This is a genomic window from Kribbella soli (genome assembly GCF_004331345.1).
GTDB lineage: Bacteria > Actinomycetota > Actinomycetes > Propionibacteriales > Kribbellaceae > Kribbella > Kribbella soli.
On the sequence record NZ_SJJZ01000002.1, the window covers coordinates 681,832 to 738,642 of the forward strand.

The window sequence follows — 56,811 nt, forward strand, 5'->3', positions numbered from 1 at the left end:
CGCCGCCAACTCCCTGCCCAAAGGGTCATCCACCAGGAACGCCATGACCGCCGCCTCGTCCTCCCACCGCGCGAACATCGCCATCCGACGCAGCTGCATCCGGGCCGGCGAGACGGTCGGTGCACCGAGGCGCATCAGCGCCAAGCACTCGGCGTACCGCAACCCAGGCGTAGACGACACAGCCGGCGCCTTCCACAGCGCCCCCGCTGTCGTCGTCGGACGGAGCTCCGCAAGGTGGAACGTGAAGATCGTCATCGTTGGCAACTGTCCCACGCCTCAAGGCCGACAACTCGCAGACGTCATCGCTCGCGTCACTCAAGCACTGAGCTGTAGCCATGTGGTCAAGGTGCGTGTTGCGCGAGGTCAGCGGGGGGGTTCGGTGACGGGGACGACGCGGCGCCAGCCGTCGAAGACGACGGTGGGGTTCATGCCGACGGACAGGTACAGGCCCAGTGCCGGTGTCGGGTTGTTCGTGTCGACATGCAGGATCGTGCCGGCCCGGCCGGTCGCTGCGTCGAGGGCGAAGGCGTCGCGCAGCAGGAACTTCGCCAGACCACGCCCCCGGAACTCCTCGACCACGCCGAGCATGCCGATGTGACCACAGTTCTCGGTCTCGACGTACTTGTCGTTGCACTCGCGGACCGCGACCACCTGGCCTTCAACCTCGAGCAGCGTCAGCTGGGCCCACTCGAAGATCGGTACGTCGTCGTGCCTCTCGAGCCAGTCCTCGTGTGGGGTTTCGACCCAGCCGAACTGGCCGCGGAAGCACTCGTTGATGGCCTCGTGTGCGGCCCAGCGGGTGGCCTCGTCGAAGGCGCCGCGGCGGACCTCGACGCCGGCCGGCCCGTCCGGACTGGCAGCCGGTCCAGTGTGGTCGATCCGCATCCGGTGGAACGTCGTACCGGTGGTGAAGTCGTGGCCGGACAACTGCGCGCGCAGCGACTCGTCGGCCCGGCACACGAACGCGTCGACAGTGACCTCGGCATGGCCACGCTCGCGTCCCATCTCCTGGGCGCGCTCCATCGTCCGATCGACCAGCCAGGCGGTGACCGCTGGGTCCTTCGCTGCCACTTCGATGTCGATCAGCTGACGGTCACCTGTGCCGAGCGTGGTCGCATACCCGGCCGGCAGGCCGTCCGCGGCGAGCACGAGCCAGCCGTCGATCATGCGGTCGAAGCCGGGCCTGTCAATGCAGTAGGCGACTTCCTGCAACGTGGTGTCGGCGTACCCGAACACCGTTTGGTTGTAGGCCGCGAGCATGTCGAACAGTGCCTCGGCATCGGCCCGCTCAGCCGGACGGACGGTGTAACCGCCGGGCAGTGGAGCGATGGTCTTCATGACTCATCGTGCGCCTGCACGCACTGCAGCGGAAGGGCCAGGCCGCCCGTGCTCGGCAGGTTGTCGCCGTAGGGTGATGGGTGATCCGCGGTCGCCGATACCGAAGAGGGACCAGCTGTGACGATGCAGGAAATCGCTGACGTTCAGCAGTTGCAGCTTGAGGACGACCCGTTCGTGGGACCGGCCGACTGGCCGGCGCACTGGATCAGGGCGACGGAGGGCGGCGATGTGGTCGGCTTCCGGCTGCGCGTCGAGTGCGCACAGCCGGCTGAGGTCGTTGTCCACGTGTCCGCCGACGAGCGGTACGAACTGTGGCTCGACGGCGACCTCGTCGGCCGCGGGCCCTCGCGGGGCGACGTCGGCCACTGGTCGTTCGAGAGCTACCGTCTGCGGCTGCCGGCCGGCGGGCACTGGCTTGCTGCCCGCGTGTGGAGCCTCGGGGACGATGCACCGATGGCTCAGCTGAGCCTCGGCGACGGTCCCACATTCCTCCTCGCAGCCGAAGCTGTCCGCGGCACGCTGCCTGAACTGAGCACCGGTAGGGCGGTCTGGCAAACGGCTGCACTGCCTGGCCATGGCCGGCGACCGAAGGGTGACGGGTATGGCTGCGGAGCCAGGCACGTCAGTGACGGCCGTACGTTTCCGTGGGGTTGGCAGACCGGCGCGGACAACCTCGACTGGTCGGCGGCCGCGAGGGGCGACCTCGGACGTACGAGCGACGGAGCGCGGTTGCTGGTGCCGGCCCGATTGCCTGCACCGGCACAGCGGTGGACCGAGGGCGCCCGCGTCCGCCATCTCGCGGGTCATCCGGCAGGAGAGCCGACGCGCGATCGCGTCGTGGATCCGGCGGACCACCTGGACGGTGAAGCCGGCGACTGGCAACGGTTGCTCGACGGTACGGCGCTGGTGCTGCCGCCCGAGACCTGTCGGCGGGTGCTGATCGACCTCGACCAGTACGTGTGCGCGTACCCCGTCCTCGATCTCGAGGGCGGGCGCGATGCCGCAGTGCGGGTGCATTGGCAGGAGTCGCTGTACGAGACGGAACCCGAAGCAGGTAAGGGACATCGCGATGTTGTCGCGGGCAAGCTGTTCGGCCGGCAAGGGCTCGACGAGGACGGCATCGGTGACCTCTTTGTCGCCGGCGGCGGCCGCGAGTGCCACAGCACCCTGTGGTGGCAGTCCGGTCGCTATGTCGAGGTTCTCGTCACCACCGCGGCCGAACCGCTGACGATCACCGGCCTGCGGTTCCGTGAGACCCACTATCCGTACGAAGACCGCAGCGGATTCACCGCCAGCGACCCGCGGCTTGCGCAGGTCGGCGTACTCGCGTTCCGGACGCTGCAGGCTTGCAGCCACGAGACGACCATGGACTGCCCCTACTACGAGCAGCTTCAGTACGCCGGCGACACCCGACTGCAGTGCCTGGTCGCCTACGCCACCAGCGGCGATGACGCACTCGCCCGGCAGGCACTGCGTGCTTTCGGCCGCAGCCAGGACGACAACGGATTGGTCCTGTCCCGGACGCCGTCCCGGCAGGCGTCCCCTATCCCGCCGTTCACGCTGTGGTGGGTGGCGATGGTGCACGACTTCGCGTTGTGGCGCGGCGATCTGGCTCTCGTCACCGAGCTGATGCCGGGAGTCCGTGCAGCCATTGACGCGCACCGCCGTACCGTCGACGACCGCGGGATCTTCCACGCCCTGCACGGCTGGAACTTCACCGACTGGGTGCCCGGTTGGGACGCCGGCACCCCGCCCGGGATCGTCCAGGACGGAGAAGAACACCCTGACTGGCCCGGCCCAGGGCGCGGCGTGACGGCGGTACTGCAACTACAGCTCGCTCTGGTCGCGCGGCAGACCGCCGACCTGGAGTTGTGGGTGGGCGGGCCTCACGCCGCCGCTGGATACGCACAGCTGGCCGACCGCCTCGTTGAAGCCGCCGACGGGGCCTTCTACGACGCCGACCGCCGGCTGTACGCCGACGACCTCGGGCACACTGCCTTCAGTGAACACGCGCAATCGCTCGCGCTACTCGCGGGAGCGAAGTACGGCGAGACGGCAGTCCAGACGATGCTCCAGGAGCCGCCCGAGGCACTGGCGCGGACCACCGTGTACTTCGATCACTACCTGTTCGAGGCACTGCACCGGATCGGGCGGACCGACGTGCTGCTCGACCGGCTCGGGCTCTGGTTCAGTCTGCTCGACCGCGGACTGCGTACCGTGATCGAGCACCCGGAACCGACCCGCAGCGACTGTCACGCGTGGGGTGCGCATCCGCTGTACCACTACGTCTCGACGCTGCTCGGTGTCCGGCCAACAGCGCCCGGAATGACGGCAGTCACGGTCGCTCCTCAGCTCGGCGGTCTCGAGTGGGCCCAGGCATCGGTGCCGACACCGCATGGCCCGCTGGAGGTCCGGGCAGAGGCCGGCAGACCAGCAGAGGTCGCTGCGCCACCAGAGATCGCGGTGACGATCGCACCGACACACGACGGCGCAACTTTTACGGGCTGAGCCGCATCAAGCTGGGTAACGATCTAGTGCTGGCATGGAGCCCGCAACCTGGGGGGTCAGGTCGCGAGAGGTTGCGAAATGCACGGTAAGCAAAGGCTTGTCCGTCGAGGTTCGGTAGTACTGAGTGCGGCTGCACTGTTGGCCGTCGGGTTGTTCCCCGGAGCCGCGGACGCTGTGACGACAACCACCGGCACTGCGAGCGCCGGCAAGTGCACGATGGATCTGGGGTCGGTCACGGCTGGAGGTGATCACAGGTCGCAGCGCATCACTGCCAACGCGCCGCCGACGCGAACGAACGATCGCGTTGTGGCACCCGGCCTGTTCGACGATCAGGTACGGATCAGCGGTTCGACCTTCACCGTCCCGAGTCCAGGCGGAGATCTGGTCGAGAGTCAGGTGATCATCGGCGGGACCCTGGCCCGCAGTGTCTACACGTTCGTCAACGGCGAACTCGATACGGCCTCGATCCGCCTCCTGCCGGTCGACGGCGGCGAATACGGTGACATGGTCGCGTTCGAGGAGGCTCGCTATCGGGAGGGAACCTCCGTCCCGCGAACCACGAACTACGGACTGCGCGGCGACGGGGCGCTGCACAGATGGACCTCCACCAGCGCGGGGAGGCAAATCACCGGTATGGCCTCAGGCTTCGCGTCGGTGAAGGCGATGGCGTTGATCAGCAAGACCCGGACCTACGAAACGTTCCTCGCGAACACCCGGGGCGGCGCCCTCTACACGATTCACATCCCGACCACGTCGCCGATGAAACCAGTGGTCAAACCGGTACGCACCCGTACCTGGCAGGGCTTCGAATTCCTGATCGCGCAGAAGTGCGGCAACCAGGGCACCCTGCTGCTCGGCATCGACAAGGACACCCAATCGGCCTATCTGTACGCCGTCGGACACGCCAACGGCACCGCGACGGTCATCCAGGGCCTCGGTAAGGTTCCCGGCACGTTCAACGACCCGGCCTACTTCCGCTGGGCACCACCCATCGACCCGCTCGTCGGCGAGTAGGCGCACGCTGCCTGCACATGACAAACGGCAGACTTCATCGTGACAAACGTCCGAGGTGCGGCTGCGTCGACACACTAGATTCCTGGTGTGACCACTCGCACCGCACCTCGTACCCCTCCCGCGGCACTCGCCTTCGGGCCACCACGGCCATTGCTGACTGGTGCCGTGTTCCTGGTGACGCTGGCGTGCGGAATCGCGCAACTGGTGCACCGGCCGCTCTACGAGCACGTCGTACGGGACGCCTCTCGCATCGACCACGGCCAGTGGTACCGACTGCTGACGGGCATGTTCTTCCAGGACGGCTGGGCGTCCGGCCTCATCTCGAACCTGCTCCTACTGGCGATTTTCGGCACGATCGCCGAGCGCGTGTTCGGCCGTTGGCGGTGGCTGGTTCTGTACTTCGTCTGCGGATGGTTCGGCCAGTTCATGAGCTACATCTGGCTCAACCCGGTGGGCGCAGGCAACTCGATGTGCGTCGCCGGCCTGATCGGCGGGCTGGCCACGGTGATCCTCCTGGCGCCGCGCCGGTACGGCGTCATGCCGCCAGTACCGCTCCGGATCACGGCGCTCGCCGTACCGGTGCTGGCCGTAGTCGACACGATCCTGCACGACAACCACGGCCTCCCCTGCCTCCTCGGCATGATCCTGGGCTTCCTGCTCTTGCCACACCCAGAACGCTGACGGCGTCGCCTGGTCCGGTGGTGATGTAGGCGGTCGCGCGCGCTGCTTCGTGAACGCGCGCGGCCTGGCCAGCCCCCGATCTCGAGCCCGACGACTGGACCTGACCCCGCAGTTCCCGCCCAGCCGAACTTCACACCTCGCACCGCTTCGGCTTCGGCGGGTCTCATCCGTGGGTGGCGGCGATCAGGCGGCGGGCGATCTCCCGGAGTTTGATGTTGCCGTCCTGGGACAGGCGGGTGAGGAAGGCGAAAGCGCGGTCGTCGGTCAGGTGGTAGCGCTCCATCACGATGCCGACCGCCGTACCGATCATGGTGCGGGTCTGGACCGCTTCGCGCAGATTGTGGATCTCGCGGGCGTAGTCGATCGCCATCGCGGCCTGGTGCCGGAACAGTTCGCCGAGCGCACCCAGATCGCTGAAGGCGCCGACGTGCTCGGCGTACAGGTTGAGAGCCCCGCGGGACTTGGGAGCGTCGAAGAGCCGGATCCCGGCCTGGGCGCGAAGACCTGCGGCCACCGCGGCCACGGCGTACCGCGGAAAGCGTTCGTCCCGGGCAAGATCGGGCGACGCGACGTGCACCGCATCCGCGGCCGCTTCGTAGCACGGACCTTCGCGCAGCTCGTACTGCGCCGCATCGACGCCCCACAACACGTCGTTCGTCGGCGCGGCCGTCTCCAACCGGCCGTCGGCGTGCAGGATCGTGATACTCGCGTAATCGGTCTCCGGCAGCGCCTCGACCGCCGCAGCCGTGATGCGACTGAGCGTGTGGTCGAGGTCGCCCGGAGTCAGCGTCGTCATCAGACGCTGCGCCATGGCCAGGAGCCTGTCGTCGTTCACGACTCCACCGGTACCCGAATCCCCGCCTCCCGCACGCCGAAATCGCAGCTACTTCGGACTATTCCGGGACGGAGTCCGCCTTGACGGCGTTTCGCCGGCCGAGAGGGCGCGGCTCGCCCGTGGTGGTGTCGCGTGCGGTCTGCTGCTCGGCTTCCGCGTTGATCTCGGCACCGAGCAGTACGGCGTACGCGGTCAGCCAAAGCCACAGCATCAGGACCACGACCGCGGCCAGACTGCCGTAGGTCTTGGCGTAGTTGCCGAACGTCTCGACATAGACCGAGAATCCGATCGACGCGACCAGCCAGATGATGGTCGCGACGGTGGCGCCGACCGACACCCACCGGATGCGTGGCGCGTCGCGATCCGGCCCCAGCCGATAGGTCACAGCAAGTGCCACCGAGATCAGTACGACGGCGAGCACCAGCCGCGCCACCGCCAGCAGGATCCGGACCGGTGTCACGACACCTGTCCCGATCGCCGCGCCCGCCGCGAACAGCGCGATCGCGAGCAGGACGAAGACGATCGCGCCCAGCGTCATCCCCAGCGCCAGGAGCTTGCGGCGGACGAACCCGCGCGAATCCTCCTCGTCGTAGGCGAGATTGACCGCGGTCAGCAGATATCCCACACCGCCCGACGCGCTCCACAGGGCGGCGATCACGGCGATCGCGACGCCGATACCCAATCCTTGCCGCGGCGCCGAGGCCAGAGCGTCGAGCTGCTGGAGCAGGAGATCACGCCCTGACGCCGGCATGGCGGCCGTCAGATCCTCGACCTGGTTGCGGATCTGTGCGGGATCCGCAACCAGCCCGTAGGCCAGCACACCGGCGACGACGGCCGGGAACAGGGACAGGAAACCGAAGAACGCGACGCCGGCCGCAAGCAGCGGAACCTGGTCGGCCTTGGCCTCGGCCCAGGCCCGCCGGATCACCTGCCACCAGCCGCTGGCTGGGATCTGCGTCGGCTTCTCGGCATCCACTCCCGGAACGGCCGGTCGTCGTTCGTCGGTCATGAGCTCGAGGAACCTGCCTGGCGGACGTTGTCGGCCGAGTTCTTCGCGTCGTCCGCGACGTGCTGAGCCGCGGAACGGCCCTCGTCCGCCACATCGGCGACTGCCTCGGACGCGGACTGCTTGACGTTGTGGACAGCCTGTTGCGCAGGCTCCTGGAGGTTGTCCTTCACCTCATGGGCCATCTGTGCGGCCTGCTCCTTCACCGGACCGGCGGCCTCCATCGCCTTGTCCTTGGTGTCTTGGGCCAGCTCGCGCTCCCGCGTCGACGCAGGCAGCGCCGCGGCAACGACCCACCCGGCTGCGAAGGCGATCAGGCCGGCGGCCAGCGGCGTACCGCGAGTTCGCGCCCGCGCCATGTCCGGTGCCGACTCCACCGCCTCACCGACCTTGCTACCCGCGTCCTGCACCGTCGACATCGCCGAACCGGCGGTCTCGCTCACCGACCCCGCCGAACCCATCACTTGATCCTTCAGCCGACGGACCCCACCACGAGCCCGGTCGATGCGCCGGCCGACGACGCGGCTGGGGCTGACCTTCTCCGTCAGGGCATCGACGTCGCGACCTACGCTGCGCCGGGTCTGCTCGATCTCCCGCTTCAGCTCTTCCGGGTCTTCAGCCATTTCGCGTCCTCCTTGAGTGATTCGACCGTCTGGTCGGGTTTCGGGTGCACCTCTTGGAGCTCCTTGCGTCCCACCACCGCCAGTACGGCGGCGACGACCGCCCAGATGGCCGCGACGATGAGCGCTGCCCAGATGAGATCCATTGCCTTGTCCAGCGCCCACATCACCGTGAGCGAACCGAAGAGGGCGACCATCCAGCCGGCGAAGGCCGCGCCACCGAGCATGCCCGCGCCCTTGCCTGCCTTCTTCGCCTCCGCCTGCAGCTCAGCCTTCGCCAGCGCGAGTTCCTGGCGCGTCAACTGACCCAGGTCGGTGGTCAGCTGGGAAACCAGCTCGCCGACCGACTCGTCCATCGACATCCGTTGCGGACTGCTGCCGGGTGGTGATCCGTCGACAGTCATCTCACTGCTCCGGTCCTGGCCGCGGCGTGACCGGCGTACTCATGGGCGTCACAGTGTTGTTCCGCTCATCGGCGCCGCCCGAGGCCAGGGCACGGGTCAGGCGTCCGGCGACGACGCCGGCCGCCGCGGCGACCAGCAGGAATGTGCCGGGCCTGCGCCGCGCATACGAGCGAACCTCGTCCAGCACGTCGGCGGGTTCGTGCTGCTGCAGGAAATCTGCGGCTTGATCGGTGAAGTCGGCGCCCTGCCGTGCGAGTTGGGCACCCAGGCCCGACTGGCCGTGCTCGGCCATACCGCGCAGTTCGTCGCTCACCGAACGAAGGCCAGTGGCGGCACGGTCCTGCTGCTGACGCGCTTGCCCGGCAAGTTCCTGTCGCGTCTGGCTCGCCAGCCGCCGGGTCTCCGCGCGGACATCCGACGTCACGTCCGACACCTTCTCCTTGGCCGTACCCGCGACCTCGCGAGCAGCGTCGGCCGACGTCTCCTTCAGCTGCCCGGCCTGGTCCCGGGCGGTCTCGGCCACACCTTCCGCCGGTGGGCTCTCCGCGTTCAACCGATGATCTGTCGTTGGCGACATGTGACGGCTCCTTTCCGGGGCATTACTGACGTCACGAGGCGCCGCGCCGCATCCGCCGTACGACAACGACGGCAACAAAGCTGTAGGGGGCGGCCTGCTCGGGCCGGCGGGCGCAGCATTTCTGCCTCGCAACAAGGACTTACCGAAATGGCACACTGCCGTACCACATGCGAAGTACCCGCGGCCCAAACCCACGGACTTCGAGAAGCTGCTGCTCGACAGCCGAATCGGCGCGTGGCCGCACGCGCGGGAGGTTTCAGGACTGCGATCGTTGGGAACCCCAATGCAGCGAACGTAAATGCGCACTACGGGTGGGAGGTCGGTTATGTCTGTCGGCGGGGTGGACACCTACTACGACTACGACGAGCGCCGGTGGAAGTTCCGTCGCCTGGGCGGGGGTCCGGTCCATCCGGCTCGCATATCCCCCGACCCACCTGAGACAGCGGTCACCGACGACCAGACGACGCGGGCATCGCATCGCGGTACGTCGGGGTCCCGAGCAGGACGCCGCCGCGCCACCACAGGCGACGGCTGATCCACCAACAGTCTGCGAGTCGGTAGAACCGCCGCAGTACAGAACGCTTCGCGCCGGGCAGCACACGGCCAGGCCGAGTGCAGCCAAGCTCGAAAGCCGGGTCTCGTCCTGGCCCCCGGGGTTGGGTCCGGCGCGAAGCCCCTGAACGTACGGTGCCACGCTCGGCTTGCGTTACTGCGCTCAGGTCCTGTGTTCGTCGCGTAGCTGGTCGGTGGTCACGTTGATGTCGGCGACCTGCCCGGCCAAGGCGGGGTTGCTGTTCTCGAGCTGCGCTCCGGCCTCGGCCAACGGCGCCAGCAACGTCGCGCTGTCGTTGTCGCCGAGCGCGTGCAGAAGGCGATCGACGCTTTCCTGGGTGGCGGCGTCGAGGTCGTCGAGCGCGGTGATCTGCGCGGCGAGCCGACGCAGCTGGGCCGCGTTGTCCCGGGCCCAGTGCGTGACAGCGCGTTCACCGGCGCGGCGGTCGCGAGCCGCCTGCACTCGTTGTTCCCCAGTCATGTCCGCTTGATCGGTGCTGTGGGGGTTGAGTCGCAGGTAGCGACGCTCAGCGGCCTGCCGGCTGGCAACGCCGAGCGCTGGGGCGAGGTCGGCCCAGCTGCTGCCCTGTTCGCGCGCCGCACCGATGAGCAACGGCTCCCAGGTCGCGAGCCGGTCCTGCACAGCCCGCAGTTCGGTCAGCGCCGCGAGAATGTCCACCGAGCTGTCGCCGGACCCCGGGGCTTCGTCGAGCTGCCGAACAACCTGTTCCACGGCGGCGAGCGCGACTGCCACCGGAGTCCGCGCATCGTCTGTCTGGTAGTCGGCAGCCACTCCGTCACCTCATCATCTTGATGTCAGCGATTGGACGACATCCCTACTTGTCATCGTTTCGATGACATGTTATACCGGAGGTGCGTATTGACACCACAGTTGACTTGATGCCACAGGAGGTGCAGACGATGTTGATGCGCACAGACCCGTTCCGGGAGTTCGACCGGCTGGCCCAGCAGGTCCTCGGGAGCCAGGCGCCGGGCACGTGGTCACGGCCGACCGCGATGCCGATGGACGCCTACCGGCAAGGCGATCAGTACGTCGTTTCCTTCGATCTTCCCGGTGTCTCACCGGACGCGATCGAGCTGGACGTGGAACGCAACGTCCTCACCGTGAAGGCCGAGCGCAGGCCGCTCGAGCTCGGTGAGGACGTGGAGATGCAGGTTGCCGAGCGCCCACTCGGGGTGTTCTCCCGGCAACTGTTCCTGGGTGACACGCTGGACGCCGACCGGATCGTGGCTCGCTACGAGGGCGGCGTACTGACCCTGAGGATCCCGATCGCCGAACAGGCCAAGCCCCGCAAGATCTCGATCGCGAGCACCGACGGCGATCGCAAGGAGATCAACGCCTGACCGGCGCCGGTGACAGGGCTTGTTGTTGTCGATGGGGTGAGATCGATGACGGTGGACACACAGCAACTCGACGAGGCCTTCCTCGACCTGACGCTCGCCGATGACGAGCTGGTGCGGGCCGAGTTCGACGCCCTGATCGCTGCCTGCTGGGAGTCGCCGTCCGAGCCACCGCTCGACAAGCCCTGTCCACCCGGCGGTGGGCAGACGGCACGGCCACCGTCGCGACGGGCGCGCCGGGGCGCCGGTGCGCCCGGGCGGGTGCTGCCGCGGCGGCCTGATGGCCGTGCTCGCGGCCCTCCGCTGACCGATGATGCGGCCGCCCGCCGGGTCACACCCCTTGCCAGGCGGGCCGCCGGATCATCTCGGCCCAGCCCCGACCCAACGATCAAGGTTCAGCCGCGGAGGCGTTCATCATGGCCGTTGACGACATCGAGACCTACTGCGAGAACGGAATCTGGAAGACCCGCTGGCGCAACAGCGACGAACCCTTCGCAGCCGGCGGCGGAAGGCAGCGCCAATCCAGCCAAGGTGCGATCGTGGCCTGCTGGTACGGCGTCGACCACATCATCACCAACCCCGACGGAACGATCGCGGAACACAACTCCTACCGCTACCGACGGGAGTACGAACCGTCCGCGCCCTAGCCCGCGGCGGCGTGGGGCGCGCGAAGGTAGCGAGTGGGGGCCCTCCATCGGGTCAGGAGGTGTTCGGCGAAGAGATTGTCGATGACGAGTGAGCAGCGGGCGCCGAAGAGGACGTCGCTGATGGCGTCGGGGTGCTGTCGTACGTAGCCGCCACAGAGGTCGTGGGCAGCGATCTGCTCATGGACGGCGTCCGCTTCGACGTGCTCGGTGAAGTATCGCGCCTGTTCCTTCGTAGCGCCGAGTCTGGCGGCGCCGGCGGCGTACTGGCGATTGGGCACCGTGGAGGTCATCTCGAGCGCCGCCAGGTGGCCGATGAGGGCGCCGGTCCAGCGGCGATGGACCGCGAACAGCGACATCACGTTCGAGACGGCCAGCGTGACGGCCGGGGCTTCCGAGACGTACCGGCCGTAGCTGTCGTCGAGTCCGAGCCAGCGCATCGTCGTACGGAACAGTTCGGAATGCATCCGTTCCGGGCGGCCGCCACCGTACTCGTCGGCTTCGATCTCGACCAGCGCCGCCTTGGCAGCGCCGTCCAGACGTGGAATGCCGAAGCTGTGCGGGTCGGCCTCCTTGAGCTGGTAGACGGACCGGTTCAGAACGAACTCACGAAACTGCTCTCTGGTGGCATGCCGACGCAGGTACGGCGCCAGCCGCGGACCGTCATCGGCGTCGATCATCGCCCGCAACTGCTCCGCGACCGGTGCGTCGGTCGGACGGACCCGGCAGGTGGCTTCCAGCCAGTTGATCCAGGGACGCTCCCACTGGCTGCGGTCAGCGATGATGCCCGGATCCCACTGGGCATCGGGGTCCACGTCGTCGAATCCGCGGTACTGCAGCTCGTACGCGATCCATAGCGCAAGTTGCAGATCCTCGTCGGCGAACGGCTGACCGGACCCCACGAACTCGATGGTCCGCTGTGCACCGCGGGCGCCCGTGAGCAGGTCGCTCAACCAGGCACTGAGCGGCCCACGCGGCGGTGGTAGCTAGCGCGACGGCGGCGGACTTTGCGTTGGTCACGCGGTCCTCCTGTCCGGAGTGGGGACCCACCTGTTACCTCCCGCCTGCAAGCCAACCCTCGAGCGGCACTCCAGGCGCATGGACGAATGTGGGCTGGGTACCCGGATCGAGCCAGGACGGTGTCGGGGGGAGGCGAGCAATCATGACGAACCGCTCGGTCTGGCAGGCGACTGCGACGATGCCGCAGTACGACGCAATCGATCGCGATCTGCACAGCGACGTCCTCGTCGTCGGTGGCGGCATCATCGGGATGACGACCGCGCTGTACCTGCAGCAGGAGGGGACGGATGTCGTCCTGCTCGAGGCGAGGCGGATCGGCGCACGTACCAGCGGCAACACCACCGGAAAAGTCACTTCGCAGCACGGTGCCATCTACGCAAGCCTGGTCGATCGGCACGGACGTCAGAAAGCCGAGCGGTACGCCTCGGCCAACCAAGGCGCCGTCGACCAGATCGCACTGCTGGTTGACCGGCTCAGTATCGAGTGCGAACTGATCAGAGGGCCGTCGTTCGTCTACTCAGCAGGCAACCTGCAGCGCGAAGCAGATGTCGCATGGGATCTCGGTCTGCCGGCTCAGCTCGCTGGACCTGACGAGACCGGACTACCGGGTCAGGGCACGTCGGCTGTGCGCTTCGACCACCAGGTGATGCTTCATCCGGTTCGCTATCTGGCGGGCCTCGCCCGCGCCTTCATCGAGGCGGGAGGCCAGATCTTCGAGCACAGCCGAGTCACTGATCTGAATCCCACCGACGACCGCGTCGAGGCGCTGACCGCCGTCGGGCCACGAGTCAGCGCAGCGCATGCGGTGGTCGCCACTCTGCTGCCGATCGGCACCCTCGGCGGGTACTTCGCCCGCACCAGACCGAACCAGTCGCACGGGATCGCCGTCCGGCTGCCAGTCGAAGCACCGGCCGGCATGACCATCTCGGCCGACACACCAGTGCGGTCTACTCGACCATGGCCCGGAGGCGGCCCCAACGGGCTCATCGTGGTCGGCGGCGGACATGAGACCGGCGCCGAGCAGGACACGGATGCGGCGTACCAGAGCCTCATCGACTGGGTCGGCTCGCTCTGGAACACCGATGTGCAGCCCGACTATCGCTGGTCCGCCGAGGATTACAGCACGCCGGACCTGCTCCCGTTCGTCGGCAAGGCTCCCGGGTCACCGATCCTGATCGCGACAGGCATGAACAAATGGGGCCTCACCAACGGAACCGTCGCTGCCGGCATCCTGCGCGACACGATCCTCGACCGGGAGAACCCCTGGAGCGAGCTGTACGACGCCAGTCGCATCGGCGACGCGCACGCTGTCGCGGAACTCGTGAAGGACAACCTCAAGGTCGGCAAGGAGTTCGCCGCCGGACACCTCCGCCGCATCCTGGGCCACGGGCTCGACCACCTCGAGGTCGGCGAGGGCGGCCTGTACGACCTCGACGGCAAGACTGTCGGCGCGTACTGCGACCACGACGGCCGCCCGCACACCGTCGTACCGGTCTGCACCCACCTCGGTTGTCCCCTGCGCTGGAACCAAGGCGACACCACCTGGGACTGCAACTGCCACGGCTCCCGCTTCGCACCCGACGGCTCCGTTCTCGACGGCCCGGCGACGGCCCCGCTGGCCAAGCCCGACGAGTGAGCATCGACCCGCCTACCTCGCCAGGCGGGCGTGGTCCAGGTCGCCCCAGACCTGGACGATCCGGCCGTCCTTCACGTGGTACATCGCGAGTTCCTGCAGGCTCACGGACCGTCCGGCGGGTGCGGTGTAGGTGTCGATCAGGTGCGCACTCAGCCAGCCACCGTCGATCAGCAGGTGCCGCAGATCCCAGTGGAAGTCCGGATATTCCTGTACGACGTTCCGCAGGCCCGCGGCGTAACGTCGTACGTCGTGAGGCGCACCGTTCACCTCGACCCTGTCGTCGATGAACTCGCCGAGCCCTTCGAACCGGTACTCATTGCAACGCTGCAGATACCGCCGGTAAAACTCTTCCAGGTCTCCGCGCTCCATGCACAAACCTGTACCCAACCGGTCAGGTGATCGACGGTCTGCGCTGTTCTAGGCCGACACGAGGCGGACGAGGGCTGTGGTGGCTACGCCTGCGGCGGCTGCTGCCACCATCGGCATCCTGACGAGGTTGAGGACGCCGGCAACGCCTACTCCGACCAGCTGGGTCCAGTCGACCGTTCGGCCGCCGAGGTCAGTCACGATCAGTCCGGCGAGCAACGCCGGTGCGGTCAGCTGGGTGACACGGACCAGGGCGGGCGGGAGATCGCGCTTCCCGAGGACCAGTGGGCCCGCGGCCTTCATCAACCAGTTACTGGCGCTGACGATCAGTACACACAGGTACAGCTTCATGAGGCCTCCTTCGTCGCAGTCCGATCAGGGTGGCCGCAGCAGCGCCCAGCAACGCGTAGCTGGGACTGGTGACAAACAACAGCCCGGCGGCAATCGTCCCGCCGAGCAGGCAGGCAACGAGTGCGCGGCGGGATCGGCGTACTTCGTCGATCAGCAAGATGATGAAGAACGCGGGGAACGCCACGTCGAGCCCGAGCTTGTGCATGAGATCCGGCGATGGCGCGGCCAGTACGCCGACGGCGGTGCCCGCGGTCCAGAAGATCCATTGCGGAACGCTGACTCCGATCATCCGCCAGACGTCGTACCGATCGTCCTCGTCGTGCGCGGCCAGGAACGAAGCGTCGACGATGGCTTGCGCCTGGAGCATGCGTGCCAGCCGGCTGCCGCGCAGGCTCGGCGCGATCGCCACACTCATCACCAGATATCGCACGTTGATCACCATGGACGCGACGATCGCCGCCAGCACCGTTGCACCGGACAACGAACTGAGCAACGTGAACTGCGCCGAGCCGCTGAACGCGAACGCGGAGAACACCACCGGCACCACAGTCCCCCATCCTCGCGCCCGCGCTTCGGCACCGAAGTTCAGTGCCAGTACGCCGGTCGCAAGCGCCGGCCCGATGCCGAGACGAAGCCCACGGGTGAACGAATGCCGGTCAGGCGACATCATGCTGTCGTTCCCCGCGCCCGCTCGTAATGCCGTCGAGCGCGAGCCCGGTTGCCGCAGTCTGCCGAACTGCACCACCGGCGCGAGCCGTTCTTGCTCCGGTCGAGGAACAGCCAGCCACAACCGTCATCTCCGCACTGGCGCAACCGGCCCAGGTCTTCGTCCTCGAAGAGCCGCCAGACCGCTAGCCGAACGGCGTCTCCCGGATCATCGGCTCGCCATCCGAACGGACTCAGCTCGACGGATGCCGACCGCACGACCCCGGAGATGAGGCCGTGCAGCGCATCGACCGTCGCACGCGCAGGCCGATCTCCGACGGCGAGGCGTGCCAGTACGTCGTACGCGATGTCTCGCGCAGCTACCAGGTCGTCGCGCAGCCGTCGCGTCACCACTGCTTGATCCCTGCTGACGCCGGCGGCCAGCAGCCAGCGCTCCACATTCGGCAGGTCGGCGAACCGATCGACCGTTCGCGTGGGATCGCGACGCCACGCCACAGTGTTCACGAGGTCGAGCGCGAGATGTCCGCCGATCAACTCCGGCCGATACGTCACCCGGAACCACCTCCGCGCCTCATCCTAACAGTCAATACTGCTTTTGGCTGTTAGAGAACACGAGGCGTCCTGTGGCTAGTCGGCTGCCGCCGGGGTTTCGGTGCGCTGGGGGCTGGGCGACGAGGTTTCAGGTGGCGGAGTACTCGTCGTGGGAGTGCTGCTGGTCGGCGTGCTTGACGGGGAGTCTCCCGTCGAAGGCGTTCCTCGGGTGGAAGCGCTCGGCGTGGCGCTGCTCCGGGTGGGCACGCTCGGCGATTCCGTACCCGGCGACGATGTATCGGTCACCGACGTACTGGGCGTAGGAGTGCTCGGCGTTACCTGTTCAGAGGTGCCTTGCGATGGGCGAGCCGAGGTGGCCTTCGTGCGATCCGGCTGGTTCGCGCCGGTCGATGCCGTTCTCGTCGCGGTGGCGTTCGGCTTCGGCGTACTGGGGCTGCTTTGAGGACCGACCTCGGTCGTCGGGGGCAACCTGGTGTCGTTGCCGTTGAGTAGGACGCCGGCCAGCACGGCCCCTCCTGTCGCGAGGACGGCGATCCCCCCGACGAGAAGTGACTTCCTTCGTGTCCGGGTCGGCGTTTCCGGCACGTCGAGTGGTGGCTGCGTGGCGGTGACGACCGGGTCGTTCGCTGCCATAGCTGCCGAGGACATGGCAAGGCCGAGAGCACCTGCCGGCAGCTGAGCACGCAAGGCGCCGCCCGCGATCTCGGCTGCGGACGGACGGTCAGCGGCATCCTTCGCGAGCATCCGCAGCAGAACATGCTCGAACGATCCGGCCAGCTCGGGGCGGGCCGAACTCGGCGGCGTCGGAGCGGTGTCGACGTGCTGGTAGAGAATCGCCGCCGGGTGCTCCGCCGTGAACGGAGGCTGACCGGCAACCAGTTGATAGAGCACGCAACCCAGCGCGTACACATCGGCTGCCTTCCCCGCCTGCTCACCCTTCGCCCGCTCGGGGGCGAGGTAGTGCGTGCTACCGACGATCTGGCCCGTCGCCGTGAGCGTGCTCGCCCCTTCTCCTGGAAGGTGAGCGATGCCGAAATCCGCGACCTTCACGGTCCCGTCCGCCGTCACCAGCAGGTTGCCCGGTTTCACGTCACGATGGACGACATCCTCCCGGTGCGCCGCGGCCAGGCCCGCGGCCGCCTGTTCGACGATGTCGATCGCACGATCCTTCGGCAGCGGTCCGTGTTGAGCGAGCTCCGCGGCGACGGTGCGGCCTTCGACCAGCTCCATCACCAAGAAGAAACCTTCGTCGTGAGGACCGAAGTCGTACACCGAGACCACGTGCGGGTCGCTCAACCTCGCGGCAGCTCGCGCCTCCCGCTGAAATCGTTCGCCCGCTCTGGCGTTCTGATCAGACGGCAGCAGCAACTTGACCGCGACCACCCGCCCCAGCAGTTCATCCGTGGCACGGAACACTTCCCCCATGCCGCCCCGACCAACAGACGGCCCCAACCTGTACCGCTCAGCAATAAGCATCCAGATCCCCGTACCCAGCCCAACCGCAAACGAACCCGTGACGACCCCCACCTGGCGACTGCATCGCGTTCTCCGCAGAGAGATCGCGGATTAAGGTGGGCCAATGGATCATAAGACGGCTCAGGACTGGCTCGACCGGTACGTCGAGGCGTGGACGTCCTACGATCCGAGCGACATTGCGGACCTGTTCAGCGAGAACATCGCGTACCGCTACCACCCGTACGACGAAGCGATCGCCGGCCGGGACGCCGTCGTCGCATCTTGGCTAGGACAGAGCGCGTCGAACGACGCCTCCACCCGCGACGCACCCGGCACCTACGAGGCCGAATACTCGCCGGTCGCGGTCGACGGCGACACCGTGGTGGCCACCGGCACCTCGCGCTACCGCGAAGTACCTGACGGCCCCATCGTCCGCACCTACGCGAACTGCTTCATCATGCAATTCGACGACGAAGGACGCTGCCGCGAGTTCACCGAGTACTACCTCCGCCACCCCTGAACGCACCAGGCTACGACCGCTCGCACTAGGTGAATCCGACAGCGACGGCCGGCGACTGGGACATCGGATGGCCCGGCGCTCCAGGCCGATGCGTGTGGTCAAGTGCGTGTCCCTCCTCGGACACACAACTCATTCACACGGTCGGCCTCAAGCTCTTGCCGACTGAGACGGTTCGTCCGGTAGCCCTGCGGGTGCCGCGTTGTGCTGCTCACGCGACTCGACCGGATCCCAGCCCGATGCTCGAGGTGAGTGACTTGCTGTCGATCTTATTCGGATCCTGCCGTCAGGTGGCGGAGAAGTAGTGGCCGTTGTCCAGGTCGGCGAGCAGGCTGGGGTGAGGGCCGCAGCCGTGTCCGATCGGGCCAGGCCGGTGACCTCGTGCCCGGCGGCGATCAGCTCGGGGATGATGTACGAACCGGAATGGCCGGTCCCGCCAGCGACGAAAACGCGCACGCTACTGCTCCTTGCGAATGAGGTGGCACGAGAAGTGGTGGTGCGGGTGGGCTCAGCTGAGAACGCTGACGCCGAGAGAGAAGTTGAAGTTCCCGACGCCGTTGCTGGCCAGGCCCATCGTCAGCAGGCCTGCTCCCTCCAGCCAGCGCGCCATCGTCAGGCCGCCGGAGTCCAGCGGGCGCAGCCCGAGGCTCTCGATGAATGTCGACACGCGTGCCTTTGCCTGCGCGTCGTCGCCGGCGATGAAGACGTCGGGTCGGCCCTGCTCCAGGACATTACGGAAGACGGTGTTGAAGGCCTTCACCACGCTGGCGCCGGCCGGGGCGACCTTGGCGACTTCCTGCGCGATCGAGGTCTCCTCGCTGTGGGCCAGCCCGTCGAACGTGGCGTTGAAGGGGTTGCTGATGTCGACGATGACCTTGCCCGCGAGGGCGTCTCCGTACTCGACGACGACCGGAACGACGCCGTTGTACAACAGGGCCGTGATGACGACGTCCCCGGCCGGTACGGCGCCCCACTTTCCCGCCTTCGCACCGCTTCCGAGAGCCTTGGCGAGGTCATCGGCCTTGGACTGATCGCGGCCCATGACCTCGACGGTGTTGCCGCCCGCGACCGCCAGCGTGCCGATGGTACGGGCCATGTTCCCCGTACCGATCAGGGTGATGCTGCTCATGAGGTGTGCTCTCTTCCTGGCTGTTGTGGTGTGCCCACGGCATTCCTGGTGTGTGGTTCAGATGGCGGTGGTGCCGCCGTCGGTGACCAGTTCCAGGCCGTTGACGTAGCTGGAGTCGTCGGAGGCGAGGAACAAAGCGACGGTGGCGATTTCGTCGGGGCGGCCCATCTGTCCTCGGGGGATGAGGGACTCGAATGCGGCCTTGGTTGCCTCGTCGAACAGTTCTTCCTGTTTGGCGGTCGCGACCTGGCCGGGGGTCAGGACGTTGACCCGGATCTTGCGGTCGCGCAGTTCGTTGAGCCAGACGCGGGCCCAGGCCTGCTGGACGGCTTTGCTTCCCGCGTAGAGGCTCCAGCCGGGGAAGGCGCCGAGTGAGGCGTTGGATCCGGTCATGAAGATCGAGCCGTTGTCGTTGATCAGCGGCAGCGCCTTCTGCACGGTGAACAGGGTGCCGCGCGCGTTGAGCCAGAAGGCGCGGTGGAACTGTTCCTCGGTGATCTCGCCGAGGACGGCCGGTTCGCCCATCCCGGCGCTGGCCCACAGCACGTCGATCGAGCCCTTTTCCCGCTTGACGGTGTCGTACAAGCGATCCAGGTCGTCCAGTTCGGCCGCGTCGCCCTGGACGGCGGTGACGTTGCGGCCGATCAGCTTGACGGCGTCATCCAGTGCTTCCTGCCGCCGGGCCTGGATGAAGACGTGCGCACCTTCCTCGACGAACAGCTTGGCGCCGGCCAGTGCCATGCCGGTGGATCCACCGGTGATAACGGCTACCTTGCCATCGAGCTTTCCCACGATCACTCCATAGGTATTGATGGATATCCGAAACAATTCGGTTCTTATACGCGCTAACGAAAAGGGTTCCTTATACCGAATTCGCTCGGGCCCCATTAACGATGCCATTGGTATTCGTGGGTGTCCAAGACCTCTTTCGGCCGTGGCGATACCCTGGAGGCATCGCCGGACCGGGAGGCTCCATGGATCTGGACCTGCGCAAGTTGCGCTACTTCGTCACCGTCGCCGACCGGCTGCACTTCGGCCGCGCCGCCGATGAGCTGCACATCGCGCAGCCGGCGCTCAGCCGGCAGATCCGCGCTCTGGAAAAGGATCTCGGCGCTTCGCTGTTCACCAGAGACAGCCACGGCGTAGCGCTGACCGACGCCGGCCGGCAACTGCTGGACGACGCCGGTCCGCTGCTCGCCTCCGCGCAGGCGATCCGCCGCCGGGTGTCGGTGGCCGCCCGCGGCAGCCGGCGGCTGGCGGTCGGCTTCCGGACCGGCATCCCGGTCATCCCGGCGGCCCGGGCGTTCGAGGCCCGACATCCGGACGTGGTCCTGGACGTGCAGCGGATCGAATGGGACGACCAGGCCCTGATGCTGCTCGACGGCCGCATCGACGTCGGCTATGTGCGGCTACCCATCGACGAGACCGGCCTGCGCGTGACCCCGCTGTACACCGAGCCGCTCATGGTGGTGCTGCCCGCAGACCACCGGTTGGCCGGCAAGGAGCAGGTCACCGAGGCCGACCTGGCCGGTGAACCGCTGGTCTGGCATGCCGACCCGAGCACGCAGCCCACCCGGCGCCCGCACCCCGACTCCGGGCTCCGCGTGCGCGGCGTGGAAGAGAAACTCGAGCACGTCGCGGCCGGCCGGGGCATCTCGTTCGTGGCGCGTTCGGAGACAGTGTTCTACTCACGTCCGGACATCAGCTACGTCCCCATCCCGGAACTCGCGCCCGAACAGGTGTGCCTCGCGATGGCGGCATCGCGCACCTCGCCGCTGGCCAACGACTTCTTCACCGCGGCGCAAGCGACAGCCGAGATCACAGCAGAATGCGGAAGCTACGACCTGGGTGCGGCTGAGTCGTCGAAGATGTGATCCCGCCCGGGGTCAGCCACCGGTTCACTGGCGAGGTTTTGGTCGTTTGGTGGGGGTGGCGGTGAGTGGGTCTTCCGGCCACGGATGGCGGGGGTAGCGGGCTCGCAGGTCGGCTCGGACCTGGGGATAGCCCTGCTTCCAGAAAGAGGCGAGATCGCTGGTGATCGCGACCGGGCGCCGTGCGGGCGACAGTAGGTGCAGAACGACTGGGACACGACCGTCCGCGACGGCTGGAGTGGCAGTCCAGCCGAATACCTCCTGCAGCTTCACAGCCAGGACCGGCGGCTCGACACCGTCGTACGCGAGTCGCACGTCAGAGCCCGATGGCACCCGAAGCCGTTCCGGTGCGAGTTCGCCGAACCGGGCTGCCGCGGGCCATGGCAGTAGTCGCCTGAGCGCCGAAGCCACGTCGATGTGGGCGAGATCGCGCGCGCCTCGCACCGACGCGAGCTCGGTACCCAGCCATTCGTCGAGATCGGCCAGGAGCGCCTCGTCGTCGACCGCGGGCCACGGGGATCCGAGGTGGGCATGGCAGAACGCAAGCCGCTCCCGCAAGGCGAGTGCGGCCTCCGACCAGCGCAGTACGGACAGACCACTGCGCCGGATACCGTCGCGGACAGCCGCTTGGACCAGTAGCCGGTCGGGCTTTGCCAGCGGGACGTCGTTGAGCACGATCGCGCCGAGTGCCTCAACACGCCGCGTCACGATCCGGCCGTCGTCCCAGCGGATCTGGTCGGTGGTCGAGACGAGGTCGCCTGCGATGTCTCGCGCGGTCTGCTCATCGATCGGCGCCGCGGAACGGATCCTGGCGTCGGCGCGACCGGGTGCCCGGTCAGCAGCCGCGATCGCCAGCCAGGTCGTCGTCCGCAACGGCGACTGCGGATCCAGCGCAGCACCCGTACCACCAGCCATCTGGTACGTCGCCAGATCGGCCCCCCGGACCCGCGCAATCCGATCCGGGTACGCCAGCCCCACCACAACCCCCACCGCAAGATCATCCGGTACGGCGCCCGTCTCCCGCCGTACTCCATCTCCACCCAACGGGTCGCCTCGGCCCAGGCGCTTCGTTTGTTCTCGCCAGCGGGCCGTAGCTCCGCGATCCTGGCCACGGCGGAGGGCCCGCCAGCGGGCCGGCAGATCATCGCCGAAGTCGCGACCGGAGTCGTCCGAGAGCATCGCGACGACCTCGCGCGCCCGATCGGCGCCGACCCGCGGCGTCCCGTCCAGCAACGCACGAGCCAACCGAGGATGCGCCCCGATCGCCGCCATCCGCCGTCCCCGCTCGGTGATCCGGCCACCGTCGTCAACGGCATCGAGGCGGCGCAGCAGTTCGGCGGCCGCGGTCATCGCCACCACCGGCGGGGCCTCCAGCAACGTCAGACCGGCTCCGGCAGACGCACCCCACGCCGCCAGGTCGAGGGCGAAGCCTGCCAGATCGGCGATCGCGATCTCCGGCGCCGGATGATCGTCGAGATGCGAGTGGTCGGTGGCAGACCAGCACCGATAGACCCGGCCAGGCGCCTCCCGCCCGGCGCGACCCGCTCGCTGGTCGGCCGACGATCTCGAAACCCGACAGGTGACCAACGCACCGAGGCCCCGCGATTGATCGGTCCGCGGCTCCCGGGCAAGACCCGAGTCGACCACGACCCTGACTCCAGGCACCGTCAGCGAACTCTCCGCAACCGACGTCGTGACCACGATCCGACGAGTGGCGGCCGGCGTCAACGCGCGCTCCTGTTCAGCCCTGGACTGGCGACCGAACAACGGCAGAACATTCTGACCGGCCAACCGGCGAGTCACGCCGTTGATCTCGGCCTCCCCCGGCACGAACACGAGGATGTCGCCGTCGTTCTCGGTCAGTGCACGCCGGACGACGGCCGCGATGTGATCCAGCAATCGCGGGTCGACCCGCCCACCGGGAAGCAGCGGCACGGGGACCGGTGGCGGGGCCCACTCGATCGCCACGTCGAACAGTGCCGCGGACGCGGTGATCACTGGGGCCGGAACGTCGCTGCCCAATGCGCGACTCAGCCTGCTCGTGTCCGCCGTGGCCGAGGTCGCAACGATCGCCAGGTCCTCCCGAAGATTCGCCCGGATGTCGACGCAGAACGCGAGCAGCAGATCGGCGTCGAGGTGCCGCTCGTGGCACTCGTCGATCACAATCGCGGCGACACCTGGCAGCTCCGGGTTCTGCTGCAGACGCCGTACGAGGAGCCCGGTCGTCACCACCTCGATACGGAGTCCTTTGCTGCCGCTGCGTTCGCCGCGCATCGCGTAGCCGATCCGCTGCCCTAGCGGTTCGCCGACCAGCATCGCCAGCCGGGTCGCAGCCGCGCGGGTTGCCATCCTTCGCGGCTCGGCGACGATGATCGTGCCCCCGAGCGCGTCGCCCAGTGCAAGCGGCAACAGCGAGGTCTTCCCCGATCCGGGCGGCGCAACCAGCACAGCGGTACCGCGCGATCGCACCGCATCGACCGTGGCAGGCAGAACCGCCCGGACAGGCAGGTCCGCCCCCGGCACCGACGACTCAGGCAGCAACACGCCCCGACGCTAACCGATCAAGACGGCAGAGTCCCCCACCTACCCCCAAGCGGGTTCCACTGTCAACGGTTGTTCTGGGCAACTGACTCGCGGACGACGACCGGGCAGGGCAGCAAGGTCGGGTGGGTCGAGCCTGACCTTGGTGCACGTCGCGGCCTGCTCAGGCGGCGGCAACCAGAAGTGGCGCCAAGGCAACTTCGGCTCACTCATCAATCAAGCCTCCGGGCGGTGCCTGGACCTGCCCGAGGCCGACTTCACCAACGGCCGCCAACTGCAGATCTAGGACTGCGTCGGAACCCGCAACCAGAGCTGGGTCGGCCCGTCCTGACCCACCCGAGATCGGCCGCTGGCGTCACGTCATGAGGTCCGATGCTCGGCGAGGAGGGCGAGGCGGTGGAGGGTCTCGGTGTTTCGGGCGCCCAGGAACAGATCCTGCACCGGCGCAGGCAGCAATGACACCGGACCACCGGTCGCCTGCTCGAACATGACGAGACGACATCCCGTCTCCACGGTCGTCGCCCGGAACTCGACCTCGCCGTGTCCGGCCGGCCAGGCCCTGACGCGCAAGCGCAGGCGACTCAACGGCTCGTACTCCAGCACCGAGGTCGTGTCGTTGATCAGCACCGGCCAGGCGCCGACCGAATGGTGGATCTTCCCGCCGGGTTCCGGCCAGGGCGGATCGACGTCACGCACTCGGGACGCGCCGACGACCCAGGCGCCGTACGACCAGCCGTCGGTAAGGATCGCGAACACGTCGGCGGGGTCAGCTTTGATCAGAATTTCGTTCTCGCTCACCCGCCACCGGTACCCCGGCGGAATCCGACGCACAGGATCCCCGCTCGAGGGAGCGGGGATCCTGGAGCGCGACAGGGGCGGCGCGTCAGTCCTTGAATGCGTCCTTGACCTTCTCGCCGGCCTGCTTGAGGTCGGCCTTCGTCTTCTCCGCCTGGCCTTCGGCCTGCAGATCGCGATCGTCGGTCGCCTCCCCGGCCTTCTCCTTGATCTTGCCCTTCGCCGACTCTGCGGCGTTCTTCATCTTGTCGTCCATACCCATTGGTGTCTCCCATCGTCGGTTCCGTCGCCGGCCGACAGACCGGCTTCGGATGAACGGGACCGCCCCCCAGACGGCGCTACTTCCATCGGCGCACCCATCCGGTACCCGTGGTCCACCCGATCAAGCCCGGAATCCGTTGCCTGGTTTCAGCTGGGCATACGGCGTGGGTACCGGCACGGCAATCCGATCCACCTGAAAGGGACACCGAGATGCCGGCAGACGTTGTCGATCTGATCATGCAGGACCATCGTGAGGTCGAGCGCCTGTTCGACGAACTCAAGGACCACCCGGAGAAGCGCCCGACATTGCTTCCTGTGCTCACCACTCTCCTGACCGCGCACAGCCGCGCCGAAGAGGCCGAGGTCTACCCGGTCGCGGCCTCGGAGGCCGGGGAGAAGGAAGAGGTCTCGCACAGCCAGCAGGAGCACATCGAAGCCGACCAACTCCTGGCCAAGCTCGCCGAGACCGATCCGGCCTCGGCCGGCTTCGACAAGGTCCTGCAGAACCTCGTCGACGCGATCTCGCATCACGTCGAGGAGGAGGAGACCAAGGTTCTGCCCGGCATGCGCGCGAACCTGTCCGCGCAACGGCGTACCGAGCTCGCGGATGCGTTCGCGGCCAGCCGCGCGCAGCACCTGGGTGAGCAACCCGGGGACATGACCCGCGACCAACTGCAGCAGCAGGCCTCGAACGCGGACATCTCCGGCACCTCGGGACTGCCGAAGGACGAGCTGAAGAAGAAGGTCGAAAGCGAAGGCGACCTCTGAGGCAGCGCACGACGAGCCGCTGAACCTACCTCGGCCGATTCGCAATATCTATGGTGGCGACCATAGACATTGCGGGTCGGCCGAGGTAGTCTTCCTGGTGCTGACAGAGAAGAACATCGAACCTGACGTACGCAGTCAACGGGATTGCCAATTCACCACCCCAGGCGCCGGTGCGAGCGCACCGGGGCTTCTTCGGCGCGGAGGCTCGATGACCCCAGACGCACACGGAGACTTCGATGAGTTCAGATCCGGCAGACGGGCCGGCCAGCTTCGACGATGACGACTACCCCGCGTTCACCATGGGTCGGGCGGCAGACATGCTCGACACCACGCCGGGCTTCCTGCGCAGCCTGGACGAGGCGAAACTGATCACCCCGCAGCGTTCGGACGGTGGTCACCGCCGCTACTCACGTTATCAACTGCGACTGGCGGCCAGGGCCCGTGAGCTCGTCGACCAGGGCACCGCTCTCGAAGCGGCCTGCCGAATCATCATCTTGGAAGATCAGCTCGCAGAAGCCCTGCGGATCAACGAAGAAATGCGAGACCAGAGCTAGCACCACGGCATCGGTGGGGTTCTGCCACCGGGGTGCATCACCCGACAACCGCATCCCGCTTGGAGACCGAGATGGCCCTGTCAGAACCCGCCCAGGTGTTCGACGCCGGTTCGTTCGCGCAGTTCGCGCTGGAGTTGCACGATGCTGCCGGAGTGGACGAAACCCTGGAAGCGATCGTGCAGTTCGCGTTACAGGCGGCCAACTGCAAACATGCCGGCGTCGCGCTCGCAGCCCGCGGCGGCCGCGCAGAGGTCGGGGCGATCACCGATCCGATCGTGGAGACGCTGTACCGGATCCAGATCGAGACCGAGCAGGGTCCCATGCTGACGGCGTTGTCCGGCCACACCGTCACCGTTCCCGACGTCGCGACCGACGACCGCTGGCCACGCTGGCACATCGCGGCCGCGAGCGCCGGGATCGGAAGTGCGCTCCACGTCCCGATGAAGATCAGTGAACACACGACCGGCGTCCTGTCGCTGTACAACGCCGAGCCGAACGCGTTCACGGTCGACGACGAGGCGATCGCGCACATCCTGGCCCGGCACGCCTCGGTCGCGGTGGCCACCGCCCGGCATGAAGTATCCATGGCCCAGGCGGTGGATGCCCGCAAGCTGGTCGGACAGGCGATGGGGATCCTGATGGAACGCTACGACATGAACGATGATCAGGCGTTCGCGGTTCTGCGGCGCTACTCCCAGGACACCAACACCAAACTGCGCGACGTCGCCCAGCAGCTGATCGAGACCCGCAAACTGCCCCGCTGACCGCTGCTGCCTCCGCGCTTCACCGTACGGCGGAGATCGTCGCCCTTCCCGCGGCGAACTTCGCCAGCGTCACGGTGTCGAGGTGTGGTGCGGGACCAGTGGGGTTGCCGATCGTCAGCGCGCCCGTTCCGGTGACGAGCGTCAGAGGGATCGTCTTGTCCCAGAAGCTGTTCCACGAATAGTTGTGCCGGAAAGCGCCACGGACCGTCGAACCGCCGGCCTCGGACACGTCGAGGAAGCGGCTGATCACCTGGGGGTTGTAGTTGATCGGATCGGACTTGTCGGCGTTGGCGGCCGAGAAGACCAGCTGGTACTGACCCGCGCCGAAGCCTTGTGGCCGGGCCATCGTGATGGTGTTCCCGCTGCCCTTGCCGACGTCGATGACGTCGTGCACGACACCCGCGACATCAGCCGAGCCGTTCGAACCCGTTGCGGCAGGCAAGCTCTCCACAGCGGCGGTTCCGGCGAGTGTCAGCGATTCCGCCTCGACTCGACGGACGTTGGCGGGATCAGCCTCCGCCGCCAGTTGAGCAGCACCTCGCGACGTGGCCACATCACCGAGCAGGACATCGCCCGCTGGTGCGCTCACGGTCAGCTCGTTGATGCCCTGGGGCAGGTAGACCCGGGCAGTGGCTGCCCACGAGCCGACAGCGTCGACCTCCGGCAGTACGACGGGTCGCCCGTTCACCGTCAACTTGAGCCGGCGGTGCGCCTTGGTCGTGGCGAAGTGCGTGGTGATGTCGTAGTACCCGGTCGCTGCCGTCGCCGCGAAGACGGTCGCGGTACCGGGTCCACTCAGCGCGGCGTATCCCGACGTACCGGCCTGTGAGTAGGCAAGCTTCGCCCCACCCGCGAGCCGCGCGTCGACAGCGGGATAGACGGCGTTCTCCCCTGCACCGTTGTCGTAGAGGTCGAAGCGGTCCAGGACGATGTCGAGCCCGGGAAGCCGAGTGGTGCCGTCCTTCGATCCGCGGACGGACAGGGTGTGCGTGCCGGCGCTCAGGGTGAGCGGGACGTCGGTCGTTCCCCGGTACGTCCAGTGCAGGCCCGCGGAGTAGTCGATCATCTTGGCGAACACACCGTCGACGAAGAGCGCGTGCTTTCCTGGTACTCCGTTGGTACCGGCGAGGATCGACAGTCGGTACGAGCCGCTGTGCGGGGCAGTGACCGACCAGGTCGCGCTGGAGGCGGCCTGGTTGAACGAGCCGACGTCGCGAGAGTTCGACGCCATGAACGACCACTCACGAGTCGGGTCCTCGTAGTAGACGGTGGCGTTGGAGACTGTGGTGTTCTCGGCCTCGACGCTGCTCACCAGGTCCGTCGAGACGGGTTGCCGTGCCGCGATCGCCGGCGTGATCTGCACCTGATAGGCCGAGTAGCGGTCGCTGTTCGGCACAGTGAGCTGGAGCTGACCGTTGCTTACGGCAACCCGCTCGGACAGTACGACGGGCGGTTGCAGCGACGCACCTTCGGCCCCGTTGAGCCGGTCGGCCCGGACGGTGACGTCGACGGTGTTCCCGAACCTGCGGGGATCGAGGCCTGTGAGGCTGAGGTTCACGTCCTGGCTGCCGCCACCGAACAGGACCGTTGCCTTCTTGTTGACGGTGTCCACGGCGGCCATGCCCTGCAGGGTGTCGACGGCGTTCAACCGTGGCGGGGTGACCTTGACCGTCTTGGTACCGGCCAGATCGCCGTACCACTTGAACATCCACCAGCCGCCGTTGCCGCCGTTGTTGCGGGAGCTGTTGTCCGACAGGTTGCCGGAATAGTTCCAGTAGGCGGTCTCGGCATCGACCTTCGCGTCCTCGAACATCGACATCCACTGCACCAGCTGACCGGGGGTGCCCATGTCGCGCAGCATGCCGAACTCGGTGATGTTCACCGGGATCCGCGGTAGGCCGAGACTGGTCAGGAGAGCCTCGTACTGCGTGTAGTTGCCGCGGAAGGTCGCGAGGTTCTGGGTGCCGAGCTCGTGCCAGATGAACAGGTCGGGAAGCTGGTTGTGCGCCTTCCCGTAGGCGAGCAGATCCGCGCTGGGCTGCTGATGCCAGGCGTACCAGCCAGGCCCGCCGATCTTGGCGTGGCCGAGGCCGTGCTCGGCGTACACGGCCTGAATGGCGTCGTACGCAGCTGACCAGTCCGCCAGGAAGAGGTCCTTCTGGTTCGCCCAGTCGCCGACCGGGTACCAAGGCCCTTCGGGCTCGTTGAAGGGCACGAAGACGATGTCCTTCGGATGTGCCGACGTCGTGGCGATCGTCTCCGCGACCTGACGAATGATCGGCAGGTAGTCCCAGACGCCGTCGTTGTTGTCGTCGCCGGGACGCTTTCCCTTGTTGTAGGGCCAGTCCGGGTACATGTCCGGAACGTAGACGAGGAGATCCTTGCCGGCGCCGGCGAAGAAGGACTTCTCGACATCCAGTACGTCGCCGTTGGGGTGCTGCGCTCCGTCCGGAGGCTTCTGGGACGTATTGGTGACGTGGGCGCCGTTCAGCACGGGCTGGGAGGGCACGCCGTCGTCGCCGAGACCGTACAGGGTGCCGCTCGCCCCTCCGCGGAAGTCGCCGGTGGTCTGGGAGAAGTCGACCGCCAACGTCTCCGTTGTGGCGGCCGCGGTCGAAGGCTGGGCCGTGACGGCCCCGATCGTCAGCGCAAGCGCAGACACGAGTGCGGTCGCGGCGGCTGCCGGCCTCGGTCGGTGGTGCTTCGGTCGTGAGTCTCTGGGCATGAGTCTCCTTCTGAAGTGGGTTGAGCGCACCTACTTGACAGCGCCGCCGGTGATGCCGGAGATGATCCGCCGCTGAGCGACGGCGAAGACGACGAGCAGCGGCAGGCTCATCAGTACGACGTACGCGAAGATCAGGTGCCAGTTGTTGAGGTACAGGCCTGCACTCGCGACCTGGAACAGGTTCAGCGGCAGGGTGTCCTTGCGCCCGCCGATGACGAAGAAGGCGTAGAAGACGTCGTTCCAGATGTACAGGCAGATCAGGATCGTCGCGGTGGCGAGCACCGGGCGGAGCAGCGGCAGGATGATGGTGACGAAGATCCGCACCGGACCGGCACCGTCGACGCGGGCGGCCTCCTCCAGCTCCGCCGGGATGGTGCGGATGAAGCCGGTGATGAAGAAGATCGAGGTGGACATGTAGATGCCGGTGTAGACCAGCACCATGCCGGTCAGCGTGCCGTCGATCGACAACTGGCGCAGCAGCAGCACGAGTGTGATCACCGCGGGCGGCAGCACGATGCCGCTGATACCGATCGCGTACAGCACAGCGATGACAAGCCCACTGCGCCGCGCCAGCACCCACCCGGCCATTGCTCCGAGCAACAAGAGCAGGACCGTCGACGGAAGCACGATCGACAGACTGCCGAAGAACGCCTTCCACACTCTGCCCTCGGTGAAGACCTCCGAGTAGTTGGCGGCCAGGTGCCAACCGTCGCGGGGCAGCGCCAGACTCGGGCTCAGCGCGTCGCCCCGGCTCTTGGCCGAGGTGATGAAGACGAGCCACAGCGGTACGCCGAGGAGGCCGAGCAACAGTGCGACGACGATGCCGGGACGAACCACCCGCCACGTGATGGATGTGCTCACAGTGCCTGCTCCCGTCGCCGGAGGAGCCAGATGGTCGGGAAGGCCATCAGCGCGATGACCAGGAGGAGCACCAGACTCATCGTCGTGGCCTGTGCGAAGAGACCCTGGCCGAAGGTGCGGTAGATGAAGATGTTCAGGATCTCGGTGCTCTGAGCGGGGCCGCCGCCGGTGGTGGCTTGCACGATGTCGAAGCTGTTCATCGAGCCGAGCAGCGCCGTGGCCACGTTGAATGTCACGGCCGGCGCCAGCAGCGGGAACCGTACCCGGCGGAAGGTCTGCCACGCGCCGGCGCCATCGATCCGCGCTGCCTCGAGGACGTCGACACTGATGGTCTTCAGACCCGCCAGGTAGATGAGCATCGCCAGGCCCATCCATTTCCAGGAATGGATCAAAGCGACGTACAGCAGGGTCCAACTGTCGGCCAGCCACGCGTGCTGCACCTCGTGGCCGACGACCCAGCCGAGGACCGAGTTCAGCGCACCGCTCGGCTTCAGCAACGCCTGGAAGATGTAGCCGACCGCGAGCGCGGACATGACGACCGGGATGAAGAACATCACCCGCGCGAACCGGTTCAGTCTCGTGTCCGCCTCCAGGAGGAGCGCGAGTACGAGGCCGAACAGGTTCTGGAACAGGGCCACCAGCGCGGCGTAGATCACCGTGGTGCGCAGGTCCGTCAGCAGCACTCCGTTGCCCAGCAGGGCGCGGAAGTTGTCCAGGCCGACCGGATTGATCGCCGTCTTGAAACTCGACCAGTCGGTGAAGGCGTAGATCAGGTTGTACAACGTCGGGACGAGGAAGAACACGATCAGGACGGCGAACGCCGGCGCCAGGAACCACCAAGGCTGCGCCGGTCGCGGCCGGCCGGCACTGCGCCCAGGAGGGGGCTGGGTCGCAGTGCCGGTGACACCGGCCGGATCGATCATCGAGGACACACTCATCAATACAGTCGCTTCCGCTGGTCGGGGGCCGGCAGGGTGCTCAGAACCCCGACGTACCCATGGCCTTGGCCAGCTGAGCGAACTGGGCCTGCGTCGTCGAGGCCACCTGCTCGGGCGTCATCTTGCCGCCGAGCATGTTCGCGAGGTTGAGGTAGAGGTCGGGGTTGGCGACGGCCAGCGCCTGCATGGATCCGACCGCGGTGGTGAGCGAGTCGCTGACCGAGTTCAGCGCGTCCGGCACCGTGCCGGGCGACGGGACGTCGGTCTCCAGCGAGACGGTGTTCTGGTCGGCCAGGAACTTCGGGTACTCCGACCCGAGCCAGAAGGACATCAGCTGACGGGCTGCGGCCTCCCTCTTGGCGTCACCGGTCTTGAACGCGACGAGGGCGTTGGACTGGTCCGGGATGAACGTGCCGACGTTGCCGCTCGGCGAGATCGGGAAGAAGCCGATCTTCTGGTTCAGCTCGTCGGTCTTGGCCTTCGCCTGCAGCTGACTGAAGAACGAGTTCACCTGGATCACCATCGCGGCGTCACCGGCCAGCAGCGCCTTGCCCTGGTCGTCGAAGGTGGCCGAGGTGATGTTGGAGTTGAACAGGCCTTGGTCGACCAGTTCCTTGTACTTCTTGATCGCGTTGAGGATCGTCGGGTCGGTGAACTTCTCCTCGTTCTTGTTCACCTTGTCCCACAGACCGGCCTTGGCGGCATCCGCCAGCTGCACCTGCACCCACCACTGGGTGGCCCACCGGTCGCCACCCATCTCGTAGAACGGCGTACCGCCCTTGGCCTTGATCGTCTTGGCGGTGGCGATCAGTTCGTCGAAGTTCTTCGGCAACGACGTGACGCCGTACTTCGCCAGCACCTGCTTGTTGTAGTAGACGCCTTCCACCGCCGGGCTCGAGATCAGCGCGGCGTAGCGCTTGCCGTCGAGCATGCCGGTGATGTCGCGCAACGCCGGCTTGAACTTGTCGACCCACGGTGCCCCGTCCAGGACCTGCAGGTTGGTCGAGGCGTTCAGAGCGGTCAGCTGCGACGCGGTGGGCTGCCAGAAGGCCAGGTCGGGTTTGTCGCCGGAGGCAACCTTCGTCTGTACGCCCTGTTCGTAGGGATCCGGAATCGTGACGACGTTGACCTTCGCGCCGGTCGCGGCCTGGAAGTCGCCGATGACGGCCTTCGGGATCGTGTTGCTGTTCTGCGCTGCCCAGATGGTCAAGGTGACGCCGTCCAGCTTCTCGGTCTCCGCAGGCCAGGTCACCGCCGCCGAGGTCTGGTCGTTGCCGGTGCCAGGATTGGTGCAGGCCGCTGCTCCGACCAGGCACGCCAGTGCCAGGACGGCCGAGCCGACTCTTCTTCTCACGAGAACTCCTTGCTGGTCTGATGGTGATGCAGTACGCCGGAAGGCGCGGACGGGATTACTCGACGGGCACCGATCTCAGCTTCACCACCCTGGCTGCGTGCGAGCCGCGTACGTCGACGATGCGCAGCGTTCCGCCCGACGGCTCGCCTTCGATCCGCAGCGGCGACTCGACCGGGAAGACGGCCGACGGGTAGTCCCACCGCATCCCGTCCGGTGCAGGTGGAAGCGTCAGGTCGACCTGGCCCGGCTCTGTGTCCCTACGCCATACAGTGAGATAGAGAGCGTCTCCCCCGACGTCCCTCAGCCCGAGCGAGATCCATTGGTCCGTCCATCGCGGCAGCCCCGTCGGCCAGAACGGAAGGCAGTGCGGGATGCTGTCGCGCAGCTCCCGGTGGGCCCGGACCGCGGCGGCGACCATCAGGCGCTGGTCGTCGCTGAGCTTGTCGAGCCAGCCCGACAGATACAGCCGGCCAAGGATCGCCGTACACAACGTGAAGGCGATGGCGTCGTCGGTCATGTCCGGTTGCGGGTAGGCCCAGTTGGCTGCTTGCTCGGGCAGGATGAGCATCGGTGCGCTCGCCGCGATCGGGGCGTAGGCGTACAGATCCTCCTGGTCCGACGTCGATTGCAGGTCGAACCGAGAAACTGTGGCGAAATCCTGCCGCATACCGCCGGAGGCGCAGTTCTCCAGCATCAGCTGGGGATGACGCTGCCGCAGGCTGTCGATCCACGCGAGGTAGGCGAGGTTGTGACGCAGCAGCCCGTGACCCGCGCTGGCGGCAACGCTGTCCGAGCCGACCCCGGCACGGATGTTGTAGTCGAACTTGAAGTAGCCGACGCCGAGATCGTTGACGAGCCGGTCCACGACTTCGTTCAGGTGATCGACAGCCTGCACACTGCTGAAGTCCAGGTGATAGCGGCCGTGCTCGGTCACGCGCTCTCCGCCCCTCTGCAGGAACGCGGCGTCCGGCAACTTCAGCGCCATCGGGCTGTTCGTTCCGACCACCTCAGGCTCCAGCCACAGTCCCGGCACCATCCCGCGGCGGCGGATGTGCTCCAGGACCTCGCCGATTCCGCCGGGAAAACGCCGGGTCGACGGTTGCCACTCCCCCACCGCGTCCCACCAGTCACCGTTGTCGGCGTACCAGCCCGCATCGATCACGAAGTACTCCGCGCCGCTGTCGGCAGCCGCGTCGATGAGCGGATGCAGGACGTCTGCGCTCGGGTCGCCCATCACGGTGTTCATGTAGTCGTTGAACACCACCGGCAGACCCGGCCCGCCGCCGGGCGCCCGCGACGCTCGGCGGAACCCGGTGATGGCGTCGAGTGTGCCGTCGCCCTCGATCGCCAGCGAGACCGGCACGCTCTCGAAGGTGGCCCCTGGCAACAACTCCAGCTGCCATCCGTGATGCTCGTCGGTCGGACCGAACAGAGCCAGGTAGAGGCCGTCGGGAACCTCCCCCACCTGCCACAGCCAGCCGCCGTTGTGCTCGATCTGAAACGACCAGTGGGTACCGGTGCTGTCGTCGCCGATGACGGCCGTCGGCAGTTCTTGTGCCGTCGGCCAACTCGACAGGCTGCTCGCCTCGATGCAGCCGCGGGTACGAAACGGCCGGCCCGGCGTGGTCAGATCGGGCAGTCCCGCGTCGCGCAGCCGCTCCCGCGACCACCTGCCCTCCGCCAACCAGTCACTGCGCCCACGCAACAGGTACATCTGGTCGATGTCGGCGGCACCGAAGTCACCGAACATCAGCGAGGACACGGCGTGCAGGGTCACCGGCTCAGAAGCGTTGTTGTACAGGCTCGTCCAACTCCGCACGGCCAGGTGCTCGTCATGGATCGACAGGTACGACGTCACGTCGAGGCCGGTGACGGCGTCGGTCTGTGTCAGCGACAGCGTCTGCCAGCTTCCCGACGAGGTCAGCTCGTGGCTGCGATAGCGCAACCGCTGCCCGACGCTCGTTGCGACGTACCGCGGACCCGCCCAGTCACGTCCGTGCCTCGAGGTCAGTACCTCGACCAACGGTCGCTCCGGAGTCGCACCGTCACCCTGGCCCGGCGCACGAACCGTCAGGGTGGCGGGAACGGTGTCCTGCCAGGAAGCCGTGAGGACGAGGCCGCTGCCGGTGCCCGCCATGCTGATCGAGGTCAAAACCCGCTCCAGTGGTCGATCGTGTTTCGGCTATGAAAACGTTGATCAGACCGGAGCGCAAGAGGCCGGAGCAGATTTCTGATAGCGATATCATTTCTGTGTCAGCAGGGATTCCGTGACACAGCGTCAGGTCCGGGTACCCCGAGGGTCAGTCGCGCCTGGGTCCCGTGCTGGCACGGATGATCAGCTGCGTCGGAACGCTGACTGTCTGCTGACTTTCCTGGCCGTTGATCGAGCGTTCGAGCAAGGTGAAGCTCTGCCGTCCGAGCTCGGCGAAGTCCTGCGCAACAGTGGTCAGTGCCGGCGTCACCAGGGACGCGATCGGCTGGTCGTCGAAACCGACGACACTCACGTCGCCTGGAACGCTGCGGCCCTGCTCCGTCATCGCGCGCAGGACGGCGGCGGCCACCTCGTCGTTGCCCGCGAGGACGGCCGTCACCGAGGGGTCTGCCGCCAGCGACTTGGCGAGCTCGTAGGCGTCGAGCGGATTCCACGTCGTCGTCAAATGCTTCGGCGGGCGGATACCCGCCGCCTGGAGCGCGGCACTCCAGCCGGCAGTGCGCCCGCCGCGTCTGCCCGAACTCGGCAAGGCGATGTGATGAACGGTCTCGTGGCCGAGGCCGAGGAGGTATGCCGTCGCCTCCCTGGCCCCACGCTGGTCGGCCAAGAACGCGCGCGGCAGCTTGATCGCCCTGGACTGGGCGGCGGCCGCCACGACGACAGGCACTGACTGCGGCAGAGCGGTGAGCGCGGCGTGGCCCGGCTCGTCGAAGTCGAGCACGATCACACCGGCGACGGAATGGCTGAGGACCATCGCGACGGCTGTCCGGACGGCGTCCTGCTCCGCAGTCTCGACGACGGTGATGACCACCATGTAACCCGCCGCCCGCGCCGCCTCCTCGATACCTTCCACGGTCTTGGCATAGCCGTAGCGCGACGTGTTCGCAGCGAGTACCGCGACCATGGAGCGCGTCCCACTCACCAGCGCCCGCGCCGCCGCGTTCGGCTGGTACCCGAGCTCCTGGATTGCCCGCTCGACCAGCTCCCGCCGCTTCGCGCTCACCGGAATCGCCCCGGTCAGAACACGCGACACGGTGGGCACCGACACTCCGGCGACCCTGGCGACGTCGGCGATCGTGGGAGCCCTGCCAGCCATGCGCTCCACACTCCTCCGTCGACACCCATCACCACGCGATTCACCATAGTGTCGCATCCGTCCCTTGCGGGACTTCAGCAGTCATCACGGGTTGTTGACGGCGCAGATCGACGGCGGGCGCGCGGCCACTCCGTCTCGCGTGCCCCGGCAACCGGTGTCAGCGGGCGCCTGCCCTGCTGAGCCGGTGGTAGACGTCGTTCCAGTGGAGCTCACGCTGGAACTCCCGCACGGTGGTCGACGCGTCGATGACGGCCAGTTCGACGGAAAGCATGTCGGCGAAGTCCTCGTAGACCTCCCGGTCGAGGGCCGTGCTCAGGACCGTGTGATGCGGTGCCCCGGCAACCAGCCACGACTCGGCCGAGGTGGACAAGGACGGCTCGGGCTTCCACACCGCACAAGCGACCGGCAGCCGCGGGAGCGCCTCGTCCGGCTCGACGAGGTGTACGACGTTCGCCGTGAGCCGGAAGCGGTCGCCGAGGTCGGCGATCCCCACCACGACACCGTCACCCGGATCGGCAGTGAAGCGCAGCCGGACGGGATCCTCGCGGCCGCCGATGGACAGCGGATGAATCTCCAGCGACGGGCGGGCCGTCGTGAGCGACGGACACACCTCGAGCATGTGCGCGCCGAGGATCTTCTCCTCCCCCGGCACCAGGTGGTAGGTGTAGTCCTCCATGAAGGATGTGCCGCCCGGCAACCCGTCGGCCATCGCCTTGCTGGCACGCAGCAGCACAGAGGTCTTCCAGTCGCCCTCGCCGCCGAATCCGTAGCCGTCGGCCATCAGCCGCTGCACGGCCAGACCGGGCAGCTGGCGAAGCCCGCCCAGATCCTCGAAGTTGGAGGTGAACGCTCCGAACCCACCAGCGGTCAGGAACGACCGCAGGCCCAGTTCGATCTGTGCCCCGTAGCGCAGCGACTCGTGCCGGTCGCCGTCGGGCAGCAGCTCGGGTACGACGGCGTACGTGTCGGCGTACTCCTCCACCAGGGCTGAGACCTCGGCACCGGTGACACCGTCGACCGCTTCGACGAGCTCGTTGACGCTGTAGGTGTTGACCGATACGCCGAACCGCAGCTGCGCCTCGACCTTGTCTCCCTCGGTCACGGCGACGTCGCGCATGTTGTCGCCGAAGCGCGCGAGCTTCAGCGACCGTAGTTCGGCGACACCGAGCGCCGCGCGGGCCCAGTGCCCGACTCGCTCCTGGACGTTCCGCGACTCGACATGCCCGGCCACAGTCTTGCGCGGAACCTGCAGCCGGGACTGGATGTAGCCGAACTCCCGGTCGCCGTGCGCGGCCTGGTTGAGGTTCATGAAGTCCATGTCGATCGTTGACCAGGGCAACGCGACATTGGCCTGCGTGTGCAGGTGCAGCAGCGGCTTGCGGAGCGCGTCGAGTCCGGCGATCCACATCTTCGCCGGCGAGAACGTGTGCATCCATGCGATGACGCCGACGCACTCCGGCGCGCTGTTTGCGTCGAGCATCTGCCGACGGATCGCCTCGGCATCGAGCAGCACCGGCTTCCACACGATCTCTACGGGCAGGCCGGCGTCGACGAGACGCTTGGCCACCGCCTGAGACTGTTCGGCGACCTGCTCGAGGGTGCCAGGGCCGTACAAGCCTTGGCTGCCGGTCAGGAACCAGACCTCGCGAGCGGTCTCAGTGGTGTTCACAGTCATGCGGTCCTTCCGGGATCTGACCAGCACAGAGCAGCGGTCATCGTTGTCCGTAGACGTTCTGGTAGCGGTCGAAGAGCTGGTCGACGTACGCCGGGTCGATGGGGATCGGGTCGCCCAGCTGCCGCGCGAGGTGCACCGATCGGGCGACGTCCTCACACATGACCGCCGCCTTGACCGCGGCCTTGGCGGTCGGCCCGATGCTGAAGACACCGTGGTTCTGCATCAGTACGGCGGGCGAGCGCGAGCCGCGGAGCGTCTCGACGATGCCGCGGCCGATCGAGTCGTCCCCGATGATCGCGAACGGCCCGACCGGAATGGATCCGCCGAACTCGTCGGCACACATCGTCGTCACGCACGGGATCGCTTCGCCGCGCGCGGCCCACGCGACGGCGTACGGCGAATGCGTGTGCACCACACCGCCGACGTCCGGCATCGCCCGATAGACGTAGGCCTGGGCCTCGGTGTCCGAGGACGGCGCGTGCTCACCGTCGACGACTCGGCCGTCGAGATCGCAGACGACCATGTTGCCAGGCGTCAGCTCGTCGTAGGCGACCCCGCTCGGTTTGATCACCATGAGGTCGTGCCCGGGAACCCGGGCGGAGACGTTGCCCGCCGTCCACACCACCAAGCCGTAGGCCGGCAGATGAGCATGTAGCTGACAGACCTCGGCCCGCAGCCGGGTCAGAGTGTCGGCGACTTCGGCGATCGCGTTCACTTGGCCTCCACCGCCCTGCGCCGGATCGCTTTCAACTGCCGCATCAACTTGGTGTGTCGCCCGAAGTAATCGTGCAGCTCGAGGTACAGCGCGAACAGCTCGTCGTAGGCCTTGGCCCGTTCCTCGTCCGGGAGGTGGACGCCGCGTCGGACCTTGCCCATGCTCTTGGCCGCCGCCGGGACGTCGGGATAGGCACCGGCGGCGACCGCCGCGTGGATCGCCGAACCCAGCGCCGGCCCCTGTTCGGAATCGATGATCGACAGCGGAAGCCTGGTGACGTCGGCGTAGATCTGCATGAGCAGGGCGTTCTTCGCGAGCCCGCCGGCGATGATCAACTCCTGCACCGGTACGCCGCTGTTCGCGAACGTCTCGACGATGACGCGGGTACCGAACGCGGTCGCCTCGAGCAGGGCGCGGTAGCCGTCCTCGGGTCGAGTCGCCAGCGTCTGGCCGACGATCAGTCCCGAGAGTTCGTGGTCGACGAGCACCGACCGGTTGCCGCTGTGCCAGTCGAGCGCGACGAGCCCGTGCTCAGCCACCGCTTGATCGGCCGCGAGCCTTGTCAGGTGTTCGTGCAACGACTCCCCCGCGGCGGCAGCAGCTTCGTGGTACGACGGCGGCACGGCGTTGTCGACGTACCAGCCGAAGATGTCGCCGACACCGCTCTGACCGGCTTCGTAGCCCCAGCGGCCCGCGATGATGCCGCCATCGACAACGCCGCACATGCCGGGCACCTCACGCAGCGCGTCCGCGCTCATCACGTGACACGTCGACGTTCCCATGATGGCGACCATCTGCCCCGCGTCCACGGCCTGCGCTGCGGGCGCTGTCACGTGCGCATCGACGTTCCCGACGGCGACCGCGATGCCTTCTGGGAGGCCGGTCCACGCAGCTGCCTCGGCAGTCAACCGGCCGGCCTCGGAGCCGAGCTGCCCGATCGGGTGTTCCAGCTTGTCCGCGACGAAGGGCCCGAAGCCGGGCGCGAGGTGTTCGAGGAAGTCGGTCGACGGGTACCGGCCGTCCTGCAGGATGCCCTTGTAGCCGGCGGTGCAGGCGTTGCGGACGTAGCGCCCGCACAACTGCCACACGATCCAGTCGGCCGCCTCGACCCAGTGGTCCATCCGGTCGTAGAGCGGGCGGTCCTCCTCGAAGAACTGCAGCGCCTTGGCGAACTCCCACTCCGACGAGATCAGGCCGCCGTACCGCGGCAGCCAGTCCTCGCCCCGCTCGCGGGCGAGCTCATTGATGCGGTCGGCCTGCGGCTGTGCGGCGTGGTGCTTCCACAGCTTGACGTACGCATGCGGTCTGTCCGCGAACCCGTCGGCCTCGTTCAGCGGCGTACCGTCAGCGAGGCACGGAACCATCGTGCAGGCGGTGAAGTCGGTAGCGATTCCGATCACCCCCGCCGGGTCGATCCCGGACGCGGCGATCGCCGCGGGGACGGCGGTCCGGAGCACCTCGCGGTAGTCGTCGGGGACCTGCAGGGCCCACTCCGGCGGCAACCGCAGACCGGTCGCCGGCAGCCGGTCGTCGATCACGGCGTACGCGTACTCGTGGACGCCCGTACCGAGCTCGGCCCCGTCGGACACGCGAACGACGACGGCTCGGCCGGACAACGTACCGAAGTCGACTCCGACGACGTACTGCTCTTCGGGACTCATGCACAGTTCCTCTCTGATGATGTGCAGGACCAGCATCAGTGTCGAGATTGTGAACGCTAACATTCTAGGTTGTCAAGAACGGCCACGACCATCCGGACGGTGGCTGTTAGCGCTAACTCTCAGTGCCGCGGTGCGGCCGTGGAGTCGCGTACGACGAGTGCGGGACGGATCAGCTCGGCCGACGGATCGACCTCACCGCCGAGCGCCCGCAGGGTCAGCTCGACAGCGCGCCGGCCGAGCAGGGAGAACTCCTGGTCGACGGTCGTGAGAGCCGGCCAGAGGAACCGCGCCTCGGGCACGTCGTCGAATCCGACGACACTGATCTCACCCGGGACGTCGCGGCCCTTCTCGTGCAGGGCGTACATCAGCCCCATGGCCATCCCGTCGTTGGCCACGAAGACCGCCGTCACGTCCGGATCCTCGGCGATCCGCAGACCGGCCTCGTACCCGCTCTGCGGCGACCAGTCGCCGCCGAGCTCCGGTCCCGGCAGCACATGGCGATGCTCGTGCGCGCTCCGCCAGCCCGCACGCCGCTGGCCGGCTTCGACCCACTCCTGCGGCCCGGTGACATGGGCGACGTGGCGATGGCCGAGGTCGAGCAAGTGCTCCACCGCCAGGCGGGCACCCGCTTCCTGGTCGATTCCCACCGCCATCCGCTGCCCGTCACTCACCCCTTGGACGATGACCAGGGGCACCGGCATCTCGAGCGACCTGACCTGCTCGCGTGCCTCGCGATGGGCGACGGCAACGACGATCGCCTCGACCGCCTCGTCGAGGAGGCGATCGACGGCCTCCCTGAGCGACCGCGCCGTGAAGTCCTCGACCGCGACGAGCGAGACGTCGTACCCCGCCTTGTGCCCGGCGTCCTGAACCGACACAGCGATCATGCTCGGCCCGTGGAGGACCAGATGCGCCGAGATCATCCCGATGCGGTGCGACCTGTTCGTGACGAGGAGCCGAGCCGCGTTGTTGCGCCGATAGCCCAGCTCGGCGATCGCCGCCAGCACGCGGGTGCGGGTCTCGTCCTTCACCAGCTCCGATCCGTTCAGCACCCGAGATACGGTCTGGTGCGAGACGCCTGCCGCGGCGGCCACATCGGTCATGCTCGGAGCTCGTCCAAGCCCCTCGCTCACTCTCGCCATGGGGAAATACTAGGTGCGCGGCACCGTTGATCCCCGGATGACCGGCCGAGCAGCCGGTGGCGGGGCGGTCGTGCTGCGGACCATCAGACGCGGTTGAACCGGCTCTGTTTGGAACGGCCTACCACTGATTCGCGCGAGGACCGCCTGGACGACGCGGCGGCCCAGTTCGGCGAAGTCCTGCCGAACTGTCGTCAGGGGTGGTGCGTAGTACGGCGCCTCGGGTACGTCGTCGAATCCGACGACGCTGATGTCGTCCGGAACCCGGATCCCACCCTCGTCGAACGCGCTGAGCAGCCCGAGCGCCATCTGATCGTTGGCTACGAAAACGGCTGTGACTTCCTCTCCCCCACGACGACGTGCGATCAGCTCGCGGCCGGCCAGGTAACCGGTCGGCGGCCACCAGTCACCGTGCAGCACCGGCGGCACAGCGGCGCCGACCGACTCGAGCTCGGTCCGCCAGCTGCGTTGCCGGGCATCCGCCTCGAGGGCGTTGGCGGGCCCTCTCACGTGATGGACAGTGTGGTGCCCGAGGTCGAGCAGGTGCCTGGTCGCGAGAGCGGCGCCTGTCTCCTGGTCGACCCAGACGGCGAGGTCCTGCCCGGCACGCTCTGCCTGTACGGTGATCAGCGGCACTCTCGGATTCACGACGGGTAGTGCGCGAACAGCGCCCTCATAGGTGCTCAACGCAACGATGGCGTCGACGGACTGCGTCGCCAGCCGCTCGACAGCCTCGATCAGATTGCCGCCGCTGTCGTCGTCGAGCACTGACACGGTGAGGAAGTAGCCGGCCTCGCGGGCCGCATGTTCCAGACCGAGCAAGGTCTGTGCGGGTCCGTACTGGCTCACGTTGGCGATTGCGAGGCCGATCGTGCGCGACGACCCGGTCACCAGGGCACGGGCCGCGCTGTTGGGTCGGTAGCCGAGTTCGGCGATCGCCTCCAGCACTTTCTTGCGGGTCGCCGCCGCCACGTTCGGGTGCGCGTTGACCACCCTCGACACCGTCTGGTGCGAAACCCCGGCGTGTGCGGCGACGTCCGACATACCGAGGGAGCGGGCCGCCCCGAGATCTTCCGGTCCCGGACCCACGACGGGGCGATCCACAGTGCTCCTAGCGGGTGGCGCCGGCGCGGCGCTTGTTGTAGATGTCGAAGGCAACGGCCAGCAGCAGCACCAGGCCCTTCACGATGGACTGGGTCGACTGGTCGACGCCCATCAGCTGCATCCCGTTGCTCATCACCGCCATGATCAGGCCGCCGACCATCGCCCCGACCACGGTGCCGACGCCGCCCGCGACGGCCGCGCCGCCGATGAACGCCGCCGCGATCGCGTCGAGTTCGAACATGTTGCCGGCCGCGGGCTGGGCGCCGTTGGACCGGGACGAGTAGATGACGCCGGCGACCCCGGCCAGGAAGCCCATGTTGACGAAGATCCAGAAGTTCACCTTGCGGACCTTCACACCGGACAGCATCGCGGCCGACAGGTTGCCGCCGATCGCGTAGACCTGGCGGCCGAAGACGGTGCTCTTCGTCATCAACCCGTAGGCGATCACGAGGACAGCCAGGATGATCAGGACGATCGGCAGTCCGCGGGCGTGGGCAAGCTGCCAGGCGAAGTACATGACGATCGCGGCGACCACCAGCACCCGGGCGACGAACAGCGGGAACGACTCCACCGGCTGCTCGTAGCGGATCCGTGCCAACCGGGTGCGGAACACGCTGACCGCATACCCCGCAACCGCGATCGCGGCGATGAGCAGCGTGAACGCATCGTAGCCCTGCCCGCCCAGCAGGCCGTTCAGGAAGCCGCTGGCCACCTTCTGGTAGTCGGCCGGGAACGGCGACAAGGAGACGTTGTCCAGTACCTGCATCGTCAGGCCCCGGAACAGCAACATGCCGGCCAGCGTCACGATGAACGCCGGCATGCCGACGTACGCCACCCAGAAGCCGTGCCAGGCCCCGACCGCGATGCCCACCGCGACGGCCGCCAGCACGCCCACCCACCAGGGCTGTCCGTGCTGGATGACCAGTACGGCGGACACGGCGCCCGTCAACGCGACGATCGACCCGACCGACAGGTCGATGTGGCCGGCGATGATCAGGATCACCATGCCGATCGCCAGCACCAGGATGTAGGAGTACTGGAGCACGATGTTGGTGATGTTGCCCGGGCTGAGCAGGACACCGTCGGTCAGGAACGCGAACAGCGCCACGATCACGACGAACGCGATGTAGATCCCGCTCTGCCGCAGGTTCCGCATGATCAGGGTCAGCGGATCGCTGGTGCCGACATGCAGCGCGGCGGAGGCGCTGTCTGCTGATGCCGGTTCCGTTGACACGGAAGGCTTGGTGCTGGTCATCCGGCGAGCTCCTTCTCCTTCGTCATGAGCGCCATGAGCTCTTCCTGAGTGGCCCCGGCCACCGGCAGCTCGCCGGTGATCCGTCCGGCCGACAACGCGTAGATCCGGTCGCACATCCCCAGCAGTTCAGGGAGTTCGGAGGAGATGACGATGACCGCCTTCCCCTCTGCGACGAGCCGGTTGATGATCGTGTAGATCTCGAACTTGGCTCCGACGTCGATACCGCGCGTGGGCTCGTCCAGGATGAGTACGTCCGGATCCGTGAAGAGCCATTTGGACAGCACGACCTTCTGCTGGTTGCCCCCGGACAGGGTGCCGACGGTGTCCAGCACGGTGCGCGTCTTGATGTTCATCTCCCGCCGGCCCCGCTCGGCGACCTTGATCTCCTCGTTGCCGTTGACCCACCCGGCCCGGGCCAGCTTGCCGAGCGCGGCGGCGGAGACGTTCGCACGGACGTCGGCGATCAGGTTCAGCCCGTACCGCTTGCGATCCTCGGTGGCGTAGGCGATGCCGCTGGAGATCGCCTCGGCCACGGTTCGGGCCCGGACCTGCTTGCCGTGCAGGTACAGCCGGCCGCTGATATTGCGCCCGTACGAACGCCCGAAGACGCTCATCGCGAGTTCGGTGCGTCCCGCACCCATCAGTCCGGCGATGCCGACGACCTCACCGGCGCGCACGGACAGGTTCGCTCCGTCGACGACCTTGCGCGGCTGGACCGGGTGCCACACCGTCCAGTCCTCGATCCGCAGTACTTCGGGTCCGGGGTCGGAGTCGCGGACCGGGTAGAAGCTCTCGAGGTCGCGGCCGACCATGCCGCGGATGATCCGCTCCTGGGTGACCTCCCCCGAGGTCATGTCGAGCGTCTCCACCGTGCGACCGTCACGGATCACCGTGGTGGAGTCGGCGATCGCGGTGATCTCGCTCAGCTTGTGGGAGATCATGATGCAGGTGATCCCGCGGTCCCGGAGCCGCCGGAGCAGGTCGAGCAGGTGGGCCGAGTCGACGTCGTTGAGCGCGGCGGTCGGCTCGTCGAGGATCAGCAACCGGACGTCCTTCGACAACGCCTTCGCGATCTCGACCAGCTGCTGTTTGCCGACGCCGAGCTGGATCACCGGCGAGACCGGGTTCTCGTCCAGGCCGACCGATGTCAGCAGCTCGCGGGCCTCGGCGTTGGCCCGGTTCCAGTCGATCAGTCCGCCGCGCCCGCGGCGCTCGTTGCCGAGAAAGATGTTCTCCGCGATCGACAGGTACGGCACCAGCGCCAGTTCCTGATGGATGATGACGATCCCGACGGCCTCACTGTCCCGGATGCCGGTGAAGTGCACGGGCCTGCCGTCGAAGCTGATCCCGCCGTCGTAACTCCCGCTCGGGTAGACGCCGGACAGCACCTTCATCAGGGTCGACTTGCCGGCGCCGTTCTCGCCACAGATCGCGTGGATCTCCCCTCGCCGGACGGCGAGCGAGACGTCCTCGAGAGCTTTGACCCCGGGAAAGGTCTTCGTGATGCCCCGCATCTCGAGCAGCACCTCGTTCATACATCCTCCTTCGCGGTCAGGCTGTTCAGCTCAGGCGGCCGGGCCCGGCGGATCGTGATGCCGGGCCCGGCCGTCCGTCACTTGGCCTGACCGGCGGCGACCTCGGCCGCCGTGTAGTAACCGGAGTCGACGAGTTGCTTCTGGATGTCTGGCTTGAAGACGGTCTGGATCGGCAGCAGGTACGACGGGACGACCTTCACGCCGTTGTCGTACGACTTGGTGTCGTTGGCCTCCGGCTGCTTCTTCTCCAGGAACGCCACCGACGCGTTGACGGCCTGCTCGGCCAGCAGCCGCGTGTCCTTGAAGATCGTGGAGCTCTGGACACCGGTGTTGATGAGCTTGACCGACGCGATCTCCGCGTCCTGACCGGTGATCGCCGGCATCGGGTTGGCCGCCGTGCCGTAACCGACGTTCTGCAACGCGGTGATGATGCCGCGCGAAATGCCGTCGTACGGCGAGAGGACCCCGGCGACCTTGCCGCCATCGTTGTAGCTCGAGGTCAGCAGGTTCTCCATCCGCTTCTGCGCCGCCTCCTGCTGCCAGCGCAGGATCGCGACCTGCTCGAGCTTGGTCTGCTTCGACTTGACGACCAGCGAGCCGTTGTCGAGGTACGGCTTCAGGGTGTCCATCGCACCTTGGAAGAAGAAGTGCGTGTTGTTGTCGTCGAGTGAACCGGCGAAGACCTCGATGTTGAGCGGCCCGGCCTTGGTGCCCTTGGAGCCGTCCGCGTTCTCCAGGCCCAGCCCGCGAAGAAGCGCCTTGGCCTGGGCGACGCCGACCTTGTAGTTGTCGAAACTGACGTAGAAGTCGACGTTCTGGCTGCCGCGGATCAGCCGGTCGTACGCGACCACCGGGATCTTCTTGTCGGCCGCCGCCTGCAACTGACTGCTGAGCGCGGTGCCGTCGATCGCGGCGATGACCAGCACGTCGGCGCCCTGGGTGATCATCTGATCCACCTGCTGCGACTGGGTCGGGATGTCGTCGTTCGCGTACTGCAGATCGACCTTGTACCCCTTCGCCTCGAGCTTCTCCTTCACCGCCTTCCCGTCGGCGATCCAGCGCTCCGACGTCTGGGTCGGCATCGACACCCCGATGGTCAGATCCTTGGGCTGCTGACTCGCGGTGTCGGTGGTCCCGCCCGCTCCTTGTCCGCCGCACGCCGCGAGGCCGAGCACCAGCAAGGCCCCACTCAGAGTGGCCACAAACCTCTTCTTCACGAACACTTCCCCTCCGGGATACGTGTCACTCCCACATCGCTGGCCCGATCGAATTGTTAGCGCTCACATGTTTGCGCTCACATGCAGGTTGGTCAATACATCAACCAGACATCCGCGCGTCACGGTCTCGTAACGGCAAACTCGCCGGACCTCGTCGACGCATCACCGAAACCCGTTTCAGGCAAAGGATTTCCGCACACAACGCGGCATGGCGTCCCGCCAATTGCGACCGCCAGATGGGGAACGCAGAAGGTCATCACCCAACGCTGGACACGTTAACAACTGAAACATACTCACCAGCCCGAGCGCGGTCATGCCGCGCCACTGGGTCAGCGATCGGTTGCTGCTGCGCGGTGGTCCAACTCGCGCTGCAACCGTTGCCGATAGATCTGGAACCGAATGTTGAGTACTCCCGGGCCGCCGTCAGGTGGCGGGGATCTGTCACCGAGCGCATCGTCGATGGCCGCCAGCGCGTCACTCAGCTCGTCGGTCCGCCAGGAGTCGAAATGCGCTGAGCGGGCCAGACGATCCAGATACCCGGCAACCATCGTCATGATCTCGACGCGACAGAGACAACGAAATTCCGGAACACCCGCCCCAACCCCCAAGCGCGATATCGCTGGCTGCCAGGGTCCAGGGCCACCTCAATGGTGATTGGAGGCTATCACTCCGATACGGGCGGCGACAGCCGCGGAGCAGGACCGACGGCCCGGCGAACTCGGGACTTTTGGCCCGCTCACTCGGCCCGGGCGCACGGCACAGTCAGAAGTAGAACCAGCCGGTTTCGTGTGGCCAGATTCTGGGGCTTGCCCGGCGCCGGCGATGGGAGGCGGCCTCGATGACAACGCGCGACGACACCGGGCTGAGTGACGACACCTCACTCCACGCCGACGTGGAAACCTACTACCAGAACGACGCGTGGCACACGCGTCGCTGCGACTCCCCCGAGCCGTTCGCCTCCGGCCCCAGCCGGGTCCGGCTGATCGCCATCGGCGTCGAGGTCGCCCGGTGGAACGGCCTCTGCCACATCATCCGCGACATCGACGGCACCATGGTCGAGTTCAACAGGTACACCACCGGCCCGTACCCGAGCCGCTCTCCTGGCGCCGGCCCGCGCCACAGTGTGGCGCGAGCCGGTTTGGAGGTCAGGCGGTGATCGCGGTCATGCTGTTCCAGCCTGAGCCGACGAGTACCGCGGGCAGGGTCCAGCCGCCGGTACCGCTGCCGCGGTACATGTACAGCTGTCCGGACGCGTTGCGAACCAGCAGATCCACCTTGTCGTCGCCGTTGAAGTCCCACGGACTCACGATCGCCGTCAGGTTCTGCCAACCCGACCCGATCAGGGTCCGGCCCGGCAACCAACCACCGTGACCGTCGCCCCGGTAGAGCCACAGGCTGCCGCCCGCGTCGCGAGCCGTCAGGTCCACGAAGGTGTCGCCGTCGAAGTCACCAGGCCCTCGCAGCGAGGTCATGGCGTTCCAGCCGGTCCCGTACCCCACGCGTTGAAGCCAGCCACCGTTGCCATCACCTGGGTAGAGCCACAGCTGCCCTGTGTTCTGCCGGGCCAGCACGTCCATGTGACCGTCACCGTTGAAGTCGCCCGGCCCGAAGATCGACGTCATCGTGTTCCAGCCACTCCCGTAGCGCTTCCAGAGCAGCCATCCACCCTGGCCGTTGCCGGAGTACAGGATCAGGTAGCCCGCGCTGTCGATCGCGATCAGGTCCGCCTTCCCGTCGCCGTCGAAGTCCCCGGGCGCGAGGATCGCGGTCATCGCATCCCAGCCTTGGCTGTAGCCGATGCGTGGCAGCCAGCCGGCCGCCCCGTTGCCCGGGTACAGCCACAGACGTCCGGTGGTGTCGACGGACAGAACGTCCGAGTTGGTGTCACCGTTGAAGTCGTTGTTCTTGACGACCAGTGCGGCCGGTGAGGCCGTCGTTGTCGCCTTCTGCTCGGCTGCGGAGGAGATCGACGTACCGGCCAGCAGCAGGCTCATGCCCGCCACCATCACCAGTCCCGCTCGTCCTCCAAGGCGCAAGCGTCCACGCATGGAAATTCCCCCTCGTCCCTCGGTTCGGCGGCATACCGCAGAGGCCGGGTCCGGGCCCATCCGATTCGTTCGCAGCGGATGCCTTTCGACCCCACCAAACCGGACTAGTGCGGAGCTGTTCTAGGGTCAAAGGTCCCAACAGCGCGTGACGCTGGTCCTACTCACTGCTCCGTACCTGTTGCTGGTTCACCGGGACGGTCACGTCACGTAGTGTTGCTGTGTGACTGACGGTTCGCGGTCAGGGCGTGGGGGCTGGGACGAGGGTGCGCTGGAATACGCCGGCCTGTCCCGGGTGCGTCTCGATGCGCTCTTGCAGGAACTGCTCGGCCGGGTCGACGAGATCATGGAGTACCAGGAACGCCTGCGCGCGCTCCTCGACGCGGTTGTCGGGATCGGTGCAGATCTCGATCTGAACAGCACCCTGGACCGCATCGTGTCGGCGGCCTGTGAGCTCGCCGGTGCCCGGTACGGCGCACTCGGCGTCGTCGGGCCGGACGGCAAACGACTCGTCCGCTTCATCACCCACGGCGTCACCGACGAAGAGATCGCCGCCATCGGACCGTACCCCGAGGGCCACGGCATCCTCGGCCTGCTGATCGAGCACCCCGAGTCGATCCGGATGCACGATCTCGCCGAGCACCCCCAGTCGTACGGCTTCCCGGTGAACCACCCGCCGATGAAGAGCTTCCTCGGCGTCCCGATCCGCACCCGCGAACACGCCTACGGCAACCTCTACCTCACCGAGAAAACCGGCCGCGCCGACTTCACCGAGGACGACGAACGCACCGTCACCGCCCTCGCCGCCGCGGCCGGCGTCGTCATCGACAACGCCCGGCTGTACGCCGACACCGAACAACGCCGGCGCTGGCACGAGGTGACCGCCGAGATCACCCAACTGATGCTCGGTGAGTTCGATCCGGACCAAGCACTCCAGCTGATCGCCCGCAGGTCTCGCGAGGTGTCCGGCACCCACGTCGCGGCCGTACTGTTCGCGGACGGCGACGAGCTGGTCGTCCGGGCAGTCGACGGGCCGCCGGAGTTCCAGCGCTTCCTCGGCCAGCGCATCCCCGACGACCTTCCGGTCCTGGGCCGCGCCGTGACCGGCGGCGAGCAGGTGACGATCGAGGACCTGGCCGAGTTGCTGAAGGACCACGGCAGCCTGACCGAGTTCCCCGAAGGTGCGCGGCTCGGCCGTACGACGATGGCACCGCTGCCGGCCGGTACGACGGGCACCGGCGGCCTGCTCGTGGTGGCCTCCGAGCAGGGCCCGGACACCGGGATGTCCGACGGTGCCAACCTGATCCGGATGTTCGCCGGCCAGGCCACGCTGGCGCTGGAGCGTGCTCAGTCGCAACGCGACCGCGACATGCTCGCGGTCCTCGAGGACCGCGACCGGATCGCCCGGGACCTGCACGACCTGGTCATCCAGCGACTCTTCGCCACCGGGCTGCAGCTCCAGGGAATGCATCGCCTGGCACGCCCCGAACACCAGCAACGGCTCGCCCAGGCCGTCGACGACATCGACTCCACCATCCACGACCTCCGGGCCGCGATCTTCGGCCTCCAGCAGGCTCCGGGCGCCAGTTCGCTGCGCGGCGACATCCAGTCACTCGTCGACGAGTACACCGGGCCGCTCGGGTTCCGGCCGCGGCTGACCTTGAGCGGCCCGATCGACACCGTCGTACCGGCCGCGGCCAGGCCGCAGATCCTCGCCACGGTGCGCGAAGCCCTGTCCAACATCGTCCGGCACGCCAAGGGTTCAGAGGCGACCGTCGAGGTCTCGGTCGGCGATGGCGTCGTCGTCGCGCGCATCACCGACGACGGCGTCGGCATCGGCCCGGGCGCGCACCGCAGCGGCCTCCGGAACCTCACCGAACGCGCGCAGGCACTCGGCGGCACTGTCCGGATCACCGGCAACGAACCCCGCGGCACGGTGGTCGAACTCCAGGCCCCGATCGACTGAGAACGTCGCCCCGGCGCTACCGACAGCGCCGGGACGACGTGACTTCCTATCCAGCGCGGTAGAGCGAGCCGCCGCCGGAGATGGCGATCGCTGTTCGTTTGCCTCCTACGTTGAGGTAGACGATGAACGTCGTACCGGACTGCCGCACGCTGTAGGTGACCGTGCCCGAGGCACGCACGGGGACCACGAAGGACAGGATCGAGGCCGTCTTGCCGGAGCGGGCCAGCATCAGCGTCGGAGCAGACTTGCGAACGAAGCTGCTCGGGTACTGCCAGCCCTGGATCGGGTTGGTCTGTGCCTGCTTGATCAGGATCGCGCCGGCCGGCAGCGCCTGCTTGAACGGCACCTGGAACACGATCGTCTTCGTCGCGTCTCCTGGTGCCATCGCGACCGCGGTGGTCCGGGAGTACACGCTCGCCCGCTGGTCCGACGGCAGGTGCCACAGTGTCTGGAACGCCTGGGCGGTCTTCGCCGACGCGCGATCCCACACCACGAGCAGATCCGGGTCCTTCAGCGCCAGGACCGAGCGGAGACGACTGATCCCGCTCCCTGGTGCGTCAGCGAACAGGTACGACTCCGCGTTCGACCTCACCGACGACGCGGTCAGCCGAGTCACCGGATTCAGGTACGTCGACATCGGCGTCGTCATCACACTGTGCGCGCTCGGACCGACGGACCACGTGCGATAGGCGCCGGCGTTGTACGCCGCGTACCCGCCGTCGACCACGATGTCCCGGCCGCGTGCCGTGTAGGTGATGCTGGTGTGGTCGAAGTTCCCGTGGAACGCCCGCCCCGGACCGTACCTGATGCTGTACGCCGACTCACCGGCGAAGCCTCTGGTGGGATCAGTTCCCCACCCGGTGCGGCCGAACACGTAACCGGCCGAGTAGATCCCGACCCGCCACAATGGCGCCGTACCTTTGGTTCCCAGCGATCCGGCGTACTCCATGGGCGTCCCCGGCCAGGGGTACATCGGCCGGAGCTCGGTGTCACCGATCTGCGGCAGCATGCCCATCGAGTTCGTGGCCAACGCCAGGAACTTCCCCAGCAGCGCACGCCGCGTCACCATCGTCGTCCCCGCGCTGTACCCGCCGTTCTGCAGCACGGCGATCGCGCGACCCCAGAGCGTGTAGTTGAAGGATGCGTAGCCGGTGGACTGTTCGTTGGTCGCCCCCTGCGCATCGATCGACGTGGTGATACCTGCCCCGAGTCGCTGCACGGCCAGGTTCTTGTAGTCGCTGCGGTTCAGCGTTACCCCCACGCCGAACAAGGCGATGCTCTCGTCGGTGCCATGGTTCCAAGCGCCGCTCCAGTTGTAGGTGAGGAACCGCGCATGGCTCAGCAGCGCTGAGTCCACCCACGCATACCGGATCGGAAGCGCCGTGACCTTCAGCCCGGACATGATTGCCTGCCGCAAGCAGATCAGCACGTTGGTGCGGTGCATCGTGGACTCCCACGCCCCGATGTTGCCCTTCCACGAGTACGGGTTGTCGCGGTACCAGTCGTACGCGATCGTGTTCACCCGCGTCATCGCGACCAGATCACCCTTGCCCGCGGCAACGATCCCCTGTCCGAGCCAGCGCAGCGAGTGGAACCACATGTACCAACTGGCGTTCTTGTACGGATTCGACGCCCAGTTGATGTTGCCGCGACCGGTGCCGACCTTGACCCACGGGTACGGCCCCCACGCGAACCTGTCGCTGTACAGGTTCGCCAACGGGTTCGTCTTCTCGATCCCGCTGAACCCCGGACACGCGTAGGACGGCGCCGCGAGCGACTGGACCTGGCTCTGCCCGATGTCCGTCGCCGGCGGTGCCGTCGGTGGTACGACGTTGCTCGCACCTGGCACGAACTGTGCCTCGTCCGGACTGTCCGGCGCCGGTACGATCGTGATACCGGGCGGATCTGCCGCGGGTGCGCGATTCACCCCCGCCGACGTTCCGGCCCCGGCAACCAGTACGGCAATCCCCACAGCCACACCGGCAGTTCTCCTGAATCTCATCGATCTGTCCCCCCTCGTCTGCACCGCTGGATCGCAGCGGTGCTTGGAGGGTGCGCTCGATGGCGCGCGCTGCCCAGGGACGAAGGTCCCGTTCTGGACAGGACCAGTTACCCCTCCGGTCGTCGGTTCCTCACAGACCGTGACCGAAGTCGACGGGCTGTGTCACCAAGGGGATGCATCAGGAGTAGCCGCCGGCGCCGGCGGCCAGGCGTGTTGGCGGCGTGACGTGAGACCCGCCACGACCAGGACCACGCCCCAGCACAGCGCCATCAGGCCGAGCCAGACCGCGATCCCAACGGCGCCGCGGCCGGGGTTGGCGACGAAGAACACGCCCAGGAGGATCGACAGCCCGGCACCCACGAGGAGCATCCAGCGGGGTGTCAGCCGGTAACTGCTGAAGGCCGTGAAGACTTCGACCACACCACGGCCGATGAGCCAGATGCCGACGATCCAGGTCAGGGTCTGGGCCGTCACGCCTGGGCTGAAGATCGCGAAGAACGCCACGATCACCGCGATGACGCCGAGCGTCGCAGGCCCCAGCCGGTTCCCCTGCGACGTGGACCGCATCGCCTGTACCAGCAAGCTGATGCCTTCTGCCAGCGCCCAGAACCCCCACAGCAGCATCAACCCGATCGCCGTCTCGGTCGGCCAGGCGATCGCCAGGATCCCGAACACGATGCCGACGGCTCCGCGGACCACCATCATCTTCCAGCTCGACGTGAACAGTTCCCGATCCATCTCCCGACCTCCCCGGCCTCCGCACACCACAGCCTGCGCGCAGCACAGACTGCGCGATCAGCCTCATGATTCTCCGGATCGGGACGCTGAAGATCATCCCGCAGAGGTGAGGACGCTCCGCTCACGAGACGCCAGGGTTGACCAGAGGCGTTTTCGCGCTCGCAGAAAGGATGCTGCAATGAGTTTCTGGGACGTTGTGTGGTTCATCATCATCAGCTTTGCGTTCGTCGCCTACCTGATGATGCTGTTCTCGATCGTGGGGGACCTGTTCCGCGACTCCGAAACCTCCGGGTTCGTCAAAGCCATCTGGCTTGTCGCCCTTCTCTTCCTGCCCCTGCTCACGGCGCTGGTCTATGTCATCGCCCGCGGCAAAGGTATGGCAGAGCGGACGATGACCAGCCGAGCCGCTGCGCAGAAACAGCAGGAGGACTACATCAAGCAGGTCGCGAGCTCGGCCAGTCCGACCGACCAGATCGCCCAGGCCAGTGCGCTGCTCGACAAGGGCAGCATCTCGCAGTCGGAGTTCGACACGCTGAAGGCGAAGGCGCTGGCGGTCTGACCTTGTCATCGACAGCGGAGGAGGCCCCACGACGAGTGAGCCGACGACGAGGTACGACGCCTTCGCGAGCAGGTCGCCCGGCTTGAGACCGAGGTGGCCGGCAAGCAGCAACCGCCAGACGACCCGCGAGCCGGCGGGTCGTCTGGCGGACGACGCTGTCCGCCGTACGAACGCGCGCCGGCCTGACCGCGGCTACAGCCCGCTTTCGGCCTCCAGGCGGCCGCTCTTGATGGCATCCAGGAACATCTGGTAATCGCGTTCGTTCTGGTCGGCGTACGCCTCGGCGTACTCGACCATCGCCTCCGGGAACGCGTCATCGCTGTTGAGGTACGTCGTCAGAGCGATGCGGTCGCCGGATCGGGCATGCGCCCGGGCCAGCGTCCAGCCGCACAGCTGGCCGTACATCGTCATGCCGGACGGGTCCATCTTCTCCACTGCGGCCGAACCCTTCATGTCCCGCAACTGCCGGACGTAGAAGTCGCGGATCTGTCCGTCGATCCCTTCGACCCGCTGCCAGCCGAGGAAGATGTCACTGGTCGCCTGCATCAGCCGTTGCCCCAGCACCACCCGCTCCCCCTCGTTGCGGAGTGCCGATCGCTGCCGGAACGGCACGGGGACCTTCGTCTTGAGCACCGACGGACCAGCCTCCTTGACCTGCAGGAAGAGTGGATCACCGTCGTCGCGGCCGCGCAGCAGCACGATCCAGCACCGCGTGTCGACGCTGCCCACTCCGACCACCTTGCGGGCCAGATCGACGAACTCGAACTGGTCGAGCAGCGTCCGCAGCTCGTGCGGGAGCGACCGGCGGTACTGGTCCAGCAAGGCCTTGATCCCGGTCTCGAGCGCTTGCCGGCCGGCATCGGGCAGGAGCTCGGTGATCGGAACGAGCGACGGCGGATCGGCCTTGAACCGGACGCCGTCGTCGGTCATCTCGCAGAGCTTGGTGAAGGCTTTGAGGCTTCCGCCGGCGCGTGCCTTCAGCAAGGTCTGATCGACGTTCTTGCGGCGGCTCGAGGTCGGCTTGTTGCGCAGGGTCTGCTCGACCTCGTCGATGTCGGCGCGGGCATACCAGACGTCCAGAGCCCGCATGGTCCCGAACTCGGCGCTGGCGTCGCGATAGCGTCGTACGGTCTCCAGAACGGCCTTGCCACGATGTTTCCGGGAGAAGCCGTTGTCCCGGCCGGCGACCGCGATGCTCGCGGCGAGACGTTTGACGTCCCACTCCCACGGACCGGCGATGGTCTCGTCGAAGTCGTTGATGTCGAAGAGCAGCCGCCGTTCGGGCGATCCGAAGACTCCGAAGTTCGACAGGTGGGCGTCACCGCACAGCTGCGCTCTGAGGCCGGACACGGGCGCCGCGGCCAGGTCGGTTGCCATCCCGAGGGCGTTGCCCCGGAAGAAGGCGAAGGGCGACACCATCATCCGGCCGTGCCGCACCGGGACGAGTTCGGGAATGCGGGACCGGGCCTGCGCCTCGAGCAGTGCGACCGGATCCGGACGGTCCGAGGACAGCACCAGTTCCGCCTGCTCGCGCGGTGGCAGCACCACCCGCGCGGCGAGCCCCAGGCGGGCCCGGTCTGCCGGCGCGAGCCGGCGGACAGCGGACACCGATCCACCGTTGGCGCGACCTGATCCCGTGGTGGGTGCGGCTCGTCCCGGTGTGGGTGAGGCTGTCGGAGTCACCATCGCGTTCCGTGCAATCATGTTGCTCTTCCCCCTCCGGCCCGTGAGCGAGTCGCGTGATCTGGCGCTGATCCGCGAGAGTTCCACCCAACACCTGCGGCGAGCCGGCCAGCATCACCCCGGCCGGATGAACCAACCGCGCGGTGTCCGCGCTTGACTGAAGCTGTGCAAACCGCCGAGATCGACTATCACCAGCTCCCCAAGCAGACCCGGCGCCGCCTCGCCACGATGTCGCTGCTGCGTTCCCTGTTCGTGTCCGTGGTGATCGTGGTCGGCTATTTCCTCCTGCCCATGCGCCTCGACGGCGGTGTCGCCATAGCGGCTCTGGGCGGCGGGCTTGCCGTCGTGGGGCTCCTGCTGGCACGGCAGATCCTCGACATCTCCCGCTCCCCCTACCCCCGGATCAGGGCGATCGGCGCGCTGGCGACGTCGGTGCCCTTGTTCCTCACGGTCTTCAGTACGTCGTACTTCCTGATGGCGCGTGCGCAGCCGGCGAACTTCTCCGAGCAGTTGAGCCGGCTCGATGCGGCGTACTTCACGGTGACCGTCTTCGCGACCGTCGGCTTCGGCGACATCACGGCCGAGTCAGCGGCAGCCCGCGCGGTCGTCACGGTGCAGATGCTCGGGGATCTCGTCATGGTCGGCCTGGTCGCCCGTACGCTCGTCGGCGCCGTCCAGCACAACCTCAGTCATCGGGGGGAGTGAGCGGCGAGTCCTTCAGGCGCATCATCCGGAAGGAGTTCACCAGTCCGAGCAGACCGGCGAGAATCGGAATGCCCAGGGCCACTTGCAAGGCGAGCGGTCTGGCGTCCGTGTTGATCCGGATGATCTCGTCCTGAACGTCCTGCGGTTGCTTGGCGAGCACCTTCTCGAGCTCGGTGTTGGTCATCACTTCCGCATCGTGTTCCAGCGCCGTGGCGACCTGTTCCTTCTCGGCCGGTGCAAGGACGGTGCTGGCCTCCGCCCGGTTGGTGAAGGTGAGGGACAGCGTTGCCAGCATGATCGCCCCGGCGAAGGCAAGCCCGAAGGAGAGTCCGAACGAGCCTGCCGCCGAGTTGACGCCGGCTGCCTCGCTGACACGTTCCTCGGAGATCGGTCCCAGCGTGTAGTTGTTCAGTTGCGATACCAGCAGACCCAGGCCGACTCCCGCGACGATCAGGGGCGCGACCAGAGGCCAGCCCGAGTCCGCCCGAGGAACGATCGGGATCAGCACCACCAGGCCGACGGTCAACAGTGTGAATCCCAACCTGACGATGCTGCTCGGGCGTCGCCCCGCAGCCTTCTTCTCGGCGAGGATCGCCGCGCCGAACATGCTCAGCGAGAGCGGCGCGAGGGTGAGGCCTGCCTCCATCGCGTTGTACTCGAGAACCATCTGCAGATAGATCGGCAGGGCGATCATGCTGCCGCCGAGCGCGATCTGCTGAAGCATCTGCTGGGAGATACCGAGCCGGTAGACAGCGGAACTGAACAAGACCGGGTCGATGAGGGTCGGCTCCCCCCGGCGCTTGCGCCGCACCAGCCAGTAGCCGAACGAGCCGAGAGCA

Annotated in this window: 57 protein-coding genes (2 of these 57 cut by a window edge); 17 read left to right on the forward strand and 40 right to left on the reverse strand. The window is 67.3% G+C overall.

Going from position 1 to position 56,811, the window contains the following annotated elements; genetic code table 11:
* Both E0H45_RS17470 and E0H45_RS17475 read right to left on the reverse strand, forming a co-directional pair.
* Positions 1-255, reverse strand: the 5' portion of a protein-coding gene (locus E0H45_RS17470; RefSeq protein WP_131338517.1) for a hypothetical protein. 444 nt of this gene lie to the left of the window's left edge; only the first 255 of its 699 coding nucleotides appear in the window; its start codon is at positions 253-255; the stop codon falls past the left edge of the window.
* A 108-nt stretch (positions 256-363) separates the two neighbouring features.
* Positions 364-1,338 (reverse strand): GNAT family N-acetyltransferase, encoded by a 975-nt coding sequence (locus tag E0H45_RS17475; RefSeq protein WP_131338519.1) that lies wholly within the window; start codon positions 1,336-1,338, stop codon positions 364-366.
* A 123-nt stretch (positions 1,339-1,461) separates the two neighbouring features.
* Between E0H45_RS17475 and E0H45_RS17480 the strand changes: the two genes are divergently transcribed.
* The 3 genes from E0H45_RS17480 (at position 1,462) to E0H45_RS17490 (ending at position 5,541) form a co-directional block, all read left to right on the forward strand.
* Positions 1,462-3,846, forward strand: a complete 2,385-nt coding sequence (locus tag E0H45_RS17480; protein WP_238155173.1) for an alpha-L-rhamnosidase-related protein — start codon at positions 1,462-1,464, stop codon at positions 3,844-3,846.
* A 306-nt stretch (positions 3,847-4,152) separates the two neighbouring features.
* A complete protein-coding gene (locus E0H45_RS17485; protein WP_238155063.1) occupies positions 4,153-4,860 on the forward strand; it encodes a hypothetical protein in 708 nt (235 codons plus the stop codon).
* Between the two features lie 87 nt (positions 4,861-4,947).
* The gene (locus E0H45_RS17490) at positions 4,948-5,541 is read left to right on the forward strand and encodes a rhomboid family intramembrane serine protease (protein WP_131338523.1); all 594 of its coding nucleotides are present in this window, start codon (positions 4,948-4,950) and stop codon (positions 5,539-5,541) included.
* Between the two features lie 163 nt (positions 5,542-5,704).
* Here E0H45_RS17490 and E0H45_RS17495 read toward each other — a convergent pair whose 3' ends face one another.
* The 5 genes from E0H45_RS17495 to E0H45_RS17515 are packed head-to-tail and all read right to left on the reverse strand — an operon-like array spanning position 5,705 to position 8,983.
* On the reverse strand, positions 5,705-6,376 hold the full coding sequence (locus E0H45_RS17495) for a GAF and ANTAR domain-containing protein (protein WP_165546494.1): 672 nt from the start codon (positions 6,374-6,376) through the stop codon (positions 5,705-5,707).
* 58 nt (positions 6,377-6,434) lie between these two features.
* Entirely contained in the window at positions 6,435-7,385 is a 951-nt protein-coding gene (locus tag E0H45_RS17500) for a YihY/virulence factor BrkB family protein (RefSeq protein WP_131338527.1), read from the reverse strand.
* On the reverse strand, positions 7,382-8,005 hold the full coding sequence (locus tag E0H45_RS17505; protein ID WP_131338529.1) for a DUF3618 domain-containing protein: 624 nt from the start codon (positions 8,003-8,005) through the stop codon (positions 7,382-7,384). Before E0H45_RS17505 ends, E0H45_RS17500 begins: the two co-directional genes overlap by 4 nt.
* Positions 7,981-8,406, reverse strand: coding sequence for a phage holin family protein (locus E0H45_RS17510; protein WP_202872370.1), 426 nt, complete (start codon positions 8,404-8,406; stop codon positions 7,981-7,983). Before E0H45_RS17510 ends, E0H45_RS17505 begins: the two co-directional genes overlap by 25 nt.
* 1 nt (position 8,407) lies before the next feature.
* Positions 8,408-8,983, reverse strand: a complete 576-nt coding sequence (locus E0H45_RS17515; protein WP_131338531.1) for a hypothetical protein — start codon at positions 8,981-8,983, stop codon at positions 8,408-8,410.
* 325 nt (positions 8,984-9,308) lie between these two features.
* Here E0H45_RS17515 and E0H45_RS17520 point away from each other — a divergent pair, with 325 nt between their 5' ends.
* On the forward strand, positions 9,309-9,518 hold the full coding sequence (locus E0H45_RS17520) for a hypothetical protein (protein WP_131338533.1): 210 nt from the start codon (positions 9,309-9,311) through the stop codon (positions 9,516-9,518).
* 180 nt (positions 9,519-9,698) lie between these two features.
* On the opposite strand, the gene E0H45_RS17525 is transcribed toward E0H45_RS17520, so the two are convergent.
* Positions 9,699-10,328 carry a hypothetical protein gene (locus E0H45_RS17525; protein ID WP_202872371.1) on the reverse strand — a complete coding sequence of 210 codons (630 nt, stop codon included), beginning with the start codon at positions 10,326-10,328 and terminating at the stop codon, positions 9,699-9,701.
* A gap of 128 nt (positions 10,329-10,456) precedes the next feature.
* Between E0H45_RS17525 and E0H45_RS17530 the strand changes: the two genes are divergently transcribed.
* Positions 10,457-10,900 carry an Hsp20/alpha crystallin family protein gene (locus tag E0H45_RS17530; RefSeq protein ID WP_131338535.1) on the forward strand — a complete coding sequence of 148 codons (444 nt, stop codon included), beginning with the start codon at positions 10,457-10,459 and terminating at the stop codon, positions 10,898-10,900.
* Between the two features lie 413 nt (positions 10,901-11,313).
* A complete protein-coding gene (locus E0H45_RS17535) occupies positions 11,314-11,544 on the forward strand; it encodes a DUF2188 domain-containing protein (RefSeq protein ID WP_131338537.1) in 231 nt (76 codons plus the stop codon).
* Here E0H45_RS17535 and E0H45_RS17540 read toward each other — a convergent pair.
* Positions 11,541-12,494 carry an iron-containing redox enzyme family protein gene (locus E0H45_RS17540; RefSeq protein WP_131338539.1) on the reverse strand — a complete coding sequence of 318 codons (954 nt, stop codon included), beginning with the start codon at positions 12,492-12,494 and terminating at the stop codon, positions 11,541-11,543. The two genes, E0H45_RS17535 and E0H45_RS17540, sit on opposite strands and share 4 nt — an antisense overlap.
* A gap of 209 nt (positions 12,495-12,703) precedes the next feature.
* Here E0H45_RS17540 and E0H45_RS17545 point away from each other — a divergent pair, with 209 nt between their 5' ends.
* Positions 12,704-14,197 (forward strand): FAD-dependent oxidoreductase, encoded by a 1,494-nt coding sequence (locus E0H45_RS17545; RefSeq protein ID WP_131338541.1) that lies wholly within the window; start codon positions 12,704-12,706, stop codon positions 14,195-14,197.
* A gap of 12 nt (positions 14,198-14,209) precedes the next feature.
* Here the strand turns inward: E0H45_RS17545 and E0H45_RS17550 are convergent, their stop codons facing one another.
* The 5 genes from E0H45_RS17550 to E0H45_RS17570 form a co-directional block, all read right to left on the reverse strand.
* Entirely contained in the window at positions 14,210-14,566 is a 357-nt protein-coding gene (locus tag E0H45_RS17550; protein WP_131338543.1) for an ester cyclase, read from the reverse strand.
* Between the two features lie 48 nt (positions 14,567-14,614).
* A complete protein-coding gene (locus tag E0H45_RS17555; RefSeq protein ID WP_131338545.1) occupies positions 14,615-14,914 on the reverse strand; it encodes an AzlD domain-containing protein in 300 nt (99 codons plus the stop codon).
* Positions 14,874-15,584, reverse strand: coding sequence for an AzlC family ABC transporter permease (locus tag E0H45_RS17560; RefSeq protein ID WP_131338547.1), 711 nt, complete (start codon positions 15,582-15,584; stop codon positions 14,874-14,876). Before E0H45_RS17560 ends, E0H45_RS17555 begins: the two co-directional genes overlap by 41 nt.
* Complete coding sequence (locus E0H45_RS17565; protein ID WP_131338549.1) at positions 15,581-16,132, reverse strand: CGNR zinc finger domain-containing protein; 552 nt, start codon at positions 16,130-16,132, stop codon at positions 15,581-15,583. The genes E0H45_RS17560 and E0H45_RS17565 overlap by 4 nt, the downstream gene beginning before the upstream one ends.
* A gap of 75 nt (positions 16,133-16,207) precedes the next feature.
* Complete coding sequence (locus tag E0H45_RS17570; RefSeq protein WP_131338551.1) at positions 16,208-17,608, reverse strand: serine/threonine-protein kinase; 1,401 nt, start codon at positions 17,606-17,608, stop codon at positions 16,208-16,210.
* A 103-nt stretch (positions 17,609-17,711) separates the two neighbouring features.
* Here E0H45_RS17570 and E0H45_RS17575 point away from each other — a divergent pair, with 103 nt between their 5' ends.
* Positions 17,712-18,107, forward strand: coding sequence for a nuclear transport factor 2 family protein (locus E0H45_RS17575; RefSeq protein WP_131338553.1), 396 nt, complete (start codon positions 17,712-17,714; stop codon positions 18,105-18,107).
* Between the two features lie 147 nt (positions 18,108-18,254).
* Here the strand turns inward: E0H45_RS17575 and E0H45_RS43775 are convergent, their stop codons facing one another.
* From E0H45_RS43775 to E0H45_RS17590, 3 genes are read right to left on the reverse strand one after another with little or no spacing between them, the layout of a single operon-like run.
* Entirely contained in the window at positions 18,255-18,560 is a 306-nt protein-coding gene (locus E0H45_RS43775; protein WP_337590413.1) for an NAD-dependent epimerase/dehydratase family protein, read from the reverse strand.
* Positions 18,561-18,612: 52 nt separating this feature from the next.
* Positions 18,613-19,233 (reverse strand): NADPH-dependent F420 reductase, encoded by a 621-nt coding sequence (locus E0H45_RS17585; protein WP_131338555.1) that lies wholly within the window; start codon positions 19,231-19,233, stop codon positions 18,613-18,615.
* 57 nt (positions 19,234-19,290) lie between these two features.
* The gene (locus E0H45_RS17590; RefSeq protein WP_238155065.1) at positions 19,291-20,121 is read right to left on the reverse strand and encodes an SDR family NAD(P)-dependent oxidoreductase; all 831 of its coding nucleotides are present in this window, start codon (positions 20,119-20,121) and stop codon (positions 19,291-19,293) included.
* Positions 20,122-20,207: 86 nt separating this feature from the next.
* Between E0H45_RS17590 and E0H45_RS17595 the strand changes: the two genes are divergently transcribed.
* On the forward strand, positions 20,208-21,107 hold the full coding sequence (locus E0H45_RS17595) for a LysR family transcriptional regulator (protein WP_131338557.1): 900 nt from the start codon (positions 20,208-20,210) through the stop codon (positions 21,105-21,107).
* A 24-nt stretch (positions 21,108-21,131) separates the two neighbouring features.
* Here E0H45_RS17595 and hrpB read toward each other — a convergent pair whose 3' ends face one another.
* A complete protein-coding gene (hrpB, locus tag E0H45_RS17600; RefSeq protein ID WP_131338559.1) occupies positions 21,132-23,648 on the reverse strand; it encodes an ATP-dependent helicase HrpB in 2,517 nt (838 codons plus the stop codon).
* A 142-nt stretch (positions 23,649-23,790) separates the two neighbouring features.
* On the opposite strand from hrpB, the gene E0H45_RS42475 reads away from it, so the two are divergent.
* Positions 23,791-23,931, forward strand: a complete 141-nt coding sequence (locus E0H45_RS42475) for an RICIN domain-containing protein (protein ID WP_165546495.1) — start codon at positions 23,791-23,793, stop codon at positions 23,929-23,931.
* Between the two features lie 74 nt (positions 23,932-24,005).
* Here the strand turns inward: E0H45_RS42475 and E0H45_RS17610 are convergent, their stop codons facing one another.
* On the reverse strand, positions 24,006-24,443 hold the full coding sequence (locus tag E0H45_RS17610) for an SRPBCC family protein (RefSeq protein ID WP_131338563.1): 438 nt from the start codon (positions 24,441-24,443) through the stop codon (positions 24,006-24,008).
* Positions 24,444-24,528: 85 nt separating this feature from the next.
* On the reverse strand, positions 24,529-24,702 hold the full coding sequence (locus E0H45_RS17615) for a CsbD family protein (protein WP_131338565.1): 174 nt from the start codon (positions 24,700-24,702) through the stop codon (positions 24,529-24,531).
* 209 nt (positions 24,703-24,911) lie between these two features.
* On the opposite strand from E0H45_RS17615, the gene E0H45_RS17620 reads away from it, so the two are divergent.
* The 3 genes from E0H45_RS17620 to E0H45_RS17630 all read left to right on the forward strand — a co-directional run bounded on the left by E0H45_RS17620 (position 24,912) and on the right by E0H45_RS17630 (position 26,787).
* Complete coding sequence (locus tag E0H45_RS17620; protein WP_131338566.1) at positions 24,912-25,469, forward strand: hemerythrin domain-containing protein; 558 nt, start codon at positions 24,912-24,914, stop codon at positions 25,467-25,469.
* A 236-nt stretch (positions 25,470-25,705) separates the two neighbouring features.
* Positions 25,706-26,023 carry a MerR family transcriptional regulator gene (locus tag E0H45_RS17625; protein WP_131338568.1) on the forward strand — a complete coding sequence of 106 codons (318 nt, stop codon included), beginning with the start codon at positions 25,706-25,708 and terminating at the stop codon, positions 26,021-26,023.
* Positions 26,024-26,094: 71 nt separating this feature from the next.
* The gene (locus E0H45_RS17630) at positions 26,095-26,787 is read left to right on the forward strand and encodes a GAF and ANTAR domain-containing protein (RefSeq protein WP_131338570.1); all 693 of its coding nucleotides are present in this window, start codon (positions 26,095-26,097) and stop codon (positions 26,785-26,787) included.
* Positions 26,788-26,806: 19 nt separating this feature from the next.
* Here E0H45_RS17630 and E0H45_RS17635 read toward each other — a convergent pair whose 3' ends face one another.
* The 15 genes from E0H45_RS17635 to E0H45_RS17705 all read right to left on the reverse strand — a co-directional run bounded on the left by E0H45_RS17635 (position 26,807) and on the right by E0H45_RS17705 (position 46,828).
* On the reverse strand, positions 26,807-29,512 hold the full coding sequence (locus E0H45_RS17635) for a carbohydrate-binding protein (protein ID WP_131338572.1): 2,706 nt from the start codon (positions 29,510-29,512) through the stop codon (positions 26,807-26,809).
* Between the two features lie 30 nt (positions 29,513-29,542).
* The gene (locus E0H45_RS17640) at positions 29,543-30,373 is read right to left on the reverse strand and encodes a carbohydrate ABC transporter permease (RefSeq protein WP_238155066.1); all 831 of its coding nucleotides are present in this window, start codon (positions 30,371-30,373) and stop codon (positions 29,543-29,545) included.
* Positions 30,370-31,296 carry a carbohydrate ABC transporter permease gene (locus E0H45_RS17645; RefSeq protein ID WP_131338574.1) on the reverse strand — a complete coding sequence of 309 codons (927 nt, stop codon included), beginning with the start codon at positions 31,294-31,296 and terminating at the stop codon, positions 30,370-30,372. The genes E0H45_RS17640 and E0H45_RS17645 overlap by 4 nt, the downstream gene beginning before the upstream one ends.
* A 55-nt stretch (positions 31,297-31,351) precedes the next feature.
* Complete coding sequence (locus E0H45_RS17650) at positions 31,352-32,665, reverse strand: ABC transporter substrate-binding protein (protein ID WP_131338576.1); 1,314 nt, start codon at positions 32,663-32,665, stop codon at positions 31,352-31,354.
* A 55-nt stretch (positions 32,666-32,720) separates the two neighbouring features.
* Positions 32,721-34,817, reverse strand: coding sequence for an alpha-galactosidase (locus E0H45_RS17655; RefSeq protein ID WP_131338578.1), 2,097 nt, complete (start codon positions 34,815-34,817; stop codon positions 32,721-32,723).
* Positions 34,818-34,965: 148 nt separating this feature from the next.
* Positions 34,966-35,973, reverse strand: coding sequence for a LacI family DNA-binding transcriptional regulator (locus E0H45_RS17660; RefSeq protein ID WP_202872372.1), 1,008 nt, complete (start codon positions 35,971-35,973; stop codon positions 34,966-34,968).
* A 157-nt stretch (positions 35,974-36,130) separates the two neighbouring features.
* Complete coding sequence (gene araA / locus E0H45_RS17665) at positions 36,131-37,642, reverse strand: L-arabinose isomerase (RefSeq protein WP_420323335.1); 1,512 nt, start codon at positions 37,640-37,642, stop codon at positions 36,131-36,133.
* 43 nt (positions 37,643-37,685) lie between these two features.
* Positions 37,686-38,363 (reverse strand): L-ribulose-5-phosphate 4-epimerase, encoded by a 678-nt coding sequence (locus E0H45_RS17670; protein WP_131338584.1) that lies wholly within the window; start codon positions 38,361-38,363, stop codon positions 37,686-37,688.
* Positions 38,360-40,024, reverse strand: coding sequence for a ribulokinase (gene araB, locus E0H45_RS17675; RefSeq protein ID WP_131338586.1), 1,665 nt, complete (start codon positions 40,022-40,024; stop codon positions 38,360-38,362). The genes E0H45_RS17670 and araB overlap by 4 nt, the downstream gene beginning before the upstream one ends.
* A gap of 119 nt (positions 40,025-40,143) precedes the next feature.
* Positions 40,144-41,127 carry a LacI family DNA-binding transcriptional regulator gene (locus E0H45_RS17680; protein WP_131338588.1) on the reverse strand — a complete coding sequence of 328 codons (984 nt, stop codon included), beginning with the start codon at positions 41,125-41,127 and terminating at the stop codon, positions 40,144-40,146.
* A gap of 48 nt (positions 41,128-41,175) precedes the next feature.
* Entirely contained in the window at positions 41,176-42,267 is a 1,092-nt protein-coding gene (locus tag E0H45_RS17685) for a LacI family DNA-binding transcriptional regulator (protein WP_238155067.1), read from the reverse strand.
* A gap of 7 nt (positions 42,268-42,274) precedes the next feature.
* A complete protein-coding gene (gene mmsB / locus E0H45_RS17690) occupies positions 42,275-43,522 on the reverse strand; it encodes a multiple monosaccharide ABC transporter permease (RefSeq protein ID WP_131338589.1) in 1,248 nt (415 codons plus the stop codon).
* Positions 43,519-45,057 (reverse strand): multiple monosaccharide ABC transporter ATP-binding protein, encoded by a 1,539-nt coding sequence (gene mmsA, locus E0H45_RS17695; protein WP_131338591.1) that lies wholly within the window; start codon positions 45,055-45,057, stop codon positions 43,519-43,521. Before mmsA ends, mmsB begins: the two co-directional genes overlap by 4 nt.
* 77 nt (positions 45,058-45,134) lie before the next feature.
* A complete protein-coding gene (gene chvE / locus E0H45_RS17700; RefSeq protein WP_238155068.1) occupies positions 45,135-46,259 on the reverse strand; it encodes a multiple monosaccharide ABC transporter substrate-binding protein in 1,125 nt (374 codons plus the stop codon).
* A gap of 344 nt (positions 46,260-46,603) precedes the next feature.
* Entirely contained in the window at positions 46,604-46,828 is a 225-nt protein-coding gene (locus E0H45_RS17705; protein ID WP_131338596.1) for a hypothetical protein, read from the reverse strand.
* A gap of 284 nt (positions 46,829-47,112) precedes the next feature.
* On the opposite strand from E0H45_RS17705, the gene E0H45_RS17710 reads away from it, so the two are divergent.
* Positions 47,113-47,430: a hypothetical protein gene (locus E0H45_RS17710; RefSeq protein ID WP_131338598.1), complete on the forward strand. Its 318-nt coding sequence runs from the start codon at positions 47,113-47,115 to the stop codon at positions 47,428-47,430.
* Here the strand turns inward: E0H45_RS17710 and E0H45_RS17715 are convergent.
* Positions 47,420-48,268 (reverse strand): FG-GAP repeat domain-containing protein, encoded by an 849-nt coding sequence (locus tag E0H45_RS17715; RefSeq protein ID WP_165546496.1) that lies wholly within the window; start codon positions 48,266-48,268, stop codon positions 47,420-47,422. The two genes, E0H45_RS17710 and E0H45_RS17715, sit on opposite strands and share 11 nt — an antisense overlap.
* A gap of 274 nt (positions 48,269-48,542) precedes the next feature.
* On the opposite strand from E0H45_RS17715, the gene E0H45_RS17720 reads away from it, so the two are divergent.
* Entirely contained in the window at positions 48,543-50,285 is a 1,743-nt protein-coding gene (locus E0H45_RS17720) for a sensor histidine kinase (RefSeq protein WP_202872373.1), read from the forward strand.
* Positions 50,286-50,331: 46 nt separating this feature from the next.
* Here E0H45_RS17720 and E0H45_RS17725 read toward each other — a convergent pair whose 3' ends face one another.
* The gene (locus E0H45_RS17725) at positions 50,332-52,263 is read right to left on the reverse strand and encodes a heparinase II/III domain-containing protein (protein WP_238155069.1); all 1,932 of its coding nucleotides are present in this window, start codon (positions 52,261-52,263) and stop codon (positions 50,332-50,334) included.
* Between the two features lie 186 nt (positions 52,264-52,449).
* Entirely contained in the window at positions 52,450-53,025 is a 576-nt protein-coding gene (locus E0H45_RS17730; RefSeq protein ID WP_131338604.1) for an HdeD family acid-resistance protein, read from the reverse strand.
* 178 nt (positions 53,026-53,203) lie between these two features.
* Between E0H45_RS17730 and E0H45_RS17735 the strand changes: the two genes are divergently transcribed.
* Entirely contained in the window at positions 53,204-53,584 is a 381-nt protein-coding gene (locus E0H45_RS17735; protein WP_131338605.1) for an SHOCT domain-containing protein, read from the forward strand.
* 192 nt (positions 53,585-53,776) lie between these two features.
* Here E0H45_RS17735 and E0H45_RS17740 read toward each other — a convergent pair whose 3' ends face one another.
* Complete coding sequence (locus tag E0H45_RS17740) at positions 53,777-55,192, reverse strand: DUF2252 domain-containing protein (protein WP_238155070.1); 1,416 nt, start codon at positions 55,190-55,192, stop codon at positions 53,777-53,779.
* 228 nt (positions 55,193-55,420) lie between these two features.
* Between E0H45_RS17740 and E0H45_RS17745 the strand changes: the two genes are divergently transcribed.
* Positions 55,421-55,972, forward strand: coding sequence for a potassium channel family protein (locus tag E0H45_RS17745; protein WP_131338607.1), 552 nt, complete (start codon positions 55,421-55,423; stop codon positions 55,970-55,972).
* Here E0H45_RS17745 and E0H45_RS17750 read toward each other — a convergent pair.
* Positions 55,953-56,811, reverse strand: partial view of an MFS transporter gene (locus E0H45_RS17750; RefSeq protein ID WP_131338608.1) — the 3' portion only. Its footprint extends 722 nt past the window's final position; the window shows 859 of its 1,581 coding nt (coding positions 723-1,581); its start codon lies beyond the right edge, outside the window — the gene reads right to left on this strand; it ends in the stop codon at positions 55,953-55,955. The two genes, E0H45_RS17745 and E0H45_RS17750, sit on opposite strands and share 20 nt — an antisense overlap.

Bases quoted from the DNA above. Each gene is read 5' to 3' on its own strand.
- E0H45_RS17500 (WP_131338527.1), bottom strand. From the start codon at position 7,385: ATGACCGACGAACGACGACCGGCCGTTCCGGGAGTGGATGCCGAGAAG.
- E0H45_RS17585 (WP_131338555.1), bottom strand. From the start codon at position 19,233: ATGAGCAGCATCACCCTGATCGGTACGGGGAACATGGCCCGTACCATC.
- E0H45_RS17615 (WP_131338565.1), bottom strand. From the start codon at position 24,702: ATGGGTATGGACGACAAGATGAAGAACGCCGCAGAGTCGGCGAAGGGC.
- mmsB (WP_131338589.1), bottom strand. From the start codon at position 43,522: ATGACCAGCACCAAGCCTTCCGTGTCAACGGAACCGGCATCAGCAGAC.
- E0H45_RS17705 (WP_131338596.1), bottom strand. From the start codon at position 46,828: ATGACGATGGTTGCCGGGTATCTGGATCGTCTGGCCCGCTCAGCGCAT.
- E0H45_RS17575 (WP_131338553.1), top strand. From the start codon at position 17,712: ATGGATCATAAGACGGCTCAGGACTGGCTCGACCGGTACGTCGAGGCG.
- E0H45_RS17505 (WP_131338529.1), bottom strand. From the start codon at position 8,005: ATGGCTGAAGACCCGGAAGAGCTGAAGCGGGAGATCGAGCAGACCCGG.
- E0H45_RS17590 (WP_238155065.1), bottom strand. From the start codon at position 20,121: ATGGGGCCCGAGCGAATTCGGTATAAGGAACCCTTTTCGTTAGCGCGT.
- araB (WP_131338586.1), bottom strand. From the start codon at position 40,024: ATGAGTCCCGAAGAGCAGTACGTCGTCGGAGTCGACTTCGGTACGTTG.
- E0H45_RS17545 (WP_131338541.1), top strand. From the start codon at position 12,704: ATGACGAACCGCTCGGTCTGGCAGGCGACTGCGACGATGCCGCAGTAC.
- E0H45_RS17550 (WP_131338543.1), bottom strand. From the start codon at position 14,566: ATGGAGCGCGGAGACCTGGAAGAGTTTTACCGGCGGTATCTGCAGCGT.
- E0H45_RS17635 (WP_131338572.1), bottom strand. From the start codon at position 29,512: ATGCCCAGAGACTCACGACCGAAGCACCACCGACCGAGGCCGGCAGCC.
- E0H45_RS17520 (WP_131338533.1), top strand. From the start codon at position 9,309: ATGTCTGTCGGCGGGGTGGACACCTACTACGACTACGACGAGCGCCGG.
- E0H45_RS17595 (WP_131338557.1), top strand. From the start codon at position 20,208: ATGGATCTGGACCTGCGCAAGTTGCGCTACTTCGTCACCGTCGCCGAC.
- mmsA (WP_131338591.1), bottom strand. From the start codon at position 45,057: ATGAACGAGGTGCTGCTCGAGATGCGGGGCATCACGAAGACCTTTCCC.
- E0H45_RS17570 (WP_131338551.1), bottom strand. From the start codon at position 17,608: ATGCTTATTGCTGAGCGGTACAGGTTGGGGCCGTCTGTTGGTCGGGGC.
- E0H45_RS17680 (WP_131338588.1), bottom strand. From the start codon at position 41,127: ATGACCGATGTGGCCGCCGCGGCAGGCGTCTCGCACCAGACCGTATCT.
- E0H45_RS17645 (WP_131338574.1), bottom strand. From the start codon at position 31,296: ATGATCGATCCGGCCGGTGTCACCGGCACTGCGACCCAGCCCCCTCCT.
- E0H45_RS17735 (WP_131338605.1), top strand. From the start codon at position 53,204: ATGAGTTTCTGGGACGTTGTGTGGTTCATCATCATCAGCTTTGCGTTC.
- E0H45_RS17660 (WP_202872372.1), bottom strand. From the start codon at position 35,973: ATGGCTGGCAGGGCTCCCACGATCGCCGACGTCGCCAGGGTCGCCGGA.
- E0H45_RS17515 (WP_131338531.1), bottom strand. From the start codon at position 8,983: ATGTCGCCAACGACAGATCATCGGTTGAACGCGGAGAGCCCACCGGCG.
- E0H45_RS17625 (WP_131338568.1), top strand. From the start codon at position 25,706: ATGAGTTCAGATCCGGCAGACGGGCCGGCCAGCTTCGACGATGACGAC.
- E0H45_RS17535 (WP_131338537.1), top strand. From the start codon at position 11,314: ATGGCCGTTGACGACATCGAGACCTACTGCGAGAACGGAATCTGGAAG.
- E0H45_RS17475 (WP_131338519.1), bottom strand. From the start codon at position 1,338: ATGAAGACCATCGCTCCACTGCCCGGCGGTTACACCGTCCGTCCGGCT.
- E0H45_RS17730 (WP_131338604.1), bottom strand. From the start codon at position 53,025: ATGGATCGGGAACTGTTCACGTCGAGCTGGAAGATGATGGTGGTCCGC.
- E0H45_RS17710 (WP_131338598.1), top strand. From the start codon at position 47,113: ATGACAACGCGCGACGACACCGGGCTGAGTGACGACACCTCACTCCAC.
- E0H45_RS17715 (WP_165546496.1), bottom strand. From the start codon at position 48,268: ATGAGCCTGCTGCTGGCCGGTACGTCGATCTCCTCCGCAGCCGAGCAG.
- E0H45_RS17620 (WP_131338566.1), top strand. From the start codon at position 24,912: ATGCCGGCAGACGTTGTCGATCTGATCATGCAGGACCATCGTGAGGTC.
- E0H45_RS17530 (WP_131338535.1), top strand. From the start codon at position 10,457: ATGTTGATGCGCACAGACCCGTTCCGGGAGTTCGACCGGCTGGCCCAG.
- E0H45_RS17510 (WP_202872370.1), bottom strand. From the start codon at position 8,406: ATGACTGTCGACGGATCACCACCCGGCAGCAGTCCGCAACGGATGTCG.
- E0H45_RS17560 (WP_131338547.1), bottom strand. From the start codon at position 15,584: ATGATGTCGCCTGACCGGCATTCGTTCACCCGTGGGCTTCGTCTCGGC.
- E0H45_RS17480 (WP_238155173.1), top strand. From the start codon at position 1,462: ATGCAGGAAATCGCTGACGTTCAGCAGTTGCAGCTTGAGGACGACCCG.
- E0H45_RS17630 (WP_131338570.1), top strand. From the start codon at position 26,095: ATGGCCCTGTCAGAACCCGCCCAGGTGTTCGACGCCGGTTCGTTCGCG.
- E0H45_RS17555 (WP_131338545.1), bottom strand. From the start codon at position 14,914: ATGAAGCTGTACCTGTGTGTACTGATCGTCAGCGCCAGTAACTGGTTG.